At 66.9% G+C, this 42,619-nt stretch carries 37 protein-coding genes and 1 pseudogene; 11 read left to right on the forward strand and 27 right to left on the reverse strand.

Going from position 1 to position 42,619, the window contains the following annotated elements:
* Window positions 1-225 precede the first annotated feature (225 nt).
* Window positions 226-924, forward strand: coding sequence for a fumarylacetoacetate hydrolase family protein (locus tag PO768_RS11510; RefSeq protein WP_137945450.1), 699 nt, complete (start codon window positions 226-228; stop codon window positions 922-924).
* Between the two features lie 3 nt (window positions 925-927).
* The gene (gene nadC, locus PO768_RS11515) at window positions 928-1,794 is read left to right on the forward strand and encodes a carboxylating nicotinate-nucleotide diphosphorylase (protein WP_272646178.1); all 867 of its coding nucleotides are present in this window, start codon (window positions 928-930) and stop codon (window positions 1,792-1,794) included.
* On the opposite strand, the gene PO768_RS11520 is transcribed toward nadC, so the two are convergent.
* Window positions 1,791-2,816, reverse strand: coding sequence for a glycerophosphodiester phosphodiesterase family protein (locus PO768_RS11520; protein WP_272646179.1), 1,026 nt, complete (start codon window positions 2,814-2,816; stop codon window positions 1,791-1,793). The two genes, nadC and PO768_RS11520, sit on opposite strands and share 4 nt — an antisense overlap.
* 210 nt (window positions 2,817-3,026) lie before the next feature.
* Between PO768_RS11520 and PO768_RS11525 the strand changes: the two genes are divergently transcribed.
* Both PO768_RS11525 and PO768_RS11530 read left to right on the forward strand, forming a co-directional pair.
* Window positions 3,027-4,883 (forward strand): ATP-binding protein, encoded by a 1,857-nt coding sequence (locus tag PO768_RS11525; RefSeq protein WP_272646180.1) that lies wholly within the window; start codon window positions 3,027-3,029, stop codon window positions 4,881-4,883.
* Between the two features lie 31 nt (window positions 4,884-4,914).
* Window positions 4,915-5,136 (forward strand): SlyX family protein, encoded by a 222-nt coding sequence (locus tag PO768_RS11530; RefSeq protein ID WP_137945447.1) that lies wholly within the window; start codon window positions 4,915-4,917, stop codon window positions 5,134-5,136.
* Here PO768_RS11530 and PO768_RS11535 read toward each other — a convergent pair.
* The 3 genes from PO768_RS11535 to PO768_RS11545 are packed head-to-tail and all read right to left on the reverse strand — an operon-like array spanning window position 5,130 to window position 8,337.
* Complete coding sequence (locus tag PO768_RS11535; RefSeq protein WP_269839385.1) at window positions 5,130-5,930, reverse strand: transglutaminase family protein; 801 nt, start codon at window positions 5,928-5,930, stop codon at window positions 5,130-5,132. The genes PO768_RS11530 and PO768_RS11535 overlap by 7 nt on opposite strands.
* Complete coding sequence (locus PO768_RS11540) at window positions 5,930-6,898, reverse strand: alpha-E domain-containing protein (RefSeq protein ID WP_272646181.1); 969 nt, start codon at window positions 6,896-6,898, stop codon at window positions 5,930-5,932. The genes PO768_RS11535 and PO768_RS11540 overlap by 1 nt, the downstream gene beginning before the upstream one ends.
* A 2-nt stretch (window positions 6,899-6,900) precedes the next feature.
* Entirely contained in the window at window positions 6,901-8,337 is a 1,437-nt protein-coding gene (locus tag PO768_RS11545; protein ID WP_272646182.1) for a circularly permuted type 2 ATP-grasp protein, read from the reverse strand.
* 197 nt (window positions 8,338-8,534) lie between these two features.
* Between PO768_RS11545 and PO768_RS11550 the strand changes: the two genes are divergently transcribed.
* A complete protein-coding gene (locus PO768_RS11550) occupies window positions 8,535-10,622 on the forward strand; it encodes a diguanylate cyclase domain-containing protein (RefSeq protein WP_272646183.1) in 2,088 nt (695 codons plus the stop codon).
* A 4-nt stretch (window positions 10,623-10,626) separates the two neighbouring features.
* Here PO768_RS11550 and PO768_RS11555 read toward each other — a convergent pair whose 3' ends face one another.
* The 12 genes and pseudogenes from PO768_RS11555 to recA all read right to left on the reverse strand — a co-directional run bounded on the left by PO768_RS11555 (window position 10,627) and on the right by recA (window position 23,393).
* Complete coding sequence (locus PO768_RS11555) at window positions 10,627-13,623, reverse strand: hypothetical protein (RefSeq protein WP_272646184.1); 2,997 nt, start codon at window positions 13,621-13,623, stop codon at window positions 10,627-10,629.
* Between the two features lie 180 nt (window positions 13,624-13,803).
* Entirely contained in the window at window positions 13,804-14,244 is a 441-nt protein-coding gene (locus PO768_RS11560) for a pilin (protein WP_442953216.1), read from the reverse strand.
* Window positions 14,245-14,469: 225 nt separating this feature from the next.
* On the reverse strand, window positions 14,470-15,243 hold the full coding sequence (locus tag PO768_RS11565; protein WP_272646185.1) for an MBL fold metallo-hydrolase: 774 nt from the start codon (window positions 15,241-15,243) through the stop codon (window positions 14,470-14,472).
* A gap of 187 nt (window positions 15,244-15,430) precedes the next feature.
* Window positions 15,431-16,093 carry an FHA domain-containing protein gene (locus PO768_RS11570; protein ID WP_137945441.1) on the reverse strand — a complete coding sequence of 221 codons (663 nt, stop codon included), beginning with the start codon at window positions 16,091-16,093 and terminating at the stop codon, window positions 15,431-15,433.
* 78 nt (window positions 16,094-16,171) lie between these two features.
* Window positions 16,172-16,954: pseudogene (locus PO768_RS11575) on the reverse strand (Stp1/IreP family PP2C-type Ser/Thr phosphatase); the annotation flags it as partial.
* Between the two features lie 26 nt (window positions 16,955-16,980).
* Window positions 16,981-18,036 (reverse strand): serine/threonine-protein kinase, encoded by a 1,056-nt coding sequence (locus PO768_RS11580; protein ID WP_272646186.1) that lies wholly within the window; start codon window positions 18,034-18,036, stop codon window positions 16,981-16,983.
* Window positions 18,037-18,048: 12 nt separating this feature from the next.
* Window positions 18,049-18,771 carry a TerC family protein gene (locus tag PO768_RS11585; RefSeq protein ID WP_442953217.1) on the reverse strand — a complete coding sequence of 241 codons (723 nt, stop codon included), beginning with the start codon at window positions 18,769-18,771 and terminating at the stop codon, window positions 18,049-18,051.
* Window positions 18,772-18,990: 219 nt separating this feature from the next.
* Window positions 18,991-19,884: a succinate--CoA ligase subunit alpha gene (gene sucD / locus PO768_RS11590; RefSeq protein WP_137945437.1), complete on the reverse strand. Its 894-nt coding sequence runs from the start codon at window positions 19,882-19,884 to the stop codon at window positions 18,991-18,993.
* Between the two features lie 20 nt (window positions 19,885-19,904).
* Window positions 19,905-21,065, reverse strand: a complete 1,161-nt coding sequence (sucC, locus tag PO768_RS11595; RefSeq protein WP_137945436.1) for an ADP-forming succinate--CoA ligase subunit beta — start codon at window positions 21,063-21,065, stop codon at window positions 19,905-19,907.
* Between the two features lie 23 nt (window positions 21,066-21,088).
* Window positions 21,089-21,691: a DUF2889 domain-containing protein gene (locus PO768_RS11600; RefSeq protein WP_272646187.1), complete on the reverse strand. Its 603-nt coding sequence runs from the start codon at window positions 21,689-21,691 to the stop codon at window positions 21,089-21,091.
* 123 nt (window positions 21,692-21,814) lie between these two features.
* Window positions 21,815-22,297, reverse strand: coding sequence for a recombination regulator RecX (recX, locus tag PO768_RS11605; protein WP_272646188.1), 483 nt, complete (start codon window positions 22,295-22,297; stop codon window positions 21,815-21,817).
* Window positions 22,298-22,346: 49 nt separating this feature from the next.
* The gene (recA, locus tag PO768_RS11610) at window positions 22,347-23,393 is read right to left on the reverse strand and encodes a recombinase RecA (RefSeq protein WP_137945433.1); all 1,047 of its coding nucleotides are present in this window, start codon (window positions 23,391-23,393) and stop codon (window positions 22,347-22,349) included.
* A 135-nt stretch (window positions 23,394-23,528) separates the two neighbouring features.
* On the opposite strand from recA, the gene PO768_RS11615 reads away from it, so the two are divergent.
* Window positions 23,529-24,200 carry a response regulator gene (locus PO768_RS11615; protein WP_137945432.1) on the forward strand — a complete coding sequence of 224 codons (672 nt, stop codon included), beginning with the start codon at window positions 23,529-23,531 and terminating at the stop codon, window positions 24,198-24,200.
* 14 nt (window positions 24,201-24,214) lie between these two features.
* A complete protein-coding gene (locus PO768_RS11620; RefSeq protein WP_272646189.1) occupies window positions 24,215-25,720 on the forward strand; it encodes a sensor histidine kinase in 1,506 nt (501 codons plus the stop codon).
* On the opposite strand, the gene rodA is transcribed toward PO768_RS11620, so the two are convergent.
* From rodA to PO768_RS11645, 5 genes are all read right to left on the reverse strand, one after another.
* A complete protein-coding gene (rodA, locus tag PO768_RS11625) occupies window positions 25,707-26,861 on the reverse strand; it encodes a rod shape-determining protein RodA (RefSeq protein ID WP_272646190.1) in 1,155 nt (384 codons plus the stop codon). The genes PO768_RS11620 and rodA overlap by 14 nt on opposite strands.
* A complete protein-coding gene (gene mrdA / locus PO768_RS11630) occupies window positions 26,858-28,882 on the reverse strand; it encodes a penicillin-binding protein 2 (protein ID WP_137945429.1) in 2,025 nt (674 codons plus the stop codon). The genes rodA and mrdA overlap by 4 nt, the downstream gene beginning before the upstream one ends.
* A complete protein-coding gene (mreD, locus tag PO768_RS11635; RefSeq protein ID WP_137945428.1) occupies window positions 28,882-29,403 on the reverse strand; it encodes a rod shape-determining protein MreD in 522 nt (173 codons plus the stop codon). Before mreD ends, mrdA begins: the two co-directional genes overlap by 1 nt.
* Entirely contained in the window at window positions 29,400-30,344 is a 945-nt protein-coding gene (mreC, locus tag PO768_RS11640; RefSeq protein ID WP_272646191.1) for a rod shape-determining protein MreC, read from the reverse strand. Before mreC ends, mreD begins: the two co-directional genes overlap by 4 nt.
* Before the next feature lie 77 nt (window positions 30,345-30,421).
* The gene (locus PO768_RS11645) at window positions 30,422-31,465 is read right to left on the reverse strand and encodes a rod shape-determining protein (RefSeq protein WP_137945426.1); all 1,044 of its coding nucleotides are present in this window, start codon (window positions 31,463-31,465) and stop codon (window positions 30,422-30,424) included.
* Between the two features lie 295 nt (window positions 31,466-31,760).
* Between PO768_RS11645 and gatC the strand changes: the two genes are divergently transcribed.
* The 3 genes from gatC to gatB are packed head-to-tail and all read left to right on the forward strand — an operon-like array spanning window position 31,761 to window position 34,988.
* Window positions 31,761-32,060 carry an Asp-tRNA(Asn)/Glu-tRNA(Gln) amidotransferase subunit GatC gene (gene gatC, locus PO768_RS11650; RefSeq protein WP_137945425.1) on the forward strand — a complete coding sequence of 100 codons (300 nt, stop codon included), beginning with the start codon at window positions 31,761-31,763 and terminating at the stop codon, window positions 32,058-32,060.
* Window positions 32,057-33,544, forward strand: a complete 1,488-nt coding sequence (gene gatA, locus PO768_RS11655; protein ID WP_272646192.1) for an Asp-tRNA(Asn)/Glu-tRNA(Gln) amidotransferase subunit GatA — start codon at window positions 32,057-32,059, stop codon at window positions 33,542-33,544. The genes gatC and gatA overlap by 4 nt, the downstream gene beginning before the upstream one ends.
* A gap of 1 nt (window position 33,545) precedes the next feature.
* Window positions 33,546-34,988 carry an Asp-tRNA(Asn)/Glu-tRNA(Gln) amidotransferase subunit GatB gene (gene gatB, locus PO768_RS11660; protein WP_272646193.1) on the forward strand — a complete coding sequence of 481 codons (1,443 nt, stop codon included), beginning with the start codon at window positions 33,546-33,548 and terminating at the stop codon, window positions 34,986-34,988.
* A gap of 80 nt (window positions 34,989-35,068) precedes the next feature.
* Here the strand turns inward: gatB and PO768_RS11665 are convergent, their stop codons facing one another.
* The 3 genes from PO768_RS11665 to PO768_RS11675 all read right to left on the reverse strand — a co-directional run bounded on the left by PO768_RS11665 (window position 35,069) and on the right by PO768_RS11675 (window position 38,713).
* Window positions 35,069-35,722 (reverse strand): hypothetical protein, encoded by a 654-nt coding sequence (locus tag PO768_RS11665; protein WP_272646194.1) that lies wholly within the window; start codon window positions 35,720-35,722, stop codon window positions 35,069-35,071.
* The gene (gene pyrE, locus PO768_RS11670; RefSeq protein WP_272646195.1) at window positions 35,722-36,402 is read right to left on the reverse strand and encodes an orotate phosphoribosyltransferase; all 681 of its coding nucleotides are present in this window, start codon (window positions 36,400-36,402) and stop codon (window positions 35,722-35,724) included. The genes PO768_RS11665 and pyrE overlap by 1 nt, the downstream gene beginning before the upstream one ends.
* 94 nt (window positions 36,403-36,496) lie before the next feature.
* Window positions 36,497-38,713, reverse strand: a complete 2,217-nt coding sequence (locus PO768_RS11675) for a TonB-dependent receptor (protein WP_272646196.1) — start codon at window positions 38,711-38,713, stop codon at window positions 36,497-36,499.
* Window positions 38,714-38,907: 194 nt separating this feature from the next.
* On the opposite strand from PO768_RS11675, the gene PO768_RS11680 reads away from it, so the two are divergent.
* Window positions 38,908-39,708, forward strand: coding sequence for an exodeoxyribonuclease III (locus PO768_RS11680; protein ID WP_272646197.1), 801 nt, complete (start codon window positions 38,908-38,910; stop codon window positions 39,706-39,708).
* 89 nt (window positions 39,709-39,797) lie between these two features.
* Here PO768_RS11680 and PO768_RS11685 read toward each other — a convergent pair whose 3' ends face one another.
* The 3 genes from PO768_RS11685 to PO768_RS11695 all read right to left on the reverse strand — a co-directional run.
* Window positions 39,798-40,631, reverse strand: coding sequence for a class I SAM-dependent methyltransferase (locus tag PO768_RS11685; RefSeq protein WP_272646198.1), 834 nt, complete (start codon window positions 40,629-40,631; stop codon window positions 39,798-39,800).
* A 41-nt stretch (window positions 40,632-40,672) separates the two neighbouring features.
* The gene (locus PO768_RS11690) at window positions 40,673-41,278 is read right to left on the reverse strand and encodes a vanadium-dependent haloperoxidase (protein ID WP_272646199.1); all 606 of its coding nucleotides are present in this window, start codon (window positions 41,276-41,278) and stop codon (window positions 40,673-40,675) included.
* 732 nt (window positions 41,279-42,010) lie between these two features.
* A partial coding sequence (locus PO768_RS11695) for a class I SAM-dependent methyltransferase (RefSeq protein WP_272646200.1) occupies window positions 42,011-42,619 on the reverse strand: 609 nt, incomplete at its 5' end.

Raw genomic sequence — 42,619 nt, forward strand, 5'->3', positions numbered from 1 at the left:
GGCGGCGTCGGTCGCGGGGCCGGCGCGGTACTGGGGGCGGGCGCGCGGCTGGCGCAGCCGACCAGCAGGGCCAGCAGCACGAGGGCGGGCAGGGACTTCGACATCAGCATTGGGCGCGATGGTAGCCGGGATGCGCACGGGCGCTGCCCGACTACGCAAAGCCCGCAACCCGGCTCCCCGTCGACTTGGCTATGCTGCGCCATCCACAGCATCGTCCCGCCCATCATGACCGACTATGTTTTCGCTCCCGAGGCCCAGCCCAGTGTCGCCGTGCGCGGCAGCCGCCAGCGCTATGCCGTCGCCCGCATCTTCTGCGTCGGCCGCAATTACGCCGCCCATGCCCGCGAGATGGGCAGCGACCCGGATCGCGAACCGCCGTTCTATTTCAGCAAGCCGGCCAATGCCCTGGTGCCGTCCGGCGCCAGCATCGCCTATCCGCCCGGCACCAGCAATTTCCATTACGAGATGGAACTGGTGATCGCGATCGGCGCGCCGGTCTTCAAGGTGGCACCCGAGGCCGCCGAAGCGGCCATCTGGGGCTATGCCGCCGGCCTGGACATGACGCGCCGCGATCTGCAGAACGCGGCCAAGGCCAATGGCCGGCCCTGGGACATCGGCAAGGGCTTCGAGAACTCGGCCGTGATCACCGAGCTGGTGCCGGCCAGCGAGATCGGCCACCCGAAGGCCGGCGCGATCACGCTGGCGGTCAATGGCGTCGAGAAGCAGCGCGGCGATCTGTCGGACATGATCTGGAGCGTGCCCGAGATCGTCGCCAATCTGTCGCAGTACTACCACCTGGGCCCGGGCGATCTGATCTACACCGGCACGCCCGAGGGCGTCGGCGCGGTCAAGCCCGGCGATGTGATCACCGGCGTGATCGAGGGCCTGGATAATCTGAGCCTCACGATCAAAGACCCCGACTGAGCGATGTTCGATCACAACGAGAGCCTGGACGAAGCCCGCGAGCGCAATATCCGCGAGGCGCTGATGGAAGACATCGGGGTCTGCGACTGGACCGCCCGGCTGGTGCCGGCCGGTCGCCGCGTCAAGGCCCAGCTGCGGGTGCGCGAGACTGCGGTGCTGTGCGGGCGCCCCTGGTTCGACGGGGTGTTCGCCGCGCTCGATGCGACGGCCCGCATCGAGTGGCTTTATGAGGAAGGTGCGCGCATGAGCGCCGACACCGTGCTCGGCGAGATCGCGGCCGCCGGCCGGGCCCTGCGGTCGGCCGAGCGGCCGGCAATGAACTTTCTGCAGCTGCTGTCGGGCACGGCGACCCTGACCCGTGCCCATGTCGACGCGATCGCCGGCGCCAGCACCAATCCACGCGGCTGCGCGGTGCTGGATACGCGCAAGACCCTGCCGGGCCTGCGCCTGGCGCAGAAGTATGCGGTGCGCATCGGCGGCGGCGCGAACCAGCGCCTGGCCCTCTATGCCGGCATTCTGATCAAGGAAAACCATATCGCGGCGGCCGGCGGTGTCGCAGCGGCGCTGCGTGCGGCCCAGGCGCTGAACGCGGGCGTGGACATCCAGGTCGAGGTCGAGAGCATCGCTGAGCTGCAGGAGGCGCTGGGCGCCGGTGCGCTCAGCGTGCTGCTGGACAATTTCAGCGAGGCGATGATGCGCGAGGCGGTGGCCGTGACGGCCGGCCGGGCGCTGCTGGAAGTCTCGGGCGGGGTCGAGCTTGACCAGCTGCGCTGGATCGCTGCCACCGGCGTCGACCGCATCTCGATCGGCCGCCTCACCAAGGATGTGAAGGCGGTCGACTACTCGATGCGGGTGCTGGGGCCAGTTTAGGCCTGGCGTCGACGGGCGACCCAGCCCAGCAGCGCGATGCCACCCAGCATCAGCGCATAGCTGCTCGGTTCGGGCACGGCGGCCATCAGCTCGTTGCGGGCGCTCACGGCCAGATCGCTGTAGTTGCTGAACACGCCATCCATGCCCCAGCCGAAGTACTTGTCGTACTGCGCGGCCGCCAGCTCGGCATTGGCCTGGGCGAAGGTGTAGCCATGCACCAGCAGGCCGGCCGCATGGGCGGCCTGGATATAGGACTCGGTCACGGCATTGGCGCCGCTGGCATTGATCGACGGGCCGATGCCGTTGACGTACCGGGCGATGTCGGCAAACGAGCTGCTGGCCGAGTTGCCGAGAAAGACCTGCTGCAGACTCATGCCCAGGCTTTGCTGCTTGGCGCGGATGTTCTTCATCGTGTCCAGGCTGAAGGACTGGATGAAGACCGCGTCGCTGGACTTGCCATAGCCGTACTGGGCCAGCGTCGCCAGGATCTTGTCTTCCATCAGCGGGTCGGCGATCTTGGCCTCGGGGTACAGACCCACGGTGCGGCCGGTCAGCGCGCTCTGCGATTGGGCCAGCTGGATCACTTCGTCGAAGGTCGGCACGCGCAGCGGGTCGGCCGAGCTGGGTGTGAAGCCGGGATAGCTGGTCTTGCCGGTGCCGGTGGGCTTGACGGTCAGCTGCTTGATCTCGGCCAGTGTGTAGTCGGCGACCCGGTAGCCGTTGTTGCGGCGGCCCAGCACGGTGGCGACATCGGTGGTGCGGTTCAGCGTGGCGTCGTGCATCGCGACCAGATGGCCGTCTTTGGTCAGCTGCAGATCGGGCTCGATATAGTCAGCCCCCATTTTGATCGCCAGCTCATAGCCGGCTAGTGTGTGCTCGGGCAGGTAGCCGCTGGCGCCGCGATGGGCGATGACCAGAGGTGCCTGGCCGTTCAGGGTCTTCAGCGACGTGGCCTGGGCCGGCAGGGTGGTGGCGGCGAGCAGCGCCAGGGCCAGCAGGCCGGCGTGAAAAGGGATTCGCATGGGGGTGACTCCAGAGTGGGCAGAGCGCTGCACTCTAGGGAGGGCCGGTGACAACAGCGCCCCCTGACACCCTGCCGAGCGGCACTGCCAGGGGGCGCCACGCGCCCGCCGGCCCAGATGTAAACGTCGGCAACAGTACAGCAGCCTAGGGATTGCCCGGGTATTCTGCGAAGCCCGTCGTTTTGGCGCGGCTTTTGCAACGAGGGCTTTGTGGACAGCAAGACAGCAGCAGTGCTCGACCGTGACACCGGCTTTACGCTGGATGCGGGCCTGCTCGCCCAGCGCAAGGCGGCGCGGGCACGTCGGCTGTATACCCAGCAGATTCCGGCACTGAGATTGCTGGGCTTCGCGATCCTCAGCGTGATCGCGCTGCACAATATGCCCGGCGGCGGGCTGGCCCGGCCCGAGCTGATGGTGCTGATGGCCTTCAATATGGGCTATGCGCTGCTCGGCTGGCTGGCGCTGCGCCTGGGCTGGGGGCGCAGCGGGCGGGTCGATCTGAGCCTGGTCTTCTTCAATCTTGATGTGCTGGCCTGGCTGCCGACGCTCTATTTGCTGGAGCAGGGGCAGCTGTTCTTTGCCTACTTCATGCTGGTGCGGGTGGTCGACCAGATCGGCTTCGGCTTCAGGCGCGCCGTCTATTTCGGCCATGTGATCACGCGGGCCTATCTGGCCTACGGGCTGGGCATCGCCGCGCTGGACCCGGCCCGGGCCCTGTGGAACGAGCGCCTGGGCATTGCCGCCTCGATGTATCTGCTGGGCGTCTATCTGGCCGCCACCGGTCTGGTGATGGAGCGGCTGCGCCGGCGGGCCCGCGAGGCGGTGCGCACCGCCCATCTGCTGGTCGAGCAGCTGGAGCAGAAAGCCCATGCGCTGGAACTGCAGACCATAGAGCTGGACGCGGCGCGGCGCCAGGCCGAGCAGGCCAACCAGGCCAAGTCGCAGTTCCTGGCGGCCACCAGCCATGAGATCCGCACGCCGATGAACGGCATCCTCGGCGCGGCCGAGCTGCTGATGGGCACGACGCTGACTCCGATCCAGCAGCGCTATGTGCAGACCGCCCACCATTCGGCCACCGCCTTGCTGGGCCTGATCGACGATGTGCTGGACCTGTCGCGCATCGAGGCCGGCAAGCTGGAGCTGCGACCGGTGGTGCTGGACCTGCGCGCCCTGGTGGGCGAGGCGCTGGAGCTGGTGATGGCGACGACGCGCGACAAGCCGGTCACGCTGACGGCCCATGCCTCGGTCAAGCTGCCGCCCCGGGTGCTGGCCGACGCTACACGCCTGCGCCAGCTGCTGGTGAATCTGCTGCACAACGCGGTCAAGTTCACCGACCGGGGCAGCGTGCGCCTGGAGGTGCTGGTGCTGGAGGCGCAGCCGCTGCGCGTGCGCTTCTCGGTGCGCGATACCGGCATCGGCATCCCGGCCTCGCAGCTGGAGACCATCTTCGACACCTTCACCCAGGTCGACAGCTCCAGCACCCGGCGCCACGGCGGCGGCGGCCTGGGGCTGGCCATCGTCAAGGAGCTGACCGAGCTGATGGGCGGCCAGGTCAATGTCGACAGCGATGTGGGCCAGGGCTCGCACTTCTGGATCGACCTGCCGCTGCAGGTCGCCGGCGAGGAGGCCGTCACGGTGGCCGCGCCGCTGGAGCCGGCCCAGGAGGCGGTGACGGTCAATGTGCTGGTGGCCGAGGACGACCCGGTCAATCAGATGGTGGTCGAGGGCATGCTGAAGATGCTGGGCTGCCAGGTCGATGTGGTCAATGACGGCCAGGCCGCCCAGGCGGTGGCGCGCAAGGGGCAGTACGACATCATCTTCATGGACTGCCATATGCCGCAGATGGACGGCTACGAGGCCACCCAGCGCATCCGCGCCACTGAGCAGGACGGCAGCCGTCGCACCCCCATCGTCGCGCTGACCGCCGATGCGCTGGCCAGCGACCGCGAGCGCTGCCTGCAGGCCGGCATGAACGACTTCATGACCAAGCCGGTCAACCGTGCCCAGCTGGCCGCGATGATCAAGCGCTGGACCGGGCTGGCGACCCTGCCGACCACGCAGTGGTGAGCGAGGGGCTGGCTTGAGGTCCAATATCGCGATGGACAAAGCCCAAGACACCGAGCAACGCCTCACCGATCTGGAAATCAAGGCCAGCTTCACCGAAGACCTGGTCGACCACCTGAACCAGACCGTGATCCGCCAGCAGCAGCAGATCGATGCGCTGCTGCACGAGCTGGCCGCGTTGCGCGAGCGCGCCACGGCGCCGGCCGAGAGCGTGGGCTTTCGCAGCCTGCGCGACGAGCTGCCGCCGCACTACTGAGCCGGCGGCGTCAGCGTCACCTGCACCTGGGCCTGCATCGCCTCCCCGCCGCCGCCCAGGCGCATGCCGCGCACCGGGCAGGCGTCCAGATAGTCGGCACCGATGGCCAGCTTCACATAGCGGCCGTCGGCCAGGCACTGGTTGCTGACGTCGAAGCCCAGCCAGCCCTCGGTCAGCCGCGCCTCGGCCCAGGCATGACTGGCGACATGGTGGTCGTCGGTGGCCAGATAGCCGGAGACATAGCGCACCGGCACGCCCAGCAGCCGCGCGCAGGTGGCAAACACCTGGGCATGGTCCTGGCAGACGCCCAGCCGGCGCTCGAAAGCCTCGGCAGCTGGCGTGGCGGCATCGGTGAAGCCGGGGGTGTAGGGCATCTGCACACCCAGCGCCTGCATCAGCGCCAGCAGGCCGTCGCGGGTGTCGGCGGCGACGCCGCCGGCATGGGCCTGGGCGAAGGCGCGCAGCGCCGCATCGGCGCGGGTCAGGGCCGAGTCGCGCAGGAACAGCTCGGGCGGGAAGGCGTCCTGCGGGTCGGGCCGGGGCGGGCCATCGACGGTGTCGACCAGGCCCTCGGCGCGCAGCCGGATCTCGCTGTGCGGCCGGTCCATGCTCAGCACATGCATCACATTGCCATAGGCGTCCTTGCCCCGGCTGGCCCGGCCCGGCAGGCTCAGCACCCAGCGCAGCACGCGCTGGCCGGCGCCGTCGGTGGGCGTCAGGCGCAGGTACTGGGTGCTGCGCTTGACCGGGTGGTCATAGCGGTAGACCGTCTCATGGCTGATGGCGAGGCGCATCAGTTGGCTTCCAGATAGGCTTCGCGGATCGCGTTGGCGAGCTGGGCCGATTCCTCGAGGAACTGGGTCAGCCAGCGGTGCACGCCGGCGTCCAGGATCTCGTCGACCGCGCCGTACTCCAGCCGCAGCGCCAGCTGGCCGGCCAGGCGCTTGACCTCGCGGCCGGCGTCCTGCGCGCCCGGTTTCGCCTCGATATGCGGCAGGATCGCGACGATCTCGTCGCAGCAGGCCCGCAGCGAGCGCGGGATGTCGGGCCGCAGTATCAGCAGCTCGGTGACGCGGCGGCCGTCCAGGCTTTCGCGATAGACCGCGTGATAGGCCTCGAAGGCCGACAGCGAGCGCAGCAGCGCGCTCCAGGCATAGAAGTCGGGCGCACTCTCGACCGGTACGTCCACCGGCACCAGGCTCTCGACGGCCGGCTCGATCAACTGCGACTTCACATCGAGCAGGCGGGCGGTGTTGTCGGCGCGCTCGATGAAGGTGCCCAGGCGGATGAAGTTGTAGGCATCGTTGCGCTGCAGGGTGCCGTAGGTGGCGCCGCGGAACAGGTGCGAGCGCTCCTTGACCCAGTCGAAGAAGCTCGAGACGCTGGGGATGCCGCGCTTGGGGAAGCTGCGCGCCTCCAGCCAGGTGCTGTTGATGGCCTCCCACATCTCGGCGGTGATCTGGCCGCGCACCGCATGGGCGTTCTCGCGCGCGCCCTTCAGGCAGCTCAGCACCGAGGCCGGGTTGGCGAGGTCCAGCGCCATGAAGTTGAACAGATGCTCGGGGTCCAACGAGGACTGGCTTTGCGTGAAGGACTCCAGCGTGCCGGTGACGGCCAGCGGCGCGGCCAGCTCGGTCATCGCGCCACGGCTTTGCGGCAGCAGGGACAGCGAGTGCGTCACATCGAGCATGCGCACCAGGTTCTCGGCGCGCTCGAGATAGCGGCTCATCCAGAAGAGTTGGGAGGCGGTACGTGACAGCATGATCAGGACTCCACGCTTTCCAGAATCCAGGTGTCTTTGGTGCCACCACCTTGGGACGAATTCACCACCAGCGAACCCTGCTTCAGGGCCACGCGCGTCAGCCCGCCGGCGACCATGCTGATCTCGCGGCCGCTCAGCACAAAGGGCCGCAGATCGATATGGCGCGGTGCGATGCCGGCCTCGACAAAAGTCGGGCAGCTCGACAGGCACAGCGTGGGCTGGGCGATGTAGTTGCTCGGGTTGGCCTTGACCCGCGCGCGGAAGTCATCGACCTCGGCGGCCGTCGAGGCCGGGCCCACCAGCATGCCGTAGCCGCCGGCACCGTGCACTTCCTTGACCACCAGCTCGGCCATGTGCTTGAGCACATGGTCCAGATCGGCCGGCTTGCGGCATTGCCAGGTCGGCACGTTGTGCAGTATCGGTTCCTCCTTCAGATAGAAGCGGATCATGTCGGGCACATAGGGGTAGATCGATTTGTCATCGGCCACGCCGGTGCCTATCGCATTGGCCAGGATCAGATGGCCCTGCTTGTAGACCGAGAGCAGACCCGGCACGCCCAGCATCGAGTCGGCGCGGAAGGCCAGCGGGTCGAGGAAGGCGTCGTCGATGCGGCGGTAGATCACGTCCACCCGTTTCGGGCCCACGGTGGTGCGCATATAGAGGTAGTCGTCCTTGACGAACAAGTCCTGACCCTCGACCAGCTCCACCCCCATCTGCTGGGCCAGGAAGGCATGCTCGAAATAGGCGCTGTTGAAGGGGCCGGGGGTCAGCACGACCACATTCGGGTTCTCGACCTCGGCCGCATGGCGCAAGGTGTCGAGCAGCAGGGTCGGGTAATGAGCCACCGGCGCGACGGGGTAGCGCGCAAACAGCTCGGGGAACAGCCGCATCATCATCTTGCGGTTTTCCAGCATATAGCTGACGCCCGAGGGCACGCGCAGATTGTCTTCCAGCACGTAGTAGCCGCCGTCCGAGTGGCGTATCAGGTCGACCCCGGTGATGTGGGCGTAGATGCCGTGCGGCAGGTCCAGGCCCTGCATCGCCGGCTGGTACTGGGCATTGGCGAACACCTGCTCGGCCGGGATCAGGCCGGCCTTGATGATCTCGTGATCGTGGTAGATGTCCCACAGAAATCGGTTCAGCGCGGTGACGCGCTGGCGCAGCCCGGCCTCCAGCATCTGCCACTCGCTGGCCGGCACGATGCGCGGCACGGTGTCGAAAGGGATCAGGCGCTCGGCGCCGGCCTCGTCGCCGTAGACGGCGAAGGTGATGCCCACCTTGTGGAACAGCAGGTCGGCCTCGGCCCGCTTCTTGGCCAGGGCCTCGGGCGTCTGGGCCTGCAGCCACTGGTCAAAGGCCTGGTAATGGGGGCGCGTGGCCCCGTCGGCGAGCAGCATCTCGTCATAGTGGCCCGGGGCGGGAAGGGTGAGCGCATGCATGTTGAGAAAGACTCCGTCGGCTTGAATCGCGATAGACGCAAGGGCTGTGCCCAGGCCTGCATTGCTTGCCTGCAGTGCAGCTTGCCCGAGTTTGGTGCGTTCGGCCAGTGGTCGATCAGTCGGCGATGCGCTGACTTGGTGCGCGGCGCCCGTCTCGCGACTTGCGGTGTACCGACGACCCGGCTACAAAGCAGCCCATGAATGTTGCCATGCAAGACCTGACCCGCCCCCGCAAGGACCGCCTCTCGCTGGGCAGCTGGCTGACCGCCGCCGTGCTGACGGCGGTGCTGCTGGCCGTGCTCAGCTGTGTCTGGCTGATCGAGAACTTTGCGCGCGCCCATGCCGAGCGGCGCGCCACCGAATCGTTGCGGCAGATCGCGCTGGACTTCCGTGGCGCACTCGACCGGGGCATGGCCCAGCAGTTCCAGGAGGTCAAGGTGCTGTCGCAGCTGGAGCTGTTTCAGCGCCACGACGATGTGCCGGCGATGCGCCGGGCGCTGGAGCAGATCCGGCTGGGCTTCGGCCATTTCGCCTGGCTGGGGGTGACCGATGCCGAGGGTCGGGTGCTGGCCGCCGGCGGCGGCCTGCTCGAAGGGGTCAATGTCGCGCAGCGACCCTGGTGGCAGGGCGGCAAGGCCGGTCCCTTCGTGGGTGATGTGCATGCCGCCGTGCTGCTGGAGAAGCTGCTGCCCAAGCAGGAGGAGCCCTGGCGCTTTGTCGACTTTGCGCTGCCCTTGCGCGACGAGCGTGGCCGCTATCTGGGCGTGTTCGGCGTGCATCTGAGCTGGACCTGGGCGCGCCAGATCAGGAACGAGCTGATCGACACCGCGATGGAGTCGCATGCGGCCGAGGCCCTGGTGATCGGGCAGGACGGCACGGTGCTGCTGGGCCCCCCGGCGCTGGAGGGTCGCAAGCTGGCGCTTGATATGGGCACGATAGACACGGCCCAGCGCTACAGCGATGCCGGCGTCGACTATTTCGCGGTGACCGCCGCGACGCGCGGCCAGGGCAGCTATCCGGGCCTGGGCTGGACCGTCTTGATGCGCATGCCGACCAGCGTGGCGCTGGCCGACTATCAGAAGCTGCGCGGCCAGATCGTGATGGTCGCGCTGGCGCTGGTGGCCCTGTCCGTGCCGCTGGCCTGGTTGCTGGCGCGCCGCTTGTCGGCGCCGCTGGAGCGGCTGGCTGCGGTGATCTCATCGCGCCGGCACCTGGGCGACGAGCCGCTGCCCCGGGTGGGGGGCTATCGCGAGGTGGCCCTCTTGTCGGGGGCGCTGGCCGATCTGTCGGCCCGCCAGGCCAGGCAGGACGCTGCGCTGACCGAACTCAACACCTCGCTGGAGCAGCGCGTCGAGCAGCGCACCGCCGAACTGCAGCAGGCGCTGCGCCAGCTGCAGGCGGGCGAGCGGCGGCTGCGCACCATTGCCGACAACCTGCCGGTGCTGATTTCCTATATCGACCGCGAGCAGCGCCTGCAGTTCCTGAACGCGACCTTCAAACCCTGGATGGACATCGACCCGGCGCGTGCCCTGGGCCAGCGCCTGCCCGAGCTGATCGGTCCCGAGGCCTATGAGCCGCGCCGCCAGGCCCTGCAGCAGGCCCTGGATGGCGAGCGGGCCAGCTTCGAGACCGAGGCCGAGGCGGGCGGCGTCAAACGCCTGCTGCGCGCCGACTACATACCCGATCTGCTGGAGGACGGCTCGGTGGCTGGCGTCTACACGCTGGCCACCGACATCACGGCGGCCAAGCTGGTCGAACAGCATCTGGATCGCCTGAGTCGCGTCGATGGACTGACCGGGCTGCCGAACCGGCGCCAGTTCGACGAGCGACTGGAGGAGGCGCTGGCCCGCAGCCGGCGCAACGCCCAGTGCCTGGCCCTGATCTTCCTGGACATCGACAAGTTCAAGCAGATCAACGATGGCCTCGGCCACGCGGCCGGCGATCAGGTGCTGCAGGAGTTCGCCCGGCGCCTAGGCCGCTGCGTGCGTAGCACCGATATGGTCGCGCGGCTGGGCGGTGACGAGTTCGTGCTGATTCTCGAGGGCCTGCACCAGCCCGATGAGGCCGAGCTCGTGGCCGGCAAGATCCTGCATGCGATGCAGGAGCCGGTGGAGCTGCCCACCGGCGCGCTACAGCTGGCGACCAGCATGGGGATTGCGGCCTATGCCGGCGGGCCAGACGAGGTGCCGGCTGCGGCCGCGTTGCTGGCCAGCGCGGATGAGGCGCTGTATCGGGCGAAGGGGGCGGGGAGGGGGTGTTTTAGGTGGGCGGGCGGGGCGCACTAGCCGGTCAGCCGGCCGCCGCACACACGGCCTCATGCCCGTCCCAGGCTTTCAAGAAGTCTCTTGTGCTTGTGGGCAATTGCTTTGGGATGCTGTCGCCAAACTGCTTGTCCCAGCGAGCCGCAGCCCCTTTTCCTCCCAGCACCATGCTCGCCAAGCTGCCATAGACCAAGGCGCCATGCCGGAACAGAGGCGTCAGCGTTGGGTCTTTCTCGGCGAGAAGCAGAGCGGCCAGTCGTTCCACTTCGCGCCAATCGTTGCGCAGCCAAGCGGCATAAAGCCTGACCTGGGCACGCAACCACTCCGGCGCTTCGCGCGGCAGCTTGGCCAGCCACGCCGCCTCATCCCACAAGCGCCGTGCCTCATCGTTGGGCAGATGGGCCACCGTGGAATTGGCAAGATGCGTCATGGTCTGGTGCAGTGTGGCCGCATGAAAGGGCACGACACCGGATAGCTGAGCTCTGAGCAAGCGGATGTCTCTTGCCAGTACCGGATCGCTCTTCTCCAGTTCGGTCACCACCTTGTCCGCTGCGAAAGCTTGGCTCGCGGCGCGCGCGTCCAGATGCGCACGGACCAAGCTCGAATGCTCTGTTCGCGTGATTTCGGCGCCAGCTTCCATGGGGCGCCGGCATTCCAAGGCATTCAGGATTGGCAAGCCGGCCAGCACGAGTTGCGGGAGCTGATGCGCAGACTGGCTTTTGAATCGTGCTTTGGGCGCCTGGAGCGCAACGCTTGGGTAGAAGTCGGAATGCGCTCTTGCCTGGTGCTGCCGGACAAAAGTGCGCAGCATCGCTGCACCGCCGACGCGCCGCACTTGCAGATCGGCAATAGAACTCAAGCCCACGCGGCGCAGTTCATCGGCCAGCCCGGGGGCTTCCCACAGACGACTTGCTTGCTCGACCGCTAAGGATGGCGCGACCTTGCTGCGCGCCAGGATGATGAAGTCATTGCTGTTGGTCACCAGCAGCTCGCTGTGCGGGAACTCCGTCAGCAGCGCCGCCAGCATTTCGGCGAGCAGCGCGTCGGTCATCTCATAGGCATGAATCCACTGCACCAGCAAACCGTCCTCACGGAGCTTGCCACGGACTCGCGCATAGAACTCCTGGGTGAACAGGCTTGCGACACCGCTGACCCAGGGGTTGGACGGTTCGGAGACGATGGCATCGTACAAGCCGTCGTGCGTAGCCAGAAATGTGCGGGCATCCTCGATGCGGAGAAAGGAGCGCGGGTCTTCGTAGGCCCTGGCGTTGAGGGGCAAGAAGGTCTTGGCGCCCTCCCACATTGCGTGCTCGATCTCGATCGTGTCCACCCGCTGCACCAGCGACGATCCCAGCAGCGTGTGCGTGGACAAGCCAGAACCCCAGCCGATCACTGCGACCTCCTTAGGCTGCGGATGCCAGGCCAGCGGTGCCATGCCCAACATCAGCATCGTGATCTCATCTGAGGTTGGTGTGCTCTGGGAATCCCTGAGGCCCGCATCGGGCTTGCCATTGGTGGAGATGATGACGGTCTGATCGCTGAACATGCGGGCCGAGACCGTGGCGGTCGATCCGTCGCGGAAGTACAGGAGCTGGCCGAGCTTGGTCTCGTCTGAAATTCCGGTTCTGAACACCCCCGAAGCCTGTTGCAAGGTACTGGGTAGCCCGAAGTACAGGACCAGGCCTGCCACCGTTACGGCGCCCACCGCGCTCGCGCCGGCAGGCAATGTCCAGCTTCCTTGCTTCAGCCCGCGCAGCAACCACAGCCCGATCAGCACATCCATGGTGGCTGCGGCCACCACGCTGAGCGTGATTCCCATCAGCGGTATCAAGACGTGTACCACCGTCACCACGCCGAAGATGGCACCTATCGTGTTGGCGGCGTAAACACGGCCGATGGCCGCCTCGCCCGCCCCTTGGCGGAGCAGGGCGGTAGTGAACAGCGGGAGCGTCATGCCCGCAAAGAAGGCGGCGGGGGTCATCACCAGCAGGGCAATGACTGCCGTGGCGATGCTGTAAAGCGCATAGCCTCCGTCGGTCCGGGCCAGCGCCGTCGTCAACCAGCCTACCCATTCAAAGCTCCGGGCCAACACGGGCACGGACAAGAGCGCGCAAGTGCCCATCGCGACCTGCACATAACCTGCGTAGCGCACCACATCGGCAATCTGATCACCTCGGTGGCGAATCCACAGCCCACCGCAGGCGATGCCGAAGATGAAGGCGGCGAGCATCAACTCGAAGCCATGCAGCGTGGTGCCCAGCGCCTGGTTGAGCATGCGCACCCAGCCAATCTCGTAGCCAAAAGATGCGGCGCTGGAGAGAAAGGTGGCGGCCAACAGCGTGCGCTGCAGGCCGCGCAGATCGGCGCTCTGAGCAGCGGGCTTGTCGCCCTGAGACGCGAAGCCGTGCTCAGGGGCTTTGAAGGCAATCCACGCCGTGCCTGCGGCCAGCAGCAGATTCATGCCCGCTGCCACCTGCAGGCTGCCGGGCAGCCCGAACAGGGGAAGCAGCAGGAAGCTGGCGGCCAGGGCACCGGCGGCGGCACCCAGCCCATTGGCGAAGTAAAGGCCGCCCAGCGTGGCGCCCATGGCCTGCCGGTTCCAGCGCAGCATGCCGCCAGCAATGAGGGGAAAGGTCGCGCCCAGCAGAACGGTCTGTACTGCGATCAGGCTGCCGGCGCCCAACCAGGGCCAGGCCTTGGCCGCCCAATGGCCTTGCAGCGCCGGTAGCACCTGCGTCTCGCTCAAGCCGACAAAGCCGGTGAATAGTCCATGAAAAGCAAACCCGGCCAGGCCGATCAGCAACTCAATCGCGGCATAACAGCCGATCAGGCTGCGCAGGCGGGCGGTCAGCCGACTGACCGCCCAGGCGCCGAATGCCATTCCCCCCATGAACATCACCAGCACCAGGGTCTGAGCGTAGGCGGCATGGCCGAGCAGCAGGCCTAGGTACTGGGTCCAGACTGACTGGTAGATCAGCGCAGAGAAGCCGGAGGCAACGAAAAGTAGTAGCAGTGCGATCTGCATAGGTGGCCTTCAACCTTGCTGCTGATTCCTGACCCGCAAAGCCTAGCGAGCCAGCAATTTGTTCTGTCCCAAAGAAAAAGGGGCTCTAGAGCCCCTTTTTCCTATCCAAGCTGATGATGCTGCCCGATAACCGCTGCCGCCGTGGTTCTGCAGCCAATGGTCTACGGTCAGCAGTCAAGATTAGGGATTATTCTTGGTAATCGAGTCAGTGACCGGACCAGCTGTGCAACCGGTGCAAGAGTTCTTCCAAGAGATGCGGGCGCCGTCTCCGGCCGACTCCATCTTGATGGTCGCATCGTCGATGTCGCCATGAATGCCCTTGTTGAGCACAATTTCAATATCGCCGTCTGCGGCAGTAACAGACTTGATCTCCTTGGTCGCTGTGAAGGCGGGCACATCATTGCTGTTTGTCGAGCAGCCGGTCTTGGTACCGATGGTCTGGATGCACAGCGCCACAGCCTTCTTCACGCCATCCACCTGAGCCAACGTCGAGCCGACACGTGCCTTGCCGGTGTAATCGCGATACTGCGGAATCGCCACCGCAGCCAAGATACCAATAATCGCCACGACGATCATCAGTTCGATCAGGGTGAAACCTTGTTGGACGCGCTTCATGCTCATGATGGGGACTCCTGGGAAGAAAAGAAATGCATTGAGGGGTAGAGACACTCCCCCTGAATGCAGGGGCCGTGCCAGGCTTTTGATCGCCTTTGCCGTGACGGATCTCACGGAATTTCGGGGGCTTGCGGGCTTGAAGCGACCCGTATGGTCACCCGGGGCCGCGCGTTTTGTTCGGGCTTCCTGGAACTGACCATTTTTGTCAGTCGGCCCGGCGGCCGGGGCGGTTCAGAGGCTCAGGATGTCGCCGGCCTTCAGCGCGCTGATCCTGTGCGGGCTGCTCAAGGCACCGATCTCGCTCATCACCGCGTCCATCTCGCCGGGCTTGATGTGGGTGATGTGGACCTCGACGCTGCCGCCCAGCTGGGCCAGCTCGCGACCCAGTGCGGTGGGGCAGAGATGGCGGCTGATGCGGGCGAGTTGGCGCTCGTCGTCACCAAAAGCGGTTTCAATCACCAGATGGGCGACCTTGATCTCGGACAGGCGTTGCCACAGGGCCGGGTTGGGACCGGTATCCCCGGTGTAGACCCAGTAGCCGGCAGGTGAGTCGACCGCAAAGCCGACCGCCGGGACCGTGTGTTCGGCATTCAGCACCTCGATCTCGCGGCCGCCCAGGTTCAGGCGCTGGCCGATCTCGAAGGGATGCAGGCTCAGCACCGGGTGCTCGGCGCTGGGCAGGCGGGTGAAGTCGGGCCAGATCACGCCGTTGAAGATGTGCTGGCGCAGCGCGTCCAGCGTCGCTGTCAGGGCGTGGACCTGGATAGGCGGGCGGCCAGCCTGGGCGCGCAGGCGCAGCACGGTGTCGGCCAGCAGGCCTATGGCCAGGATGTGGTCCAGGTGCGAGTGACTGACCAGGATGTGGTCGATGCGGGCCAGGGCGTCCAGGCCGAGGTCACCGACACCGGTGCCGGCGTCGATCAGGATGTCATCGTCGAGCAGGAAGGCGCTGGTCTTGTAGCCTGCTGCAATGGCGCCGGAGCAGCCCAGGACATGTATGTTCATGCGTCGGAGTCGGAGATGGCGCACGAGATTGTGGGCGCCGTCTCAATTTACGCGCCCCGGGCAGCCCTGCCTAGCTGCGTAGTTCGCGTTTCTCAGCCGATCAGGGGACGGCCGTGGCGATGTCGGGCGGTGGCGTGATTTGCTGCACGGCGGGCCCGGCCTGGGCTGCCGGTTTCAGCCGCCGGGTTCAGAGGCCGGCTTGGACGAACTGCATCTGGGTGCCGGCCAGCTCGATCACATCGCCGCTCTTCAGCGCGACCGATTCACCGACCAGGGGGATGCCGTTGACGCTGGGGCGGGCGCCGCCCTCGACATGGGCGAACACATAGCCGCTCGGGCGCTTGGTGATGGAGGCGACCTGCACGCCGGGCTTGCCGACCGTGGTGACCACCTTGGTCAGGCTGACCTCGCGGCCGGCGGCCGCGCCGGTCAGCACCTTGATGGTGGCCGGCAGCGCGGTGCTGGCGGGCGAACCCAGGGCGCCGAAGGACGAGGGCAGACCGAAACCGCTGGGCACGGCCGAGCCGGGCTTCAGGATCATGGTCTTCTCGTAGTCCACGCTGTCTTCCAGCAGGAACTTGATCTTGTATTTGCCGATCTCGACGACGTCGCTGTTGCTGAGCAACTGCTTCTTGATCGCCTTGCCGTTGATATAGGTGCCGTTGGTGGAGTTCAGGTCTTCGATGAAGACATCGGCGCCCACCATCTGCAGCACGGCATGCTCACCGCTGACCGCCAGGTTGTCGATCACGATGTCGTTGTAAGGCCGCCGCCCCAGGGTGGTCTTGTCCTTGGTGATCTGCACCTCCTTGATCACCACCCCATCGAGCGAAACCACCAGCTTGCCCATGCTTGACCTCAAGTCCTGTTGTCTGTTTTGCGTGCCGGCCGGCTGCTCCAAGCCGCCGATTCGGACCCGACCTGATTTACGACCGAAGGGCCACCATGTCCGGCCGGTCGCCCGGGCGGGACCCTCGGCGCGGGCCAACACAATCGCAATATTATCCTTGCCGCCCATGTCATTGGCCGCATCAATCAAGGCTTGAGCCGCTTCCGACAGCGAAGGGTGGCTTAAGAGCAACTGAGTCAGGGCGTCGTCGTCCAGCATATCGGAGAGTCCATCCGAGCACAGCAGGAACAGATCGCCCGGCTGAACCTCGTGCTGATGCAGCTCCAGCATCACCGTGTCCTCGACGCCAACCGCCCGGGTTACCAGATTGCGGTTGTTGGAATAGGCGGCTTCTTCTGGGGTCAGCAGGCCGGCATCGAGCTGCTCCTGCAGCAGCGAATGGTCGCGGGTCAGCTGACTCAGCTGGCCGTTGCGCAAACGGTAGGCGCGCGAATCGCCGACATGGCCCAGCAGCAGGCCCTCGTCGCGGAACACGGCCAGCACCAGGGTCGTGCCCATGCCGGCATAGCGCGGATTGGTGTTGGCCGCGTTGAAGATGGCGCGGTTGGCGTTGTCGACACAAATGTCCATCGCCCGCTTCACGTCGGCGGCGGTGGCCTTGTTGCTGGTTTCCTTCAGCCAGCGGCCCAGCTCGGCCGTGATGAAGGAGGTCAGCATCTGGCTGGCGACCTCGCCGGCGTTGTAGCCCCCCATGCCGTCGGCCAGCACGGCCAGGCTCACGGCCGGGTCCAGCGCCACCGAGTCTTCGTTGTTGTCGCGGGCGCGGCCGACATCGGTAGCGCTGAAGATCTCCACGGTCATGGGCTGGCTGGGCTGTGTCGCTTGGGTCAGGGATTTTGCCCCGGTTCCTGGGGGTTCAGACGCAATGTTTGCGCGAACGGGTCGGCGGCCGTGAAATCCTCGCGGCCCGGCGGGCCTGCCGGATCGGCCGCCGGCAACTGGGCCAGCACCGTCTCCAGGTCCTGGGCGAACAGCTCGCCGCTACGGTAACGCAGCTCGGGGCGCTTCTCCAGCGCCAGCGCCAGCACCAGCGCCAGCGCTTCGGGCAGCTCGGGCCGGTGGTGGCGCACATCCGGCGGCGCCTGGTTGGCGATCTGGTACATCAGCTGGGCCATCGAGTCCGACTGATGCGGCAGCTGGCCGGTCAGCAGCTGATAGAGCAGCGCGCCCAGCGAATAGAGGTCGCTGCGCCCATCGACCTGCAACCCCGCGAGCTGTTCGGGCGACATGAAGGAGGGGGTGCCCAGCACCAGGCCGGTGCGGGTGCGGCTGCCATCGGCAATGCGGGCAATGCCGAAATCCATGATCTTCAGCGTGCCGCTGCTGCGGTCCAGCATCACATTGGAGGGTTTGATGTCGCGGTGCACTACGCCTTGGCTGTGCGCGAAGGCCAGCGCGCGGGCCAGCCTTATGGCCAGCGCCAGTACCTCGCGCACCGGCAGCAGCGCGCCCGCACGGGTGAAATGACTCAGATCCTGACCCTGCACATACTCCATCGCAATCCAGGCGTCATGGCCGGTCGGGCCGGCGTCGAGCACCTGCAGGATGTCGGGGTGGGCCAGATGGCCGGCGGCGCGGGCCTCGCGCATGAAGCGCTGGCGCACATCGATCAGGTCCTCGGCCGCGAATTCCCGCTGCAACGCCAGCCGCTTGATGGCCACCTGGCGGCCGCTGGCTCGCTCGGTGGCCAGGTGCACGACGGCCATCGCACCGCGGCCTAGCTCGGGGCCGATCTCATAGCTGTCGAGGCTGGCGCCGCTGTCGGTCTGGAAATGCTGGGGCTGGGTGCTAGGCAGCGTGCTGGGCCCGGTGACAGGGTCGCCCGGGCTGCCCGGCTTGGCCTTGCGGCCCAGCATGCGCTTCCAGAAGCCGGGCGCTGCCATCGTGCCTGTGCCTCAGGCGGCCTTGCTGCGCATGGCCATGGCCTTGCCGAACAGCAAGACCAGCAGCGCACCGGCCACGCCGCAGCCGTAATACAGCGCCGGCAGCACCTCGGTCGAGCCGGGCTTGTCGCCGGCCTGGGTCGGCACCCAGCTGGCCAGCGCCGGGTCGCCCACCATCATCGTGCCGGCAATCCAACCCAGCAGCATCGCGCCCAAGGTGATGACCATCGGGAAGCGGTCCATCAGCTTGATCACCAGCTGGCTGCCCCAGACGATGATGGGAATGGAGACCAGCAGGCCGAAGATCACCAGCGGCATCTGGTGGTCGCCACCCGCGCCTTCGGCGGCGCCGGCGATCGCGATCACATTGTCCAGGCTCATCACGAAGTCGGCCACGATGACGGTCTTGACGGCCGCCCACAGCTTGTCGCTGGCCTGGATATTGGCATGCTCATCGTCATGCTCGGGCATCAGCAGCTTCATGCCGATCCACAGCAGCAGGATGCCACCGACCAGCTTCAGGAAAGGCAGCTTCAGCAGCGTCAGCGCGAAGAAGATCAGCACGACGCGCAGCACGATGGCGCCGGCCGTGCCCCACAGAATGCCTTTGCGACGCTGCGCGTCGGGCAGCTTGCGGCAGGCCAGCGCGATCACCACCGCGTTGTCGCCGCCCAGCAGGATGTCGATCATGATGATCTGGCCGACGGCGAGCCAGAACTCGGGACTGGAGAGCATGTCCAGGGGTATTTGCTTTGTTGGGTGTTCTGCGGCCGGCACAGAAACAGTGAACGACTATAACGAGGCCGGCCGGATCGCTGCCGGAAAACGAAAAAGGGGCTGTCGCCCCTTTTTCTCAGTCCGGCCGCTCGGGCTGCTGCTGAATTGTGCGATGCCGCGCCCCCCTGGCTCGATGCGTGAAATTACGCATTTGCGAGGGCGGCCGTGGCGTCGGCCTTACAGCAGTGCCTTGAGCAGCTTGGCCATTTCCGACGGGTTGCGCGTGATCGTGAAGCCCGACTCTTCCATGATGGCGAGCTTGGCATCGGCCGTGTCAGCGCCGCCGGAGATCAGCGCGCCGGCGTGGCCCATGCGCTTGCCCGGAGGGGCGGTGACGCCGGCGATGAAGCCGACCACCGGCTTCTTCATGTTCAGCTTGCACCAGCGGGCGGCTTCGGCCTCGTCCGGGCCGCCGATTTCGCCGATCATGATGACGGCGTCGGTGTCCGGATCGTCGTTGAAGGCCTTCATCACATCGATGTGCTTCAGGCCATTGATCGGGTCGCCACCAATGCCGACGGCCGACGATTGGCCCAGGCCGATCTCGGTCAGTTGCGCCACGGCTTCATAGGTCAGCGTGCCCGAACGGGACACGACGCCGATGCGGCCCTTGCGGTGGATGTGACCCGGCATGATGCCGATCTTGATTTCTTCGGGCGTGATCAGGCCGGGGCAGTTGGGGCCCAGCAGCAGGGTGCGCTTGCCACCGGCGGCTTCCTTGGCCTTCATCTTGTTGCGCACTTCCAGCATGTCCTTGACGGGGATACCTTCGGTGATGCAGATCGCCAGGTCCAGGTCGGCTTCGACGGCTTCCCAGATCGCGGCAGCGGCGCCGGCGGGCGGCACATAGATCACCGACACGGTGGCGCCGGTCTGGCCGGCGGCTTCCTTGACGGTGGCGTAGATTGGGATGTCCGAGAACTTCTCGCCGGCCTTCTTCGGGTTCACACCGGCGACGAAGGCGTTTTTGCCGTTGGCATAGGCCTGGCAGCCCAGGGTGTGGAACTGACCGGTCTTGCCCGTGATGCCCTGGGTGATGACCTTGGTGTCTTTGTTGATGTAGATCGACATGATTTCTTTCCTAAAGGGCTTTAAGCGACGGCGGCGACGATCTTCGTCGCGGCTTCGGCCATCGAATCGGCGGCGATGATGGGCAGGCCGGATTCGGCCAGCATCTTCTTGCCCAGCTCTTCATTGGTGCCCTTCATGCGCACAACCAGCGGCACGGACAGATTCACGGCCTTGCAGGCGGTGATCACGCCTTCGGCGATGGTGTCGCACTTCATGATGCCGCCGAAGATGTTCACGAGGATGCCCTTCACCTCGGGGTTCTTCAGCATGATCTTGAAGGCTTCGGTGACCTTCTCGGCCGTGGCGCCACCGCCGACGTCCAGGAAGTTGGCCGGCTCGCCGCCGAACAGCTTGATGGTGTCCATCGTGGCCATGGCCAGACCGGCGCCGTTCACCAGGCAGCCGATATTGCCGTCCAGCGAGATGTAAGCCAGGTCGAACTTCGAAGCTTCGACTTCGGCCGGGTCCTCTTCATCCAGATCGCGGTAGGCGACGATCTCGGGGTGGCGGAACAGCGCGTTGGCGTCGAAGTTGAACTTGGCGTCCAGCGCGATCAGGTTGCCCTTGGAGTCGCAGTTCAGCGGGTTGATCTCCACCAGCGACGCGTCGGTGTCCATATAGCACTTGTAGAGCTTGGCGAACAGGTCGACGGCCTGGTCCACCGAAGCGCCGGTCAGGCCAATGGCTGCGGCGATCTTGCGCGACTGGGCTTCGGTCAGGCCGGTCAGCGGGTCGATCATCTCGGTGATGATCTTCTCGGGCGTGGCGTGAGCCACTTCCTCGATGTCCATGCCGCCTTCGCTGGAGGCGATGAAGGCAACCTTCTGCGTGCCGCGGTCGGTGACCAGCGAGACATACAGCTCATTCTTGATGTCGGCGCCGTCTTCGATATAGAGGCGGCGGACCTTCTGGCCTTCCGGACCGGTCTGGTGCGTGATCAGCTGCATGCCCAGGATCTGCTCGGCCAGGCTCTTCACATCGTCCAGCGAGCGGCCCAGCTTGACACCGCCACCCTTGCCACGGCCACCGGCGTGAATCTGCGCCTTCACGACCCAGACCGGGCCGCCCAGCTTCTGTGCGGCTTCCACCGCTTCTTGCACCGTGAAGGCCGGGATGCCACGCGGCACCGGCACACCGAACTGGCGCAGGATTTCCTTGCCCTGGTACTCGTGAATCTTCATAGGGGTCTCGCTTCTTGGAAAAGTCAGGATGAGGAAGCCGCAGGCAACGTGGCGGCGCCGGCAGCAGAGGCTGCCTGGCCGTCGCGATACCAGCGAGGGTAATGGGTGCGCACGACCGCGCCGTCGCGGCGCAGGGCATGGCATTTGTCGAGCTGGAATGGCGGCTGGCCCGAGCTGTCGCCCTCGCGGGTGTCGATCACGAGGCCGGCAAAGGCCTGGATCACCGCAGTCGGCAGGATCTGGCACAGCTCGGTCAGATGGGTGCAGCCCCGGGTGCCGGCCAGGCGTTCCTTGACGCCGAGCCGGAATCCTTTCAGCAGATTCAGGCCGACTAGGCGCGCATAGGCATCGTCATGCTGGTCGCAAGCGCCGGGGTAAGGCATCCAGCGCGTCTGCGAGCCGGCCTCGTGGATCGTCAACTCGGTGTCGACGACCAGTTGCAGCAGCATGTCATGGATGGGCTCGCCGGCATGGCGGGTGCCGCCGGCCATCGGGACATCGCGTGTCTTGGTGTCGCTCAGCGTGGCCTCGACCTCGTAGAGCCCGTCGTCGCGCGCATAGACCTGCACATCGAGAGCTCGACGGTGCAGCAGACGGCGCGCAGTGGAGGGGTTGAGCAAGGACATGGGGCGCTGGACAAACACGGACGCACAAAAACAGGCCCGCAGGCCCTTATTGTGGCTGCGAGCAGGCTTTGCACAGTCCGGCAATGTAGCATGCTGCGCCGCCGCAAGCCTGTCGCGAAGCTGTCAGCCGGTCTGTGACGCACGCAAAACCTGCCGCACGACATCGGCCGAAAAGCCCCGCGCCAGCAGAAAACGGGTCTGCTTGGCCCGGCCGTTGGCGTCCTCGGCCGGGCTGCCGAACTTGCGCTGCCAGATCGCCTGCGCGCGCTCGAATTCACTGTCCTTCAGCCGTGCCTGGCTGTCGGCGCTCAGGCTCAGCCCGTGCTGGGCCAACTCCTGCTGGATGCGCAGATGGCCGTAGCGCTGGGCGCGGGCATGGATGCGTGACTCGACGAAGCGTTCCTCGCTGAGATAGCCCTGGGCCTGCAGCCAGACCAGCAATTCATCGACATCGGTCTCGATCTCTGCCGCTTCTACAGCCTCGGCGCCGGCCGCGTCGCGCTGCGCCCGCGCGATGCGCAGCAGCTTGCGGCGCAACTCGCTGCGGCTGTGCTCACGCTGCGCCAGCAACGTGATGGCCCGCATCTTCAGTGACAGGGGCTTCATGGCAAGCCGGCGTCAGGTGCCCAACTCGGCACAGCCCGACGAAGAAGCATCAAGCCTTGTCAGCCGGCCCGTCCACCGTCAACAGCGGCACGCCTAGCGATTCGCGCACCTTGTTCTCGATCTCGCGGCCGATATCGGGGTTCTCGCGCAGGAATTCGCGCGCGTTGTCCTTGCCCTGGCCGATCTTCTCGCCGTTGTAGGCGTACCAGGCGCCGGCCTTGTCGACCACCTTGGCGACCACGCCCATGTCGATGATTTCGCCCTCGCGGCTGATACCCTCGCCATAGAGGATGTCGAACTCGGCGGTCTTGAACGGGGGGGCCACCTTGTTCTTGACGACTTTGACCTTGGTTTCGGAGCCGATCACTTCCTCGCCCTTCTTGATCGAGCCGATGCGGCGGATGTCCAGGCGCACCGAGGCATAGAACTTCAGGGCATTGCCGCCGGTGGTGGTCTCGGGGCTGCCGAACATCACGCCGATCTTCATGCGGATCTGGTTGATGAAGATGACCATGCAGTTGGTCTTCTTGATCGTCGCGGTCAGCTTGCGCAGCGCCTGGCTCATCAGCCGGGCCTGCAGGCCGGGCAGCGAGTCGCCCATCTCGCCTTCCAGCTCGGCCTTGGGCGTCAGCGCGGCGACCGAGTCGACCACGATCAGGTCCACGGAACCGGAGCGCACCAGCGCATCGACGATTTCCAGCGCCTGCTCACCGGTGTCCGGCTGGCTGATCAGCAGTTCCTGCAGATTGACGCCCAGCTTCTGTGCGTACTGGATGTCCAGCGCGTGCTCGGCGTCGATGAAGGCGCAGACGCCGCTGAGCTTTTGCATCTCGGCAATCACCTGCAGGGTCAGCGTCGTCTTGCCCGAGGATTCCGGGCCATAGATCTCGACCACCCGGCCGCGCGGCAGGCCACCGACGCCCAGCGCGATGTCCAGGCCCAGCGAGCCGGTCGACACCACCTGGATGTCCTCGATCACCTCGCCCTCGCCCAGGCGCATGATGGAGCCCTTGCCGAACTGCTTCTCGATCTGGGACAGGGCGGCTTGCAGGGCCTTGGCTTTTTCGGTGTTGATGGCTTTGACGGGGGCGTCCATGTTTTTCTCCTGTTGAGGCTGCGCGCATTATGGCGCAATCTGTATATTCGTACAGTAGTTTAGGGGCTGGCTGCTGACATGCAATGTCAGCAGGCCGGGCGTCCCTAGAATGCTCGTAAAGACTGGGGACAAAGCATGCGCATCCTGATTGCGGAAGACGACCAAGTGCTGGCCGATGGTTTGCTGCGCTCCTTGCGCGCCTCCGGCTATGCGGTGGACCAGGTCGGCTCGGGCACCGAGGCCGATGCGGCGTTGGCCTCGCACGAGTTCGATCTGGTGATTCTGGATCTGGGCCTGCCCAAGCTGCATGGGCTGGAGGTGCTGCGTAAGCTGCGCGGGCGCGGTGCATCGATGCCGGTGCTGATACTGACGGCGGCCGACAGTGTCGAGCAGCGCGTCAAGGGCCTGGATCTGGGCGCCGACGATTACATGGCCAAGCCCTTCTCGCTGCAGGAACTCGAGGCTAGGGTGCGGGCACTGACACGGCGCGGCCTGGGCACCGCCTCCAGCATCATCAAGCACGGGCCGCTCAGCTTCGACGCGACCGGCCGGGTTGCCTATATCAATGAGCAGATGATCGAGCTGTCGGCGCGCGAGCTGAGCCTGCTGGAGGTGCTACTGCAGCGCGCCGGCCGCCTGGTCAGCAAGGACCAGTTGGTCGAGCGTCTGTGCGAATGGGGCGAAGAGGTCAGCAATAACGCGATCGAGGTCTATATCCACCGCCTGCGCAAGAAGATCGAGCAGGGGCCGATCCGCATCGCCACGGTGCGCGGCCTCGGCTACTGTCTCGAAAAAATTCCTGGCTGACGCCAGCAGCGTGAATGGCCGGAGACACCGAACAACGCTCGCTGTTCGGCGAGATCCTCGATTGGATGCTCGCCCCGCTGCTGGTGATCTGGCCGATCAGTGTCGCGTTGACCTGGCTGGTGGCGCAGGGCATTGCCAACCGGCCTTACGACCGCGAGCTCGGCGAGATGGCGCGCAATCTGGGCCTGCAGGCGGCCTCGGAGACGCCGCGCGCCGGCAGCAGCGCGCGCTCCCGCTACGCGCTGTCGCCGGAGGCCGCCGCGCTGCTGCGGGCCGACGAGGCCGACACGGTCTACTACCAGGTGCTGGGTCTGCGCGGCGAGTTCCTCAGCGGCGATCGCCAGCTGCCGGTGCCGGCCGCCGACGATCCCATCGTGCCTTGGGAGCTGCATTTCCGCGACGACGAGGTCGGCAGCGACACGGTGCGGGTCGCCTATCTATGGGTGGCGCCCGAGGGCCAGGCCGGCTCGACCCAGACCATGCTGGTCCAGGTGGCCGAGACCCTGGGCAAGCGGGCGCGCCTGACCAACGAGATCATCAAGGGCGTGATACTGCCGCAGTTCGTGATACTGCCGCTGGCGGTGCTGCTGGTGTGGCTGGCGCTGGCGCGCGGCATCGCACCGCTGAACGATCTGCAGCGCCGTATCCGCTCGCGCGAGAGTTCGGACCTGAGCCCGATCGACGAACGCCGCATCCCCGACGAGGTCGCACCGCTGGTGCGCGCGATCAATGATTTGTTGGGCCGGCTCGACCAGTCGATCAGCGCGCAGAAGCACTTCCTGGCCGATGCCGCCCATCAGCTGAAGACGCCGCTGGCCGGCCTGCGCACCCAGGCCGAGTTCGCGCAGCGCGAGATCGACGAGGGTCGCAGCGAGCCGGCCGAGCTGCGCCGCTCGCTGCAGCAGATCGCCCTGTCCAGCCAGCGTGCCGCCCATATGGTCAACCAGCTGCTCGCGATGGCCCGTGCCGAGGACAAGGAGCATGCGGCGCGGCGCAGCGAGGTCAATCTGTCCGAGCTGGCGATGGAGACGGTGCGCGACTTCGTGCCGCGCGCGATGGACAAGCGCATCGACCTCGGCTTCGAGGGGCCGGACGACGAGCACAGCGCGCTGCGCATCAACGGCCATCCGCTGCTGATCCGCGAGCTGATCCGCAATCTGGTCGACAACGCCCTGCTCTACACACCGCCGCATGGCACGGTGACGGTGCGCGTCGTCGAAGACCCGTTCGGCCAGGTCACGGTGCTGCAGGTCGAGGACTCGGGGCCGGGCATTGCGGAGTCGGAGCGCGAGCAGGTGTTCCAGCCCTTCTACCGGGCCTTGGGCACCAATGTCGACGGCTCGGGGCTGGGCCTGGCCATCGTGCGTGAAATCGTCCAGCAGCATGAGGCCGAGATCACGCTGGACGAAACCCGCGAGCTGCGATCCGGCCAGGCGCAGGAGGACGGCCAAGGGCCCGGCGCACGCTTCACCGTGCGTTTCGCGGCCCATCCGGGCCGCGACGCGCTCAGCGGGACATGAAGCGCCGGCTCTTCGCGATCGACATCAGGATGCCCAGGCTCAGGCCCAGCATCACCATCGCCGTGCCGCCATAGCTGATGAAGGGCAGCGGCACGCCGACCACCGGCAGGATGCCGCTGACCATGCCCATATTGACGAACACGTAAGTGAAGAAGCTCAGCGTGATGGCGCCGGCCATCAGGCGGCCGAACGGGTTGGCCGCCTCGGCCGCGATCATCAGCCCGCGCACGATCAGCGCGGCAAATCCCAGAAGCAGGCCCAGGGCGCCGACCAGGCCGAACTCCTCGCCATAGGCGGCGAAGATGAAGTCGGTGGTGCGCTCGGGGATGAACTCCAGATGGGTTTGCGTGCCCTTCATGAAGCCCTTGCCGGTCAACCCGCCCGAGCCGAGCGCGATCTCGCCCTGGAGGATGTGGAAGCCCTTGCCGAGCGGGTCCTTGTGCGGATCGAGCAGGGTGCAGACCCGGTTCTTCTGATACTCGCGCAGCACCGGCCACTCGACATCGGGCTGACAGATCTGGTCCTCGCTGAGCACCAGGGCTGTGATCGCGATCGCGCCGGCGGCGACGGCCGGCAGGATGATGCGCCAGCTGAAGCCGGCGAAGAACAGCACATAAAAGCCCGCCGCGAACACCAGGATCGAGGTGCCCAAATCGGGCTGGCGCGCCACCAGGCCCACCGGCACGGCCAGCATCAGCAGCGCGATGACGAAGTCGGCCGTGCGCAGCTGACCCTCGCGCCGCTGGAACCACCAGGCCAGCATCAGCGGTGTGGCGATCTTCAGCAGCTCCGAGGGCTGGATCACGATGCCGATATTGAGCCAGCGCGTCGCACCCTTCTTGCTGATGCCGAACAGCGCCGTTGCCACCAGCAGCGCGATGCCCACGGTGTACAGCGGGATCGCCAGCGCCATCAGCCGCTGCGGCGGCACCTGGGCGACGACGAACATGATGGCCGCCGCCAGCGCCATATTGCGGGCATGGTCGACGAAGCGAGTGCCATGGTCGAAGCCGGCCGAGTACATGCACATCAGGCCCAGGCCGGCGAGCCAGGCCAGTATCAGCAGCAGCGGTCCGTCAAAGCCGCTGACCCAGGGCCGCAGGCGGCTGAGCAGCGAGGGCTTGTTGAAGACATGGCTCATCGGCGGACTCCCGAGGCGGCTGATGTGGCGGCTGAAGCAGCGGCGGATGCCGCCGGCACGGGCGCCGCCGCCTGACCCGGCAGCGGCACGGCAGCGATGGGGCGCGGCGTGCCGACCGGCGCCTTGGTCAGGCCTTGCTGGGTCAGCGCAATATCTTCCTCGCTGGGGTAGACGCCTTGCAGCAGGAAGTCGAAGACGCGGCGCGCAATCGGCGCGGCGGCGGTCGACCCCCAGCCGGCATTCTCGACGATCAGCGCCAGCGCGACGGTCGGGGACTCGACCGGCGCGAAGGCGACATAGAGCGAGTGGTCGCGCTTGCGCTCATCGGCCTTGATGCTGCTGTATTTTTCGCCGGCGCGCAGGCCCACGGCCTGGGCCGTGCCGGTCTTGCCGCCGCTGGTATAGGGCGCACCCATGAAGACGGCGCGCGAGGTTCCTTCCATCGTCACGCCATGCATCGCATTGCGTATCACCTCGGCATCGGCGGGCTTGAGCGGCAGCGGCTCCAGCGCGTCGCTGGCGACGCGGCGCTGCTCATGCTTGACCACGTCCTCGATCTCGCGCACCAGGCGCGGCTTGTAGCGCTGGCCGCTGGTGGCCACGGTGGCATAGGCAGTGGCCAGTTGCAGCATCGTGAAGCTGTTGTAGCCCTGGCCGATGCCCAGCGAGATGGTCTCGCCGGGGAACCACTTCTGGTTGGCCGGGCTGCGGGCGAAATAGCGCTTCTTCCAGGCCTGCGAAGGCAGCACGCCCGTCACCTCGCCCTGCAGGTCGATCTCGGTCTTGCGCCCCAGGCCGAAGGGTTCGAGCTCGTCGTGGATCAGATCCACGCCCATCTCGTTGGCCAGGCTGTAGAAGTAGACATTGCTGGAGCCGACGATGGCCAGCCGCATGTCCTTGGGGCCGGGCCGGTCCGCCTCCGGGCTGCCGAAGGTGCGGCCGCCGAAGCTGTAGACCAGGTTGTCCATCACGATGGTGCCGGGCGCGCGCTTGCCGCTGGTCAGCGCCGCCATCGCCATCAGCGGCTTGAAGGTCGAGCCGGGCGGATAGGTGCCGCGCAGCGCGCGGTTCAACAGCGGCTTGTCGATGTTGTCGTTGAGCTCGCGCCAGCTGTCGGCATCGATGCCGTCGACGAACAGATTCGGGTCGAAGGTCGGCTTGGAGACGAAGGCCAGCACCTCGCCATTGCGCGGATCGATCGCCACCAGCGCGCCACGCCGGTCCTTGTAAAGCTCCTCGACCAGGGCTTGCAGCCGGATGTCGATCGACAGCATCAGCGTGTTGCCCGGCGTCGGCGGCTTGTGGGCCAGGCGCCGCACCGCGCGGCCGCCGGCGCTGGTCTCCAGCTGCTCGAAGCCGGTGATGCCATGCAGCTCGCGTTCGTAGGCCTGCTCCAGGCCCAGCTTGCCGATGTATTCGGTGCCGCGGTAGTTGGCGATGTCTTCCTCGTCCCAGTCGTCCATGGCCTTTTTCTCGGCCTGGTTGATGCGGCCGATATAGCCGATCAGATGGCTGCCGACCTCGCCCATCGGATAGCTGCGGAACAGCCGGGCCTTGATCTCGACGCCCGGGAAGCGAAAGCGCTGGGCGGTGAAGCGGGCGACCTCCTCGTCCGTCAGCTTGGTGCGTATCGGCAGCGAGTCGAAGTGCTTGCTCTCCTCCAGCAAGCGCTTGAAGCGGCGGCGGTCGCGCGTCTGGATCTCGATCACCTCGGACAGGGCATCGATGGTCTTGTCCAGATCGCCGGCCTTAGACGGCATGATCTCCAGCGTGTAGGCCGAGTAGTTGCTGGCCAGCACGATGCCGTTGCGGTCCTTGATCAGGCCGCGGTTGGGCACGATGGGCACGATGGCGGTGCGGTTGCTCTCGGCCTGCTCGGCCAGCTCGTCATGCTGCAGCACCTGCAGCCAGACCAGGCGCGCCACCAGCAGGCCGAAGCAGAACAGCACGAAGGCCACCGCCGCCAGCACGCGCAGCCGGAACTGCGACTGCTCCTGCTCGGAATTCTTCAGCAGCATCATCACAGGGGCCGGTTGGCGTCTCGATCCGGGGCGCGGCGTTGCGGCGCCAGCAGCAGCACCGTGGCGATGGGCCACAGCAAGGCCTCGAACAGCGGCGCCAGCAGCAGCGGCCAGCCCGGCCACATGCCGCCGACCATCAACCGCACCGCCAGCGATACCGCGTGGGCCAGCACGAACAGCGGCAGGATGTGCAGGGCCTGCACCGGCAGGCTGAACCACAGCAGGCGCCGGTGCAGCGCGATCGCGCCAAAGCTCAGCACGCTATAGGACAGCGCATGCTGACCCAGCAGCGCGCCATGCTGGACATCGACCAGCAGACCGAACACAAAGGCCCAGCCGACCCCGACCCGGCGCGGCTGGTGCACATTCCAGAACACCAGCACCAGGGCCAGCACATCGGGCATCGCGCTCTGGCGCCCGACCGGCACCATGTCCACCACCAGGGCCAGCAGCAGGCTCAGCGCGATGAAGAGGGGGTTGGCCGGCAGCAGCAGCTGGCCGGAGCCGCGCGGCATGATCATGGTCGACCTCCGCTGGCCTTGCCGCCGGCGCGTGCCGGGGCCGATGCTGCGGCGGCCGAGGCCGCGACGGCCTCGCTGCGGGCATGCTCAAGTTCGGCCAGCGCGCCCAGCACCAGCACATGGCGGACGTTGTCGAGCTGGGCCACCGGGCGCAGGCTGACGCGGGCAAAGCTGCTGTCGCCGCGCCGCTCGATGGCGCTGATGCGGGCCACCGGCAGGCCGGGCGGATAGACGCCGTCCAGGCCCGAGGTGGTCAGCAGATCGTCCTGCTTGATGTCGGCGTTGGTGGCCATGAAGCGCAGCTCCATGCCCAGGCCGTCGGTGCCGCCAAAAGCCGCGCCGCGCTGCTGGCTGCGGGTGTTGAGCACGGGGATCGCGGCGTCCTTGTCATTGAGCAGCGTGACCTCGGCCGACAGCAGATAGACCCGCGTCACCTGGCCCAGCACGCCGGCATCGTTGATGACCGGCGCGCCGGCGCGCACGCCCTGCTGGCTGCCGCGGTCGATCACCACCTTGCGCGAGTAGGGATCGCTCGCCTCGTACAGGACCTCGGCGGCAATGGTCGGCACCTGCAGCGCCGGACGCAGCGCCAGCAGTGCGCGCAGGCTCTGGTTCTCGGCCTGTAGCTGCTCGGCGCGCGACAGGCGCTCGGCCTGCTGCACCAGCTGGCGCCGCGCCTGGTCCTCGGCGGCCATCGCGCGCTCGGTGCCGCGCAGATAGTCGCCCAGTTGCTCCCAGGCATCGACCGGCGCCAGCAGCGCCCGCTGTACCGGGTGCAGCACCAGGGCCAGTGCGGCGCGCGCCGGCGTCGCGAGCTTGAAGCGGGCATCGGCCACCATCAGGAAGATGGCCAGCGCCGCGCACAGCAGCAGCTTGGTCAGGGCCGAGGGGCCCTGGCGGAAAAACGGGGGTGGCGTGCGATCCAGGGTGCCCAGTGGCATGGCTCAGGCGGGGGGCGAGATGTGCAAAAGCCGGCCCCGCGTGAAGCGTGCCGGCTCGGAGCGCTTCATGGAGGCGCTTACTCCGAAGTGAAGATCGAGCCCAGGCGCTCCATGCGTTCCAGCGCCATGCCGCAACCGCGCACCACGCAGGTCAGCGGATCCTCGGCCACCAGCACCGGCAGGCCGGTCTCCTCGGCCAGCAACCGGTCCAGGTCGCGCAGCAGCGCGCCACCGCCGGTCAGCATCATGCCGCGCTCGGCGATGTCGGCGCCCAGCTCGGGCGGGGTCTGCTCCAGCGCGTTCTTCACCGCACTGACGATCTGATTCAGCGGGTCGGTCAGCGCTTCCAGGATCTCGTTGCTCGAGATCGTGAAGCTGCGCGGCACGCCCTCGCTGAGGTTGCGGCCCTTGACTTCCATCTCCTTGACCTCGGAGCCGGGGAAGGCCGAGCCGATGTTCTTCTTGATGGCCTCGGCGGTGGGCTCGCCGATCAGCATGCCGTAGTTGCGGCGGATGTAGTTGATGATGGCCTCGTCGAACTTGTCGCCGCCGACGCGGACCGAGCCCTTGTAGACCATGCCGCCCAGCGAGATCACGCCGACCTCTGTGGTGCCGCCGCCGATGTCGACCACCATCGAGCCGGAAGCCTCGGAGACCGGCAGGCCGGCACCGATCGCGGCGGCCATCGGCTCTTCGATCAGGTAGACCTCGGAGGCGCCGGCGCCCAGCGCGGACTCACGGATCGCGCGGCGCTCGACCTGGGTCGAGCCGCAGGGCACGCAGATGATGATCCTCGGGCTCGGCTTGAGCATCTTCGAGTCGTGCACCATCTTGATGAACTGCTTGAGCATCTGCTCGGTGACGGTGAAGTCGGCGATCACGCCGTCTTTCATCGGGCGGATCGCCTCGATATTGCCGGGCACCTTGCCCAGCATGGCCTTGGCCTCGCGGCCGACGGCCTGGATGGTCTTCTTGCCGTTCGGGCCGCCTTCGTGGCGGATGGCGACCACCGAGGGCTCATCCAGCACGATGCCCTTGCCGCGCACGTAGATGAGGGTGTTGGCGGTGCCGAGGTCGATGGCGAGGTCGGTGGAGAAGTAGCGACGCAGGGAAGCGAACATGGTGTGTGTGGAGCGCCAGTCAGGGCATCTGAGCCTGTGGGTGAGATCGACCTGGAGCTGGCTTGGGGCTGAGCGGTTCTGAAAACGGTGCAGCCGGATTGAGGGCTGCGCGGATTTGTTCGCACCATATGCAACGAGGCCGCTTGAACCTTGCGGCCATGCAGCCCCGTAACCATGGAGATAAGCGGAGATAATACCCGATCACCTCTGGGTTTCCTGCCCTGGCAGACCCGAGGGGACCTCAGTTTCTGACACTTACGGACCTGGTTTTTCCCGGCCCCAAACCGTTTACCCCATGGCCCTGACCCCACAAGACGTGAGCCGCATCGCCCATCTGGCGCGGCTGGAGCTGCAAGGCGGCGAACCCGAGGCGCTGCTGACTCAGCTCAATGGCTTCTTCACCATCGTCGAGCAGATGAGCGCGGTCGACACCAGCGGCGTCGAGCCGCTGTACACGCCGCTGTCCGCCGTGCAGGAGGTGGCTTTGCGCCTGCGCGAGGACGCGGTCACCGAGAGCAATCAGCGCGAGCTCAATCAGCGCAGCGCGCCGGCGGTCGAAGACGGTCTGTTCCTGGTTCCCAAGGTCATCGAATGAATATGCTGCACACCCTGGGCGTCGCCGAAATCGGCCGGGCCCTTGCTGACAAGACGGTTTCCAGCCTCGAAATCACGCAACACCTTCTTGCACGTGTTACCTCCGCCGAGGCGCTGGGCGCCTTTCTGCATGTCGATGCCGAGGGCGCGCTGGCCAGCGCCCGTGCTGCCGATGCGCGCCGTGCTGCCGGCGAGAGCCAAGCGCTGCTGGGCGTGCCGCTGGCGCACAAGGACATCTTCGTCACCCGCGACATGCCCACGACCGCCGGCTCCAAGATGCTGGTCGGCTACCGCAGCCCTTTTGACGCCACCGTCATCGCCAAGCTGAACGCGGCCGGCACGGTCTCGCTGGGCAAGCTCAACTGCGACGAGTTCGCGATGGGCTCGGCCAACGAGAACTCGGCTTTCAAGCCGGTAGCCAACCCCTGGGATGTCGGCCGGGTGCCGGGCGGCTCCTCGGGCGGCTCGGCCGCCGCGGTGGCGGCCCGCCTGGTGCCGGCCACCACCGGCACCGACACCGGCGGATCGATCCGCCAGCCGGCCAGCTTTACCGGCATCACCGGCATCAAGCCGACCTATGGCGTGTGTTCGCGCTACGGCATGATCGCCTTCGCCTCCAGCCTGGACCAGGCCGGCCCGATGGCGCGCTCGGCCGAAGACTGCGCCCTGCTGCTGTCGGTGATGAGCGGCTTCGACGAGCGCGATGCCACCAGCATCGAGCAGCCGCCGCAGGACTTCCATGCCCAGATGCTGGCGGCCCGCGAGGGCGCCACGGCGGCCCAGCCGCTGAAGGGTCTGCGCATCGGCCTGCCGCGCGAGTTCTTCCCGGCCGCGCTGAGCGGCGATGTCGAGCGGGCGGTGCGCGCCGGTCTGGCCGAGCTGGAAAAGCTCGGCGCCACGCTGGTCGACGTCAGCCTGCCACGCACCGAGCTGGCGATTCCGGTCTACTACATCATCGCGCCGGCCGAGGCCAGCTCGAACCTCTCCCGCTTCGACGGCGTCAAGTTCGGCCACCGCGCCGCGAAGTACGACGACCTGCTGGACATGTACAAGAAGACCCGCGCTGAGGGCTTCGGTGCCGAGGTCAAGCGCCGCATCATGATCGGCTCCTATGTGCTCAGCCACGGCTACTACGACGCCTACTACCTGCAGGCGCAGAAGCTGCGCCGCATGATTGCCGACGACTTCCAGCGCTGCTTCACGCAGTGCGATCTGATCGCCGGCCCGGTGGCGCCGACGGTCGCGTGGAAGCATGGCGAAGGCTCGGATGATCCGGTCAAGGCCTCTCTGGCAGACATCGTCACCCTGCCCGGCTCGCTGGCCGGCCTGCCCGGCATGAGCGTGCCGGTAGGCCTGGGCGAGGGCGGTATGCCGGTGGGCCTGCAGCTGCTGGGCAACTACTTCAAGGAGGGTCAGCTCTTGCATGCGGCCCATGCCTTGCAGCAGGCGACCGACTGGCACCAACAAGCCCCGGCAGGAATCTGACATGACGAGCAAACTCATCCGCGGCTACGAAGTCGTGATCGGCCTGGAGAACCACGTCCAGCTGTCCACCCAATCGAAGATCTTCAGCGGCTCCTCGACCGCCTTCGGCGCCGAGCCCAATACCCAGGCCTCGCCGGTGGACCTGGCCCTGCCCGGCACCTTGCCGGTCCTGAACCGCGGTGCGGTCGAGCGAGCGATCCGGCTGGGCCTGGCCGTGGGCGCGAAGATCGCGCCGCTGTCTATCTTCGCGCGCAAGAACTACTTCTACCCCGACCTGCCCAAGGGCTACCAGATCAGCCAGTACGAGATTCCGGTCGTGCAGGGCGGCAAGCTGGAGTTCTTCGTCGGCGAGCAGAAGAAGGTCGTCAACCTGACCCGTGCCCACCTCGAAGAGGACGCGGGCAAGAGCTTGCACGAGGACTATCACGGCCAGAGCGGTATTGACCTGAATCGCGCCGGCACGCCGCTGCTGGAGATCGTCTCCGAGCCCGATATGCGCTCCGGCGCCGAGGCCTGCGAGTACGCCAAGACCTTGCATGCGCTGGTGATGTGGCTGGGCATCTGCGACGGCAATATGCAGGAGGGCTCGTTCCGCTGCGACGTCAACGTCTCGGTGCGCAAGCCCGGCGAGCCCTATGGCACGCGCCGCGAGATCAAGAACCTGAACAGCTTCCGCAATCTGCTGCAGGCGGTCGACTACGAGGTGAACTGGCAGATCGACGAGATCGAGGACGGCCGCGAGATCCAGCAAGCCACCGTGCTGTTCAACCCCGACACTGGCGAGACCCGGGCGATGCGCAGCAAGGAAGACGCGGCCGACTACCGCTACTTCCCCGATCCCGACCTGCCGCCGCTGGTGATTGCGCCGGAATGGGTGGAGCGGGTGCGCGGCGAGCTGCCCGAGCTGCCGGCCGTGATGGCCGCACGCTTCCAGGATACCGACGGCCTGCCCGCGTATGACGCCAGCCTGATGACGGCCAGCCTCGCGACCGCGCGTTTCTACGAAGCCGCCCGTGACATCTGCAAGGCGCCCAAGCTGGTGGCCAACTGGCTGCAGGGCGAGATCGCGCGCCGCCTCAATGCCGAGGAGCGCGAGATCGACAGCAGCCCGGTGAGTGCCGCGACCCTGGGCGCGCTGATCCTGCGCATCCAGGACGGCACGATCTCCAACAACTCGGCCAAGCAGGTGTTCGAGGAGCTGTGGTCCAAGGGCGGCGAGGTCGACGCCATCATCGAAGCCAAGGACCTCAAGCAGTCCAATGACACCGGTGAGCTGGAGCGCATCCTCGATGAGGTGCTGGCTGCCAACCAGAAATCGGTGGAGGAGTTCCGCGCCGGCAAGGACAAGGCCTTCAATGCCCTGGTCGGCCAGGCCATGAAGGCCACCAAGGGCAAGGCCAATCCGACGGCGGTCAACGAGCTGCTGAAGAAGAAACTGAGCTAGGACCGAGTCCGGTCCCTGCGGACCGGGCGACGCCTAGCGAAGGCCAGGGCATGTCCCGCATGCCTTGGCTCGGGGGCTGATCAGTCCAGGCTGCCGGGGGGCGCCCCGGCCCAGAGCTTCTTCAGCCGCGCCAGCTCAGCGTCGAAGTTCTTGTTGACGCGCACCAGCTCGGCCTTCTGGTTCTCGATCAGCACGCGCTGCGCCTCGGCCGAGGCGTCGTTGGCGTCGAGTTGCTGCTTGAGCTTGGCCGGCAAGGGCCGACCCTTGTAGAACTCGGCCTCGTCCTGCAGCGGCTTGCGCTCGGTGGCCAGGTCCTTGATGCGGTTCTCGGACAGGCGCATGCCCTTCATGACATCGTCCAGCGCGGCCTCGCGGGCATGCTGATGGGCCTCGGCGCTGCGGTAGCGCGTCATCAGATTGCGGTCGCGCCGCACCGCGTCGGCCTGGGCCGCGCGTTCGGCCGCCAGACGACGCTCGCGCGCCTCATAGGCGGCCCGCTCCTCGGGCGACATCGCCGGCGGCACGATGGCACGCAGCGAGCCATCGGTGTTCAGGATGCGCTGCTCGCGGTTGTTGCACTCGGCGATCAGCCGATCCGAGGTCAGGCGTCGGCCATCGGCCGTGGTGCAGCTGTAGATGGCCCCGATCGATGCCGGTTTGGCCTGCGCCCAGACCATGCCGGCCTCGGCCAGCAGCAGCAGCAGGACGGCAGGGGCAGGGCTGGAAGCTCGCATCAGACTCCGTATCGGTCTCGGTAGGCTTGCACCGCCGCCGAGTGGCCCGAGGCCACCGTGTCGCTGGTGCTGCGCAGATACTGCAGCAAGTCCGCCAGCCCGGCAATCGAGATCACCGGCAGTTGCAATTGCTCAGACACATACTGCACGGCCGACCAGCTCATGTCGACGCCGTTCTCGGCGGCCTTCTCCTGGCGGTCCAGCGCGATCGTGACGCCGCAGGGCGTGGCGCCGGCGGCCTCGATCATCGCGATCGACTCGCGCACCGAGGTGCCGGCCGAGATCACGTCGTCGATGATCAAGACCCGACCCCGCACCGGCGCGCCCACCAGCGTGCCGCCCTCGCCATGGTCCTTGGCTTCCTTGCGGTTGTAGGCGAAAGGCTTGTTGTGGCCCAGCCGTGCCAGCTCCATCGAAACGGCGGCGGCCAGCGTGATGCCCTTGTAGGCCGGGCCGAAGATCATGTCGAAAGCCAAGCCCGAGGCGATCAGGCGCTGGGCGTAAAAGCTGGCCAGCCGGCCCAGCTTGGCGCCGTCGTCGAACAGACCGGCGTTGAAGAAATAGGGGCTCAGTCGCCCGGCCTTGGTCTTGAACTCGCCGAAGCGCAGCACACCGGCCTCGACGGCAAAGGCAACGAAATCCTGGGCCAGGGCATCGGTGGGGGCGGCAGCGGTGGTCATCGGCAGGCTCTTGAAGAATTCGCCCGCATTGTAGGGGCGTAAAAAAGCCCGGCCGCCTCGCGGCGACCGGGCTCGATCGAGCAGCGCTCAGGGCTTAGAACAGGGCCTTGAACTGCAGGCCGTAGGTGCGCGGGTCGTTGATGAAGCCGGTCAGGTTGTTGAAGTCGATGGCGCCGTTGACCACCACCTTGTCGGTGATGTTGCGCACAAAACCGGCCACCTCGTACTTGCCGTTGTCCCAGATGTAGCCGACGCGCAGGCCGCCCTCGGTCAGCGGCTTGCCGGTGAACTCGACCGACTTGTAGAGGAAGAAGTTGACCTTGGAACGGTAGGCCCAGTCGGTGTAGACGTAGAACTCATTGCCGGCTGCGGTCGGCATGCTGTAGCGGGCGGTCAGGTTGGCGATCCACTTCGGCGCGTTCGGCAGCGGGTTGTTATAGATGCTGTAGTTGCCGTTGGCATCCGGCGTGCCGATCATGGTCGCGCCGCTGCCGGCCTGGGGCATGGTCAGGCTACGGTCCTTGATCTTGGTGTCGTTGTAGCTGGTGCTCAGCGTCAGCAGCAGGTTGTCGGTGGGCAGCAACTCCAGGTTCAGCTCGAAGCCGCGACCTTCGCCCTTGCTGGCATTGAGCAGGGTGTTGGTGTTGTTGGTGCCGCCGACGGCGGTCAGCTGCTGGTCTTTGACCTCATAGCTGAACAGCGTGGCAGACAGGCGGGCGCGGCGCTGCCAGAACTCGCTCTTGGCGCCCAGCTCGTACGAGGTCACAGTCTCCGGACGTGCCTTGCTCTGCGGGCCGAAACCGCTGGCCGGATAGATCGACGCGGCGCGGAAGCCGGTGGCGACGCGCGCATAGACATTGGTCTCGGGCGTCAGCGTGTAGGTGCCGGACAGATCCCAGTTGACCTTGCTGTCGTTGGTGCTAGCGCTGGTGCCGGCCGAGGCGTTGACCGTGCCGGTGGTGGCCAGGGTCTTCTTGTCCTTGGTGTAGCGCAGGCCGCCGCGCAGGTTCAGATCGGGGCTGACGCGGTAGTTGACCGAGCCGAACAAGGCCCAGGCCTTGTTGGTCTGACGCGTGCTGACCAGCGCGTCGGCCGGCGCCGCCAGGTAGTCGACGCTCTCCATCGTGTAGCGCTCGTCGAACAGATAGACACCGCCCTGCCAGCGCAGCGGGCCGCTGCCATTGGACTCGAGCCGGAACTCCTGGCTCAGCTGGCGGTGGTCCTTCAGTGCGTCCGAGGTTTCCGAGCTCCAGACCACATGGCCCCCGCCATTTACGGGGGGCGGCTGGACGAAGTTGTTGAGGTAGCCGGCGTCGACGTCGGCGCGGCTGAAGGGCTGGACCGCCTCGATGCCCGTGATCGAGTGCAGCGTGAAGCCATCCAGGGCCCACTTGATGCGGGCGCTGCCGCCAGTGGCGTGCAGGCGTTGCTCGTTCTTGCCGTCGAAATAGGCCTTGGCCGGATCAAAGCCGTCGGCCAGGTCGTTGGTGCCGGGCTTGATGACGCTGGAGCGGACCAGGCGCGGGCTGCCGTCGAGCTCGCGGTTGTGCACGTTGAACAGCGCGCTGAAACCCTGGTTGGGTTCATACAGGGCTTGCAGGCGGACCGCGCGGTCGTTGTAGCCCTCGGTCTTCTTGGTGGCACCGGTGGCAACCTGGTTGCTCACCCAGTCGTCGCGGCGCTGCACCTGGGCCGACACCCGGGCCGACCAGTCGCCGCCCAGTTGCACATTGGCGGCGCCCTCGACGGTCGCGCTGCCATGGGTGCCGTAGGAGGCGCTGAAATAGCCGTCCTGCTTCTTCGACGGGCGCACCGAGTCGAACTTGACTACGCCGGCCGGTGTGTTGCGACCGAACAGCGTGCCCTGCGGGCCGGCGATCACTTCGACCGCCTTCATATCGAAGACCGGGAAACCCTTCAGGATCGGGTTCTCCTGCACCACATCGTCATAGATCAGCGAGACCGGCTGCGAGGCATTGAGACGGAAATCGGTATTGCCATAGCCGCGGAGGTAAAAGCGCGGGAAGGCGCGGCCGAAGGACGATTCGATGTTCAGGCTGGGCACGCGACCCGACAGGAAGCGCACGTCCTGGCCGCCCGAGGCCAGCACATCGAGCTTTTCGCCGCTGACGCTGGAGACGGCGGTCGGCACATCCTTGATGTTCTCGACCCGGCGCTCGGCCGTGATCGTGACGGTTTCGAGCTGGGTTTTTTCCTGGGCCAGGGCCTGGCTGGCGGGCCAGGCGGCCAGGGCCAGCGCGACCGCGAGGGCGGTCGGCGCAGGGCGGGCTTGTGCGGGGTGTTGCAACATCGGGTGGTACTCCAAGGGGGAAAGGAATGCTGGCTGCAGGCGGCTGGCGCCTGGAGGGACCAAGCCGGGGAATCTAGCAAGTTGGGTGCCAGGATTTACTGGAAAACCCTAGGCTGTGACGGTTTTGTTGCCAAAACACCGCAGAAAGCGCCTGCGCTACAGTGGCCATCCCTTCCTCCTACCGACCGCCATCCATGCGCCTGATCACCGCCAATCTCAATGGCATCCGCTCCGCTGCCACCAAGGGATTTTTCGACTGGTTGCCGCAGCAGAACGCCGATCTGCTGGGCGTGCAGGAGGTCAAGGCCCAGCACGAGCATGTGGATCAGGTCTTCTGCAGCTCGGGCGACCGGAAGGGCCATTTCCACTACGCGCAGAAGAAGGGCTATTCGGGCGTCGGCCTGTACAGCCGCATCGAGCCCAGCGACATCATCAAGGGCTTCGGCGTGCCGGAGTTCGATGACGAGGGCCGCTGGGTCGAGATGCGCTTCGACAAGCCCGGCCGCAAGCTCAGCATCATCAGCTGCTATTTCCCCAGCGGCTCCAGCGGCCCTGAGCGTCAGGAGGCCAAGTACCGCTTCCTCGCGGCGATGTACCCCTACCTGATGGCCTTGAAGGCCGAGCGTGAGTTCATCCTGGTGGCCGATGTGAACATCGCCCACAAGCCCGCCGACCTGAAGAACTGGAAGGGCAATCTGAAGAACAGCGGCTTCCTGCCCGAGGAGCGCGCCTGGCTGGACCAGCTCTTCGGCAGCGGGCCGGACCAGGGCGGCCTGATCGATGTCTACCGCCAGCTGCATCCCGACACCACCGACGAGTGCTACACATGGTGGAGCAACCGCGGCCAGGCCTATGCGAAGAACGTGGGCTGGCGCCTGGACTACCACTTCGCGACCCCGAAGCTGGCCGCCTTGGCCAAGCAGGCGGCGATCTACAAGGCCCAGAAGTTCAGCGACCATGCGCCGCTGACGATCGATTACGACTTCAAGCTCTGAGCGCGCGGCACCCCCAAATCAATCGGCGCCGGGGCGCTGGCAAGCCGGCCAGGCCAGTCCTGGCCAGGGCACGACTTGGGTGACCGGCCTCAGTTCCGCACGACCTCCACCTCCAGGAACTCCGACTCCACCTGCGTGGATCCGTCGACCGCGCGGTTGCTGGCGGCCCAGAGCTGCTCCAGATCGGCGCGCAGGGCGGCCTGGCCGGCGCCGTCCAGCGCGGCATGTGCGCGGTTGGTCGGGCCATAGTAGGTGATGAAGAACTCCACCACATCGGCCGGGCCGAAGGGGTAGCGCATCGCGTAGTTGCGCCTGGTGATGATGATGTGCGCAGCCCCGTGGCCCAGCCGGTCGCGCACCGTGGCCTCGTCGCCCCAGGCCAGCGGAGACGCCATCAGCGGCGAGGGCGGTACATGCCGGCCGATCACCTTGAACATCTGGCCCACATGCCCCTGCGGGGTCCAGTTGCCCATCACGATGCGCCCGCCCGGGCGGCATACGCGCAGCAGCTCGGCGGCCACGCAGTCGGGGCGTGGCGCAAACATCGCCCCGAACAGGCTGCTCACCACATCGAAGCTGGCGTCCGCGTAGGGCAGCGCCTCGGCATCGCCCTCGTCGAAGTGTGCCGTCGTCAGCCCCTCTTCGGTCGCCCGCTCGCGGGCGCGCAGGATCGAGTTGGTGGCGATGTCCACGCCGGTGGCGGCGATGCCTGCGCGCGCCGCCGGAATGACGATCTGTCCGGCGCCGCAGGCCACGTCGAGCAGGCGCTGGTCCGGTTGCAGGTTCAGGCGCGCCAGGAAGGCCAGCGCATCGGGTTCGAGGAACTTGGCGAAATGTCCATAGTCGCCGGCCATCCAGGTCGTCTTGAGCTTCTGCTTCAGGGCCTGCATCTCGGGGGGCATGGTGTTGTCGGTGCTGCTCATGGTGGGGTACTCCAGGTGAAATGGGAGGGTGCCGCGACGGCCTAGCGGCCCAGCGGCTGCAGATACATCGCGACCGTGCGCTGGCCGATCCGCCGGCCGAGCGCCAGCCCGTCCTCGCAGGCCGAGCGGAAGTGGATGCCGGCATAGATGCGCGAGTCCGCGCTCTCGCGGGCCGCCTGCGACAGGCTGGTGAAGGTGCGCCTGATGTTCGGGAATGGTGGGCCGCTGCTGATCGTGAAGCCGACCTGGTCGGTGCCGATGACGCCGGCCAGCGCCACCGCCGCCGCGCCGCTGAACAGGCTCTGCGTCGACGGATAGTCCGACACCGCCGGCGTGTTCTGCTGGCTGTTCCAGGCTGGATCGGCCACGGTCGCCTCGTTGCCATCGTCGGCCGCCTCGCGGATTGCGGTCACCGGGCGCCAGAAGTCGTAGACATAGCGGATCTTGAAGCCGGCGATATAGGTGTCGGCCATGGCCAGCGAGGTCACGGCCAGCGCGCGCGCGCTGTCCCAGGCATCGAGGCCGCGTGCCTCGGCAACGGCGCGAGCCACCCGATACCAGGCTCCCGGGCCCTCGAACCAGAAACGGGAGATCTCGGTCTGCTCGGGTGTGCGGGCACTGCTCAGCTGGCCGCCCAGCGTCTTCACCTCGTTGAACTCCTGCGCGTACTGCGCGCTGGTCAGCGCGGGGGGGGCCTGGCAGCCAGTATTTCGAGGTCGACAGCAGCGTGAACGGCGTCACATGGCCCCAGCCGGGCAGCATGGAGGCCGCGAAGCCGGGCGCCAGCTTGGGATCCTTGATCGGCGGGTTCGGCGGCTCCGGGTTGGGGTGCGGCCGCCAGCGCCCCGGCCCGCTGGCCGGCGTGTAGGCGGCGGGCCTGGTCGCGCCATCGTCCTTGCGCAGCGCCAGCATCGCTTCGCCGGCGGCCTGGCCGATCGCCACGCCAGCCTGCTTGGCCGGCCCGTCGGCGAGCGCGGCCAGGGCAAGGCGATACGCATCCTCCACCTGGGCCAGCGCCTCGGCGCGCTGCGGCGGCGCGCCGAAGGCCGGGATCACCGACAGCAGCACGGTGCGGGTGGCGGCGGCCACCGCCGCTTCGGCGGCGGCGCCTGGGGCCGCCACGCCCTCGAAGTAGTAGGGGGCATGGCGCGGCTTGATACCGTTGAGCGCATCGTGCACGGCGCCCTGCACCATCGCCACGCTGCGGGTCTGCTGTATCGGATTCTGGCCGCCGACGGCGATGACCTTGACGGTCGTCTCGTTCCACTTCAGCACCTCGTTGGCGCTGGCGGGCTGGGCATGCGAGGCGAGGGCCGTCAGGAGCGCCACCGTGGCGAGCAGGGGTCGGCGCCGGCGCTTGTCGGTGTTCATCGTCTTCATCATCTTTCGCTCCTGATGTCGGATGTGCGGGAATCGGCCCGCACGCCGCTTGCGACCACAAAGCTGCCCGGCAGGCGATAGCCCGCGCCATCGCACCAGCGGGCGATCGAAGCCAGGTATTCCGCCTGCACGGCTTCGCGCGTGCGGCGCTCGAAGCGGGCATAGGCCAGGGCCACCGGACCGCCCGCCAGGACGGCGTCGCAGGCCGAGCGGGCCCCGGCATAGCGGAGCCAGGCATCGATGCGGCGGCTGCACACGGCGGCGAAGCCGGTCCGCCGCAGCGCCTGCGTCAGGGCCGTGCCGGTGCCCAGGCGGAAAAACAGCGGGCACACCTCGGAGCGGACCCGCCGGTCGACGATCGGAAAGACCTTGGCCCAGGCGCAATCGCCTCGCTCGCCCCAGACCGACACCAGCAGCCGCCCACCCGGCCGCAGGCAGCGCGCCATCGCGGCCAGCGCGCGCTCGGGATCCGGCATGTACATCAGGCCCAGGCCGCACAGCAGCACGTCGAAGCCGCCCTCGCCCAACTCCCGGTCCAGCGCCTGCGCGTCCGCCCGCAGCCAGCGCGGCGGCGCCAGGCCCGCCTCTGCCACGCGCTGCGCCGCCGC

The sequence above is a fragment of the Paucibacter sp. XJ19-41 genome (genome assembly GCF_028462495.1).
Classification (GTDB): Bacteria; Pseudomonadota; Gammaproteobacteria; order Burkholderiales; family Burkholderiaceae_C; genus Roseateles_E.

Coding starts and splice junctions, on each gene's coding strand:
- PO768_RS11510 (WP_137945450.1), top strand. CDS start 226: ATGACCGACTATGTTTTCGCTCCCGAGGCCCAGCCCAGTGTCGCCGTG.
- PO768_RS11580 (WP_272646186.1), bottom strand. CDS start 18,036: ATGGCAGCGCCCGGCTTCTGGAAGCGCATGCTGGGCCGCAAGGCCAAG.
- PO768_RS11600 (WP_272646187.1), bottom strand. CDS start 21,691: ATGTCCTTGCTCAACCCCTCCACTGCGCGCCGTCTGCTGCACCGTCGA.
- PO768_RS11620 (WP_272646189.1), top strand. CDS start 24,215: ATGGCCGGAGACACCGAACAACGCTCGCTGTTCGGCGAGATCCTCGAT.
- PO768_RS11675 (WP_272646196.1), bottom strand. CDS start 38,713: ATGTTGCAACACCCCGCACAAGCCCGCCCTGCGCCGACCGCCCTCGCG.
- mreC (WP_272646191.1), bottom strand. CDS start 30,344: ATGCCACTGGGCACCCTGGATCGCACGCCACCCCCGTTTTTCCGCCAG.
- PO768_RS11545 (WP_272646182.1), bottom strand. CDS start 8,337: ATGCATGCGCTCACCCTTCCCGCCCCGGGCCACTATGACGAGATGCTG.
- mreD (WP_137945428.1), bottom strand. CDS start 29,403: ATGATCATGCCGCGCGGCTCCGGCCAGCTGCTGCTGCCGGCCAACCCC.
- sucC (WP_137945436.1), bottom strand. CDS start 21,065: ATGAAGATTCACGAGTACCAGGGCAAGGAAATCCTGCGCCAGTTCGGT.
- PO768_RS11645 (WP_137945426.1), bottom strand. CDS start 31,465: ATGTTCGCTTCCCTGCGTCGCTACTTCTCCACCGACCTCGCCATCGAC.
- PO768_RS11535 (WP_269839385.1), bottom strand. CDS start 5,930: ATGCGCCTCGCCATCAGCCATGAGACGGTCTACCGCTATGACCACCCG.
- pyrE (WP_272646195.1), bottom strand. CDS start 36,402: ATGACCACCGCTGCCGCCCCCACCGATGCCCTGGCCCAGGATTTCGTT.
- gatC (WP_137945425.1), top strand. CDS start 31,761: ATGGCCCTGACCCCACAAGACGTGAGCCGCATCGCCCATCTGGCGCGG.
- PO768_RS11680 (WP_272646197.1), top strand. CDS start 38,908: ATGCGCCTGATCACCGCCAATCTCAATGGCATCCGCTCCGCTGCCACC.
- recX (WP_272646188.1), bottom strand. CDS start 22,297: ATGAAGCCCCTGTCACTGAAGATGCGGGCCATCACGTTGCTGGCGCAG.
- recA (WP_137945433.1), bottom strand. CDS start 23,393: ATGGACGCCCCCGTCAAAGCCATCAACACCGAAAAAGCCAAGGCCCTG.
- PO768_RS11520 (WP_272646179.1), bottom strand. CDS start 2,816: ATGCGAATCCCTTTTCACGCCGGCCTGCTGGCCCTGGCGCTGCTCGCC.
- PO768_RS11615 (WP_137945432.1), top strand. CDS start 23,529: ATGCGCATCCTGATTGCGGAAGACGACCAAGTGCTGGCCGATGGTTTG.
- sucD (WP_137945437.1), bottom strand. CDS start 19,884: ATGTCGATCTACATCAACAAAGACACCAAGGTCATCACCCAGGGCATC.
- PO768_RS11570 (WP_137945441.1), bottom strand. CDS start 16,093: ATGGGCAAGCTGGTGGTTTCGCTCGATGGGGTGGTGATCAAGGAGGTG.
- PO768_RS11585 (WP_442953217.1), bottom strand. CDS start 18,771: ATGCTCTCCAGTCCCGAGTTCTGGCTCGCCGTCGGCCAGATCATCATG.
- PO768_RS11550 (WP_272646183.1), top strand. CDS start 8,535: ATGAATGTTGCCATGCAAGACCTGACCCGCCCCCGCAAGGACCGCCTC.
- PO768_RS11665 (WP_272646194.1), bottom strand. CDS start 35,722: ATGCGAGCTTCCAGCCCTGCCCCTGCCGTCCTGCTGCTGCTGCTGGCC.
- PO768_RS11530 (WP_137945447.1), top strand. CDS start 4,915: ATGGACAAAGCCCAAGACACCGAGCAACGCCTCACCGATCTGGAAATC.
- mrdA (WP_137945429.1), bottom strand. CDS start 28,882: ATGATGCTGCTGAAGAATTCCGAGCAGGAGCAGTCGCAGTTCCGGCTG.
- gatB (WP_272646193.1), top strand. CDS start 33,546: ATGACGAGCAAACTCATCCGCGGCTACGAAGTCGTGATCGGCCTGGAG.
- PO768_RS11540 (WP_272646181.1), bottom strand. CDS start 6,898: ATGCTGTCACGTACCGCCTCCCAACTCTTCTGGATGAGCCGCTATCTC.
- PO768_RS11555 (WP_272646184.1), bottom strand. CDS start 13,623: ATGCAGATCGCACTGCTACTACTTTTCGTTGCCTCCGGCTTCTCTGCG.
- gatA (WP_272646192.1), top strand. CDS start 32,057: ATGAATATGCTGCACACCCTGGGCGTCGCCGAAATCGGCCGGGCCCTT.
- rodA (WP_272646190.1), bottom strand. CDS start 26,861: ATGAGCCATGTCTTCAACAAGCCCTCGCTGCTCAGCCGCCTGCGGCCC.
- nadC (WP_272646178.1), top strand. CDS start 928: ATGTTCGATCACAACGAGAGCCTGGACGAAGCCCGCGAGCGCAATATC.
- PO768_RS11560 (WP_442953216.1), bottom strand. CDS start 14,244: ATGAGCATGAAGCGCGTCCAACAAGGTTTCACCCTGATCGAACTGATG.
- PO768_RS11565 (WP_272646185.1), bottom strand. CDS start 15,243: ATGAACATACATGTCCTGGGCTGCTCCGGCGCCATTGCAGCAGGCTAC.
- PO768_RS11685 (WP_272646198.1), bottom strand. CDS start 40,631: ATGAGCAGCACCGACAACACCATGCCCCCCGAGATGCAGGCCCTGAAG.